At 71.3% G+C, this 55,371-nt stretch carries 54 protein-coding genes (1 of these 54 only partly in view); 26 read left to right on the top strand and 28 right to left on the bottom strand.

Translation table 11 applies throughout. The features are described from left to right. The 6 genes in view from ACZ45T_RS01630 to ACZ45T_RS01605 are tightly spaced (at most 48 nt apart) and all read right to left on the bottom strand, a layout consistent with a single transcriptional unit that may run on beyond the window. Positions 1–994, bottom strand: the 5' portion of a protein-coding gene (locus tag ACZ45T_RS01630) for a CpaF family protein (protein ID WP_468436288.1). The gene continues 368 nt to the left of window position 1, outside the view; only the first 994 of its 1,362 coding nucleotides appear in the window; the start codon lies at positions 992–994; the stop codon falls past the left edge of the window. Next, positions 991–1,359 (bottom strand): TadE/TadG family type IV pilus assembly protein, encoded by a 369-nt coding sequence (locus ACZ45T_RS01625; RefSeq protein ID WP_468436286.1) that lies wholly within the window; start codon positions 1,357–1,359, stop codon positions 991–993. Before ACZ45T_RS01625 ends, ACZ45T_RS01630 begins: the two co-directional genes overlap by 4 nt. 1 nt (position 1,360) lies before the next feature. Next, positions 1,361–1,690, bottom strand: a complete 330-nt coding sequence (locus tag ACZ45T_RS01620; protein ID WP_468436284.1) for a TadE/TadG family type IV pilus assembly protein — start codon at positions 1,688–1,690, stop codon at positions 1,361–1,363. A gap of 42 nt (positions 1,691–1,732) precedes the next feature. Then, positions 1,733–2,998, bottom strand: a complete 1,266-nt coding sequence (locus tag ACZ45T_RS01615; RefSeq protein WP_468436282.1) for an AAA family ATPase — start codon at positions 2,996–2,998, stop codon at positions 1,733–1,735. Between the two features lie 7 nt (positions 2,999–3,005). Beyond that, the gene (cpaB, locus tag ACZ45T_RS01610) at positions 3,006–3,707 is read right to left on the bottom strand and encodes a Flp pilus assembly protein CpaB (protein ID WP_468436280.1); all 702 of its coding nucleotides are present in this window, start codon (positions 3,705–3,707) and stop codon (positions 3,006–3,008) included. Positions 3,708–3,755: 48 nt separating this feature from the next. Further along, complete coding sequence (locus ACZ45T_RS01605; protein ID WP_468436278.1) at positions 3,756–4,628, bottom strand: hypothetical protein; 873 nt, start codon at positions 4,626–4,628, stop codon at positions 3,756–3,758. Between the two features lie 423 nt (positions 4,629–5,051). Between ACZ45T_RS01605 and ACZ45T_RS01600 the strand changes: the two genes are divergently transcribed. From ACZ45T_RS01600 to ACZ45T_RS01590, 3 genes are all read left to right on the top strand, one after another. After that, positions 5,052–6,335: an RNA-guided endonuclease InsQ/TnpB family protein gene (locus ACZ45T_RS01600; RefSeq protein ID WP_468436276.1), complete on the top strand. Its 1,284-nt coding sequence runs from the start codon at positions 5,052–5,054 to the stop codon at positions 6,333–6,335. A gap of 57 nt (positions 6,336–6,392) precedes the next feature. Continuing rightward, positions 6,393–6,560, top strand: a complete 168-nt coding sequence (locus tag ACZ45T_RS01595) for a hypothetical protein (RefSeq protein ID WP_468437036.1) — start codon at positions 6,393–6,395, stop codon at positions 6,558–6,560. Positions 6,561–6,725: 165 nt separating this feature from the next. Next, on the top strand, positions 6,726–8,060 hold the full coding sequence (locus ACZ45T_RS01590; protein ID WP_468436273.1) for a M14 family metallopeptidase: 1,335 nt from the start codon (positions 6,726–6,728) through the stop codon (positions 8,058–8,060). Positions 8,061–8,110: 50 nt separating this feature from the next. Here ACZ45T_RS01590 and ACZ45T_RS01585 read toward each other — a convergent pair whose 3' ends face one another. Both ACZ45T_RS01585 and ACZ45T_RS01580 read right to left on the bottom strand, forming a co-directional pair. After that, positions 8,111–8,530, bottom strand: coding sequence for a RidA family protein (locus ACZ45T_RS01585; RefSeq protein ID WP_468436271.1), 420 nt, complete (start codon positions 8,528–8,530; stop codon positions 8,111–8,113). Next, positions 8,527–9,279 carry an IclR family transcriptional regulator gene (locus ACZ45T_RS01580; RefSeq protein WP_468436269.1) on the bottom strand — a complete coding sequence of 251 codons (753 nt, stop codon included), beginning with the start codon at positions 9,277–9,279 and terminating at the stop codon, positions 8,527–8,529. Before ACZ45T_RS01580 ends, ACZ45T_RS01585 begins: the two co-directional genes overlap by 4 nt. A 203-nt stretch (positions 9,280–9,482) precedes the next feature. On the opposite strand from ACZ45T_RS01580, the gene ACZ45T_RS01575 reads away from it, so the two are divergent. From ACZ45T_RS01575 to ACZ45T_RS01555, 5 genes are all read left to right on the top strand, one after another. Continuing rightward, the gene (locus tag ACZ45T_RS01575; protein WP_468436267.1) at positions 9,483–10,763 is read left to right on the top strand and encodes an alanine racemase; all 1,281 of its coding nucleotides are present in this window, start codon (positions 9,483–9,485) and stop codon (positions 10,761–10,763) included. Between the two features lie 15 nt (positions 10,764–10,778). Beyond that, positions 10,779–12,365 carry an N-acyl-D-amino-acid deacylase family protein gene (locus tag ACZ45T_RS01570; RefSeq protein WP_468436265.1) on the top strand — a complete coding sequence of 529 codons (1,587 nt, stop codon included), beginning with the start codon at positions 10,779–10,781 and terminating at the stop codon, positions 12,363–12,365. A 17-nt stretch (positions 12,366–12,382) separates the two neighbouring features. After that, a complete protein-coding gene (locus ACZ45T_RS01565) occupies positions 12,383–13,390 on the top strand; it encodes a YdcF family protein (RefSeq protein ID WP_468436263.1) in 1,008 nt (335 codons plus the stop codon). A gap of 90 nt (positions 13,391–13,480) precedes the next feature. Continuing rightward, entirely contained in the window at positions 13,481–13,666 is a 186-nt protein-coding gene (locus tag ACZ45T_RS01560) for a hypothetical protein (protein ID WP_468436261.1), read from the top strand. A gap of 162 nt (positions 13,667–13,828) precedes the next feature. Next, the gene (locus ACZ45T_RS01555; RefSeq protein ID WP_468436259.1) at positions 13,829–14,275 is read left to right on the top strand and encodes a nitroreductase/quinone reductase family protein; all 447 of its coding nucleotides are present in this window, start codon (positions 13,829–13,831) and stop codon (positions 14,273–14,275) included. 167 nt (positions 14,276–14,442) lie between these two features. On the opposite strand, the gene ACZ45T_RS01550 is transcribed toward ACZ45T_RS01555, so the two are convergent. The 4 genes from ACZ45T_RS01550 to ACZ45T_RS01535 all read right to left on the bottom strand — a co-directional run bounded on the left by ACZ45T_RS01550 (position 14,443) and on the right by ACZ45T_RS01535 (position 16,943). After that, on the bottom strand, positions 14,443–14,994 hold the full coding sequence (locus ACZ45T_RS01550) for a GNAT family N-acetyltransferase (RefSeq protein ID WP_468436257.1): 552 nt from the start codon (positions 14,992–14,994) through the stop codon (positions 14,443–14,445). A gap of 109 nt (positions 14,995–15,103) precedes the next feature. Then, positions 15,104–16,027 (bottom strand): RNA polymerase sigma-70 factor, encoded by a 924-nt coding sequence (locus tag ACZ45T_RS01545; RefSeq protein ID WP_468436255.1) that lies wholly within the window; start codon positions 16,025–16,027, stop codon positions 15,104–15,106. Positions 16,028–16,094: 67 nt separating this feature from the next. Beyond that, positions 16,095–16,571, bottom strand: coding sequence for a carboxymuconolactone decarboxylase family protein (locus ACZ45T_RS01540; protein WP_468436253.1), 477 nt, complete (start codon positions 16,569–16,571; stop codon positions 16,095–16,097). 138 nt (positions 16,572–16,709) lie between these two features. Then, positions 16,710–16,943: a hypothetical protein gene (locus ACZ45T_RS01535; protein WP_468436251.1), complete on the bottom strand. Its 234-nt coding sequence runs from the start codon at positions 16,941–16,943 to the stop codon at positions 16,710–16,712. A 371-nt stretch (positions 16,944–17,314) separates the two neighbouring features. Here ACZ45T_RS01535 and ACZ45T_RS01530 point away from each other — a divergent pair, with 371 nt between their 5' ends. From ACZ45T_RS01530 to ACZ45T_RS01520, 3 genes are all read left to right on the top strand, one after another. Beyond that, positions 17,315–18,526, top strand: a complete 1,212-nt coding sequence (locus ACZ45T_RS01530; protein ID WP_468436249.1) for a pyridoxal phosphate-dependent aminotransferase — start codon at positions 17,315–17,317, stop codon at positions 18,524–18,526. A 113-nt stretch (positions 18,527–18,639) separates the two neighbouring features. Beyond that, positions 18,640–19,047 (top strand): SCO4983 family protein, encoded by a 408-nt coding sequence (locus ACZ45T_RS01525; protein WP_468436247.1) that lies wholly within the window; start codon positions 18,640–18,642, stop codon positions 19,045–19,047. A 207-nt stretch (positions 19,048–19,254) separates the two neighbouring features. Then, positions 19,255–19,890: an RDD family protein gene (locus ACZ45T_RS01520; RefSeq protein ID WP_468436245.1), complete on the top strand. Its 636-nt coding sequence runs from the start codon at positions 19,255–19,257 to the stop codon at positions 19,888–19,890. Positions 19,891–20,088: 198 nt separating this feature from the next. Here ACZ45T_RS01520 and ACZ45T_RS01515 read toward each other — a convergent pair whose 3' ends face one another. Next, positions 20,089–20,547, bottom strand: a complete 459-nt coding sequence (locus tag ACZ45T_RS01515; RefSeq protein WP_468436243.1) for a hypothetical protein — start codon at positions 20,545–20,547, stop codon at positions 20,089–20,091. Positions 20,548–20,684: 137 nt separating this feature from the next. On the opposite strand from ACZ45T_RS01515, the gene ACZ45T_RS01510 reads away from it, so the two are divergent. The 4 genes from ACZ45T_RS01510 to ACZ45T_RS01495 are packed head-to-tail and all read left to right on the top strand — an operon-like array spanning position 20,685 to position 25,232. After that, positions 20,685–21,764 carry a hypothetical protein gene (locus ACZ45T_RS01510; protein WP_468436241.1) on the top strand — a complete coding sequence of 360 codons (1,080 nt, stop codon included), beginning with the start codon at positions 20,685–20,687 and terminating at the stop codon, positions 21,762–21,764. Between the two features lie 12 nt (positions 21,765–21,776). Further along, positions 21,777–22,964 carry a toxic anion resistance protein gene (locus tag ACZ45T_RS01505; RefSeq protein ID WP_468436239.1) on the top strand — a complete coding sequence of 396 codons (1,188 nt, stop codon included), beginning with the start codon at positions 21,777–21,779 and terminating at the stop codon, positions 22,962–22,964. After that, a complete protein-coding gene (locus tag ACZ45T_RS01500; RefSeq protein WP_468436237.1) occupies positions 22,961–24,631 on the top strand; it encodes a substrate-binding and vWA domain-containing protein in 1,671 nt (556 codons plus the stop codon). Before ACZ45T_RS01505 ends, ACZ45T_RS01500 begins: the two co-directional genes overlap by 4 nt. Continuing rightward, on the top strand, positions 24,618–25,232 hold the full coding sequence (locus ACZ45T_RS01495; RefSeq protein WP_468436235.1) for a hypothetical protein: 615 nt from the start codon (positions 24,618–24,620) through the stop codon (positions 25,230–25,232). The genes ACZ45T_RS01500 and ACZ45T_RS01495 overlap by 14 nt, the downstream gene beginning before the upstream one ends. A gap of 111 nt (positions 25,233–25,343) precedes the next feature. Here ACZ45T_RS01495 and ACZ45T_RS01490 read toward each other — a convergent pair whose 3' ends face one another. After that, positions 25,344–27,164, bottom strand: a complete 1,821-nt coding sequence (locus ACZ45T_RS01490; protein ID WP_468436233.1) for a phosphoenolpyruvate carboxykinase (GTP) — start codon at positions 27,162–27,164, stop codon at positions 25,344–25,346. 218 nt (positions 27,165–27,382) lie between these two features. Between ACZ45T_RS01490 and trhA the strand changes: the two genes are divergently transcribed. After that, the gene (gene trhA, locus ACZ45T_RS01485; RefSeq protein WP_468436230.1) at positions 27,383–28,066 is read left to right on the top strand and encodes a PAQR family membrane homeostasis protein TrhA; all 684 of its coding nucleotides are present in this window, start codon (positions 27,383–27,385) and stop codon (positions 28,064–28,066) included. Positions 28,067–28,082: 16 nt separating this feature from the next. On the opposite strand, the gene ACZ45T_RS01480 is transcribed toward trhA, so the two are convergent. From ACZ45T_RS01480 to ACZ45T_RS01450, 7 genes are all read right to left on the bottom strand, one after another. Continuing rightward, positions 28,083–28,637: a hypothetical protein gene (locus ACZ45T_RS01480; RefSeq protein WP_468436228.1), complete on the bottom strand. Its 555-nt coding sequence runs from the start codon at positions 28,635–28,637 to the stop codon at positions 28,083–28,085. Positions 28,638–28,762: 125 nt separating this feature from the next. After that, entirely contained in the window at positions 28,763–31,177 is a 2,415-nt protein-coding gene (locus tag ACZ45T_RS01475) for a galactose oxidase-like domain-containing protein (protein ID WP_468436226.1), read from the bottom strand. Positions 31,178–31,200: 23 nt separating this feature from the next. Next, positions 31,201–32,391, bottom strand: coding sequence for a glycosyltransferase (locus ACZ45T_RS01470; RefSeq protein ID WP_468436224.1), 1,191 nt, complete (start codon positions 32,389–32,391; stop codon positions 31,201–31,203). 6 nt (positions 32,392–32,397) lie between these two features. After that, positions 32,398–34,098, bottom strand: coding sequence for an ArnT family glycosyltransferase (locus ACZ45T_RS01465; protein WP_468436222.1), 1,701 nt, complete (start codon positions 34,096–34,098; stop codon positions 32,398–32,400). Beyond that, positions 34,095–35,417: a glycosyltransferase gene (locus ACZ45T_RS01460; RefSeq protein WP_468436220.1), complete on the bottom strand. Its 1,323-nt coding sequence runs from the start codon at positions 35,415–35,417 to the stop codon at positions 34,095–34,097. Before ACZ45T_RS01460 ends, ACZ45T_RS01465 begins: the two co-directional genes overlap by 4 nt. 256 nt (positions 35,418–35,673) lie before the next feature. Then, positions 35,674–37,737 carry a thioredoxin domain-containing protein gene (locus ACZ45T_RS01455; protein ID WP_468436218.1) on the bottom strand — a complete coding sequence of 688 codons (2,064 nt, stop codon included), beginning with the start codon at positions 37,735–37,737 and terminating at the stop codon, positions 35,674–35,676. Between the two features lie 27 nt (positions 37,738–37,764). Then, positions 37,765–38,532 carry a DUF4344 domain-containing metallopeptidase gene (locus ACZ45T_RS01450; RefSeq protein WP_468436216.1) on the bottom strand — a complete coding sequence of 256 codons (768 nt, stop codon included), beginning with the start codon at positions 38,530–38,532 and terminating at the stop codon, positions 37,765–37,767. A 152-nt stretch (positions 38,533–38,684) separates the two neighbouring features. Between ACZ45T_RS01450 and ACZ45T_RS01445 the strand changes: the two genes are divergently transcribed. Continuing rightward, on the top strand, positions 38,685–41,993 hold the full coding sequence (locus tag ACZ45T_RS01445) for a tetratricopeptide repeat protein (protein ID WP_468436214.1): 3,309 nt from the start codon (positions 38,685–38,687) through the stop codon (positions 41,991–41,993). Positions 41,994–42,112: 119 nt separating this feature from the next. On the opposite strand, the gene ACZ45T_RS01440 is transcribed toward ACZ45T_RS01445, so the two are convergent. The 3 genes from ACZ45T_RS01440 to ACZ45T_RS01430 all read right to left on the bottom strand — a co-directional run bounded on the left by ACZ45T_RS01440 (position 42,113) and on the right by ACZ45T_RS01430 (position 43,854). Then, the gene (locus tag ACZ45T_RS01440) at positions 42,113–42,349 is read right to left on the bottom strand and encodes a hypothetical protein (RefSeq protein ID WP_468436212.1); all 237 of its coding nucleotides are present in this window, start codon (positions 42,347–42,349) and stop codon (positions 42,113–42,115) included. A gap of 2 nt (positions 42,350–42,351) precedes the next feature. Next, positions 42,352–43,233, bottom strand: coding sequence for a mycothiol conjugate amidase Mca (gene mca / locus ACZ45T_RS01435; RefSeq protein WP_468436210.1), 882 nt, complete (start codon positions 43,231–43,233; stop codon positions 42,352–42,354). Between the two features lie 129 nt (positions 43,234–43,362). Beyond that, positions 43,363–43,854 (bottom strand): RNA-guided endonuclease InsQ/TnpB family protein, encoded by a 492-nt coding sequence (locus ACZ45T_RS01430; protein ID WP_468436208.1) that lies wholly within the window; start codon positions 43,852–43,854, stop codon positions 43,363–43,365. Positions 43,855–44,048: 194 nt separating this feature from the next. On the opposite strand from ACZ45T_RS01430, the gene ACZ45T_RS01425 reads away from it, so the two are divergent. Both ACZ45T_RS01425 and greA read left to right on the top strand, forming a co-directional pair. Further along, positions 44,049–44,462: a DUF4307 domain-containing protein gene (locus tag ACZ45T_RS01425; protein ID WP_468436206.1), complete on the top strand. Its 414-nt coding sequence runs from the start codon at positions 44,049–44,051 to the stop codon at positions 44,460–44,462. Positions 44,463–44,589: 127 nt separating this feature from the next. Beyond that, positions 44,590–45,087 (top strand): transcription elongation factor GreA, encoded by a 498-nt coding sequence (greA, locus tag ACZ45T_RS01420; protein WP_314254598.1) that lies wholly within the window; start codon positions 44,590–44,592, stop codon positions 45,085–45,087. 94 nt (positions 45,088–45,181) lie between these two features. On the opposite strand, the gene ACZ45T_RS01415 is transcribed toward greA, so the two are convergent. From ACZ45T_RS01415 to ilvA, 3 genes are all read right to left on the bottom strand, one after another. Continuing rightward, positions 45,182–46,057, bottom strand: a complete 876-nt coding sequence (locus ACZ45T_RS01415; RefSeq protein ID WP_468436203.1) for an ABC transporter permease — start codon at positions 46,055–46,057, stop codon at positions 45,182–45,184. Further along, the gene (locus ACZ45T_RS01410; protein WP_468436201.1) at positions 46,054–47,076 is read right to left on the bottom strand and encodes an ATP-binding cassette domain-containing protein; all 1,023 of its coding nucleotides are present in this window, start codon (positions 47,074–47,076) and stop codon (positions 46,054–46,056) included. Before ACZ45T_RS01410 ends, ACZ45T_RS01415 begins: the two co-directional genes overlap by 4 nt. Before the next feature lie 184 nt (positions 47,077–47,260). Next, on the bottom strand, positions 47,261–48,493 hold the full coding sequence (ilvA, locus tag ACZ45T_RS01405; protein WP_468436199.1) for a threonine ammonia-lyase: 1,233 nt from the start codon (positions 48,491–48,493) through the stop codon (positions 47,261–47,263). A gap of 331 nt (positions 48,494–48,824) precedes the next feature. Here ilvA and ACZ45T_RS01400 point away from each other — a divergent pair, with 331 nt between their 5' ends. The 3 genes from ACZ45T_RS01400 to ACZ45T_RS01390 all read left to right on the top strand — a co-directional run bounded on the left by ACZ45T_RS01400 (position 48,825) and on the right by ACZ45T_RS01390 (position 50,077). Then, positions 48,825–49,346, top strand: coding sequence for a MarR family winged helix-turn-helix transcriptional regulator (locus tag ACZ45T_RS01400; protein WP_468436197.1), 522 nt, complete (start codon positions 48,825–48,827; stop codon positions 49,344–49,346). Between the two features lie 63 nt (positions 49,347–49,409). Next, positions 49,410–49,826: a sigma factor-like helix-turn-helix DNA-binding protein gene (locus ACZ45T_RS01395; RefSeq protein WP_468436195.1), complete on the top strand. Its 417-nt coding sequence runs from the start codon at positions 49,410–49,412 to the stop codon at positions 49,824–49,826. Next, positions 49,823–50,077 (top strand): hypothetical protein, encoded by a 255-nt coding sequence (locus ACZ45T_RS01390; RefSeq protein WP_468436193.1) that lies wholly within the window; start codon positions 49,823–49,825, stop codon positions 50,075–50,077. Before ACZ45T_RS01395 ends, ACZ45T_RS01390 begins: the two co-directional genes overlap by 4 nt. Positions 50,078–50,276: 199 nt before the next feature. On the opposite strand, the gene ACZ45T_RS01385 is transcribed toward ACZ45T_RS01390, so the two are convergent. Continuing rightward, the gene (locus ACZ45T_RS01385) at positions 50,277–51,434 is read right to left on the bottom strand and encodes a cystathionine gamma-synthase (protein WP_468436191.1); all 1,158 of its coding nucleotides are present in this window, start codon (positions 51,432–51,434) and stop codon (positions 50,277–50,279) included. Between the two features lie 75 nt (positions 51,435–51,509). Between ACZ45T_RS01385 and ACZ45T_RS01380 the strand changes: the two genes are divergently transcribed. From ACZ45T_RS01380 to msrA, 4 genes are all read left to right on the top strand, one after another. Next, positions 51,510–52,616, top strand: coding sequence for a hypothetical protein (locus ACZ45T_RS01380; protein ID WP_468436189.1), 1,107 nt, complete (start codon positions 51,510–51,512; stop codon positions 52,614–52,616). Positions 52,617–52,814: 198 nt separating this feature from the next. Then, the gene (locus ACZ45T_RS01375; protein ID WP_468436187.1) at positions 52,815–54,095 is read left to right on the top strand and encodes an RNA-guided endonuclease InsQ/TnpB family protein; all 1,281 of its coding nucleotides are present in this window, start codon (positions 52,815–52,817) and stop codon (positions 54,093–54,095) included. Between the two features lie 36 nt (positions 54,096–54,131). Further along, entirely contained in the window at positions 54,132–54,602 is a 471-nt protein-coding gene (locus ACZ45T_RS01370; RefSeq protein ID WP_468436185.1) for a hypothetical protein, read from the top strand. Positions 54,603–54,679: 77 nt separating this feature from the next. Further along, positions 54,680–55,342, top strand: a complete 663-nt coding sequence (gene msrA / locus ACZ45T_RS01365) for a peptide-methionine (S)-S-oxide reductase MsrA (protein WP_468436183.1) — start codon at positions 54,680–54,682, stop codon at positions 55,340–55,342. The last annotated feature ends 29 nt before the right edge of the window (positions 55,343–55,371 follow it).

The following is a 55,371-nucleotide window of genomic DNA, read 5'->3' as shown; positions in this document are numbered from 1 at the left end:
GGGTCTGGAGGCGTGTGAGGGCGTCGGAACTGCTGTTGGCGTGAACGGTCGCCAGTGAGCCGTCGTGGCCGGTGGACATGGCCTGGAGCATGTCGAGGGTCTCGCCGCCGCGGACCTCGCCGACGATGATGCGGTCGGGGCGCATGCGCAGTGAGTTCCGGACCAGGTCGCGGATGGTGATCCGGCCCTTGCCCTCCACGTTCGGCGGGCGGGATTCGAGGCGGATGACGTGCGCCTGCTGGAGCTGGAGTTCGGCCGAGTCCTCGATGGTGATGATGCGCTCGCCCTCCGGGATGAGGCCGGAGAGGGCGTTGAGGAGGGTGGTCTTGCCGGTGCCGGTGGCGCCGGAGACGATCAGGTTCATCTTCGCGGCGACGAGACCGGAGAGCAGGAGCAGCATCTGCTCGTCGAGCGATCCGAGGCCGATCATCTCGTGGAGCGTGAAGGCGCGCGGGAAGCGGCGGATCGTGAGGGTGGCGCCGGTCAGGGAGAGCGGCGGGATGATGACGTTGACGCGCTCGCCGCTGGGCAGGCGGGCGTCGACCATCGGATTGGCCTCGTCCACACGGCGGTTGACGGTGGAGACGATGCGCTCGATGGTCTGCATCAGCTGGTCGTGCGAGGCGAAGCGGATGGGGAGCTGCTCGACGCGGCCGGCACGCTCGACGAAGATCTGGTCGGGGCCGTTGACCATGATCTCGGAGATCGAGGCGTCTTCGAGGAGGGGTTCGAGCACGCCGAGCCCGAGTGCCTCGTCGACGACCCGGCGGATCAGCTGCGCGCGCTCGACGGTGGACAGGACGGGGCCTTCGCGGCTGATGATGTGGCCGAGTACGCGCTCCAGGCGCGCCCGGCGCTCGGCGGGCGCGAGCGCGGACATCTCGGCGAGGTCGATCTCCTCCAGCAGCTTGGCGCGGTAGGAGGAGACCAGCCGGCCGTCCTCGCGGGGGCTGTGGCGGTCGTCGGGGGTGTTGACCCGGGAACGCAGGCTCATGGTCCGGTCACCTTCGGGTCGTCGTTGGGCATGACCGCCGTGGCCTTGGCCTCGCCGTCGGGGAGCCCGGGGATGATCGAGTTGATGTGGATGGTCACGGTCGCGGTCACCGCATCACCTCCCGGAGGTACTGACACCTCCGCCTTCAGCCCTTCGCGGATGGCGGCGCGACCGGCCGCCGCCCCCCGGCCCGGGTGCTGGGCCTCCACGCGCGCGGCGGTACGGGCGGCCGTGTCCGCCTGTTCGTGGACGTACGCGACCCAGCCGAGCTGGATCCCGCACAGCGCGACGAACAGCAGGATCGGTATGAAGCCGATGTACTCCAGCGCCACTTGGCCCCGGTCGGAGCGGCTGCGTCGCCTCATGTCACTTCGCCTCCTTCTCCAGCGCCGCGCCGCCGGTGCCGTCGATGTCGCCGAAGTCGAGGCCGGGGAAGAGGACCGGGATGCCCAAGCGGACCTTCGCCCGGTAGATGTCCCCGGACTCTTCGCACTCCACCCGGAGGTTCCACGCGTCCCCGATGTGCTCCTTCGCCGCCGCCCGACACTCCGCGGCCCCCTTCACCGCCCCCGCCCGCGCCGCCTCGTCCGCCGCGTTCCCCGCCAGGGAGAACGCGTACCCGATCAGCACGCACTCCCACACCGCCGCCACGAGCAGCAGGATCAGCGGCACCATGCCGACGAACTCGATCGCCACCTGGCCCCGGTCCCCCCGGCGGGATCTCCGCGACGGCATCCGTCAGCCCTCCCGGCCGCGGCGCAGGCGGGAGACCGGGCCCGCGGCGCGTATCGCCAGCGCCGCGCCCGCGGCGGCGGCGGGGGCGGCGTCCGGGGCCGACAGGAGGCCGAGCTCCCCCGCCAGCGTCCACAGGGCCTGCTTCACCGTCGAGCGGTTGTCGAGGTCCTGGACCCGGCCCGCATCGACCACCGCCTGGAGTTCCTTGAAGGCGGCCGGGACCGGGGTGCGGGTGGCGCGGGTCTTGGTGATCTTCTCGATGAGTGCGGGCTGGATCTCCGTGTGCTTGCTGTAGCGGTTGACGACCATGGCGGTGTCCTCCGCCTTGCGCACCTGGAGGCGTTCCCACATCCGGACCATCCGCTTCGCGGCCCGCACCGCGACCACGTCCGGGGTGGTGACCAGTACCGCCACGTCCGCCATCTCCACCGCGGCCGCGTTCGCGCCGGTCACCTGGGTTCCGCAGTCGATGACGACGAGCTCGTAGCGGCTGCGCAGGGCGCCGACGATGTGGCGGGCGGCCCGGTCGTCGACCTCCTCTCCGCGTTCCCCGTCCGCGGGGGCCAGCAGCAGCGCCAGGCCGGTCCGGTCGTCGTAGACCGCGTCCTGCAGGACGCGCGGCGAGATGTCCTGGATCCCGGCGAGGTCGGCGATGGAGCGCCGGAACTGCACGTCGAGGTACGAGCCCACGTCCCCGGCCTGGAGGTCCAGGTCGACCAGTGCGGTGCGCCGCCCCGAGGCGGCCGCGGCCAGCGCGAACTGCACGGCGGTGAAGGTGGTGCCCACGCCGCCCTTGGCCCCGGTGACCGTGACCACCCGGCCGCCCGGGCCCGTGAAGACGTCGGCGGCGCCCTTGCCCAGGTGGCGGCGTACGCCCACGGACCACTGGGCGGCGGCCTGGACGCGGGCCGCTAGTTCCTCGTAGGAGAGCGGGAGGCCGATCAGGCCGCGCGCGCCCGAGTCCATCGCGGCGGAGAAGAGTCCGGGTCCGGCGTCCGAGGAGATCAGCACGACGCCCACCGCCGGGAAGCGGAGGGCGACCTCGCGGATGAGCTCCAGTGCGGGCACCGGGCCGATCCGCTCGTGGACCAGGACGACCTCGGGGAGTTCGTCGATGGAGTCGACGGCGAGGCGGGCGAGGGTGTCCAGCAGCGACGTCGAGTCGGGGACCGGAGCGGCCGGCTCCGCCGACGGGAGCTGGCTGAGCAGGGTGGAGACGGCGCGCGCGGCGTCCGGGTCGCCGACCGCGGGGAGGATTCGGGTGGTCATGCGCGCCTCACTTGTCCCCGTCGAGGGTGTACGTACGGTCGCTCGGGCCGGGCGCCGAGTCGGTGCCGGGTGCCACCAGGGCCAGGCGTACGTGCTCCGCGAAGGACTCGGCGTACGCGACGCGCTGGGTGTCCTTGGTGTTCAGGGCGAAGGTGATCGGGACGGCCTCGGCCGGGCCCTTGCGGTCGCTGTCCTTGTCCAGGGCGGTGAGCTTGCCGACGCCCAGGACCCGGGCGTTGGCGACGATGATCACCGAGCGCGAAGGGTCGCCGTCCTTGGCGCCCTTGAAGGTGGCGATGATGTTGACCTTGGCGCCGGAGGTGATCTTTCCGGCGACGCCCGTCGCCGCGTCGATCATGATGGCGATCTCCTGCTCGCCGGGCTGGAGCTGCGGCCGGTCGACGAACATGTCCGCCTGGAGCAGCGAGCCCTTCTTCAGGGTGGTGAGCGCGATCTTGTTGTTGAGGGCCCCGAGGTCGGTGACGGCGGTCTCGGACAGCCAGCGCTTGGGGATCCTGACCTCCTCGAACTGCCCGGCGGCGAGGGGGCTGTACGGGGCTATGTCGCCCTTGGCGCGGTACGCGACGACCTCGGCCCCGACCTTGGAATTGACGTCGCCGATCACCACGAGGACTCCGGCGAAGGCCCCCAGGGCGCACAGGACCGACAGGAGCAGCAGAATGACGCCGCGGCGCTGGCGTGAGTTCATGGGCCTTACTACCTCGCCGTTCTTCGTTCGTTCGGGGGAATCGGTCGGTCAGGGTCTGGATCGCGCGGTGCCGGCCGGCGCCGCGGACGGCGGCGGCGCCAGCGGCGCCGCGCAGAAGCCGCAGCGGTCGCCGATCAGTTCGAGGCCGCACCAGCGGCATTCCTCGCGGCGGACCGAGGCGACCAGCTGGTAGAGCACGGACAGGTCCGGGATCCCGGCGGCGAACTCGACGAGTTTCGGGGTGCCCCACCAGCCGGGTGACAGGGCGGGCAGCGGGTTCTCCATGACGCCCTGCACCTGCCAGGCGGGGGCGAGTTCGGCCGTTACCCAGTCGGAGGTGAGCTGGCCGCGGGCGAAGGTGAGGTGCGTGGCGAATTCCGGTCCGGGCGGCAGGACCCGGTCCTGGGACCCCAGCTTCGCCAGGTGCGGCGTCGGGTGGGCCATGACGGCGAACTGCGCGCTCGGCGACCAGGACCTGGCGTGTGCCCCCAGTCCGACCGGGACGCGGACCCGGTCGAGTTTGGCGACCGAGCCCAGCAGGGCGCCCGCGTAGATGTAGTGGGAGAGGAGCCGGGCCGCGGAGGCGATGATGCCGGGGCTGAAGTCGCAGACGCTGAGCTGGCGCAGCTGACGTACCAGCAGGGCCGTTCCCAGGGGCGGCAGATCGATGCCGAGGAGTGCGATCCGGTCGGTCTCCAGGATGGACCGTACGGTGTGCAGCCGCCGGACGGTCGCGCTCGGCAGCCAGGGCGGTACGACGGCCACGAGGTGCCCGTGCCGTTCCAGCAGGGCGCTGGTCTCGGCGAGCGCGGAGTCCAGGTCGAGCTGCTCGGGCGGGTGCAGTACGGCGGCCCCGGGCGTGTGCCGGTCGGGGGCCGGAAGTACCAGGTCGGCGCTGGTGACAGCGATGGCGGTCGGCATGCGAATCCCCCCGTTCACCCCGTACTCACCCGGTGCTTGCCCGGCACTCACCCCTGCGCGACCGCAAACGTGCGAGACGCGCGCCCCCTTGCTCCAGCACCATATCCGCGCCGTCCCTGGCAGGGCAGGGCCTTGGGAATTCCCGTGCCGCGAGCACCGGTCACAGGTGGCCGGAAACCCGGACAACCGGGATCGGACGACCGATCAGTTCCGGCCACATTGCAAAGACCCTTGACACGAGGATTGGTCTGGACCAACCGGGTGGGGCTACCCCACTTACTCCTCCCAGCCCACAACCTCCCCCCACCGGAGCCCATGTGAAACGCATACGCTCCTTCGCCTCGCCGCACGCCGCCACGCTCACCATGTCCGTCTTTCCGAAACTGGGTCATGTCGGCGGCAAGCCATCGGCACAATGGGAGCGTGCAGGCAGACACGGGGCGCAAGTATCGCGCGTACCCCACCGAGGTCCAGGACCAGGTCCTGACCGGTTGGGGGCATACGGCACGCGCTCTGTGGAACGTGGCGCTGGAACAACGGGTGTACCTGTGGGAGCAGCGCCGGTACACCCTGCGGTCGGTAGAGCAGTGCAAGTATCTGACGGCCGCCCGTGCGGATCTCGACTGGATCAGTGACCTGCCCGCGCAGGCAGGGCAGCAGATTTTGCGTCAGCTGGACCAGGCGTATGACAATTTCTGGAACCCCGAGCATCCGGCCCGGTTTCCGGCGCGGAAGAAGCGCGGGCGCCGTCTGGCGATTCCGCTTCCCGGGCAGGCGGTGGAGGTCCGCAAGCTGAACCGCAAGTGGGCCGAGGTACGTCTGCCGAAGCTCGGCTGGCTGCGCTTCCGGCTCTCCCGTGCGATCGGCGGGACGATCCGCAACGCCACCGTCTCCCGGGACGGCAGCGGCTGGCATGTCTCGTTCGGCGTCCACACCGGACGCAAGCCGGACGCACCGAACGGGAAACCCGCGTGCGGGGTGGACTTCGGCGTCGCCGCATCCGCATTCGTTTCCACCGGGACCGCGCCCCGCCTCATGCCGCCGACGCTCACTGCCAACGAGAAGAAGCGGCTCAAGGCGCTGGAGCAGCGCAAGGCACGACAGATCACCTACGCGAAGAAACACAACGGCGGGAAGTACAGCCGCCGCCTGCGCACCACGATCGCCCAGATCGCAAAGCTCACCACCCGCCGGGCCAACCGACGACACGACTTCACGCACAAGCTCACCACCGACCTCGCCAAAAACCACGGCCTGATCGGTATCGAGGACCTGCGCGTGAAGAACATGACCGCCTCAGCCAAGGGCACGACGGAGGCGCCGGGGAGGAACGTCCGGGCGAAGGCCGGGCTGAACCGTTCGGTTCTGGACAACACCCCCGGTGAGCGGCGGCGGCAGCTGGAGTACAAGGCCCGCATGTACGGATCCGTACTGGTCGCCGTCCCGCCGTTCCACACCTCCCAGACCTGCGCCGCCTGCGGCCAGGTTGACCCCGAATCCCGCAAGGGATGCGGCCGGCTGTTCGCCTGCACCCAGTGCGGGCACGAGGACGACGCCGACCACAACGCCTCGGTCGAGATCGAGGCCCGAGCCCGCCGGACGGGCGGCTCGGACATCAACAGCACGCGCAGCATCCCCAGGGTGCGAGTCCCGGCCACCGGCCGGAGGCGGATGCGTGAAGCCCCGAAGCCCGCACACACGAGCTGAAGGGAATCGCCCCATTCACGGGACGAGGATCGTCAATGGCAGAACTTCAACAGCGTCGTGACCGTCCAGAAGATCTCCAACGTCTCCACGCAGTGCTGCATCATCGCCGACCCCACGACACGCCCGTGGCTGCGCGGCGCGATGACCTGGTCGACCAACTGGGACGCCAAGGCGGGTAGCGCTTGGTCCAACGCGGTGGGTCCGAAGGTCCACGGCCTTCCGTAGGCGGTAGGTGTGGGGGTGGCCGAATCCAGACACTTGACCGGGCCATGTCACGAGAGCACGCTGTGCGGCATCCGCACGGCGGGGGGTGTCCGGCGGATCAGGGTCGGCCCGGCCGTGATCCGCCGGACACCCCCTACCCCCCACACTCCCCACCCAGGAGAACGCATGCGGCTCCATACCCGCCGAAGGGCCGCCGTCACGGCCGCCCTGTTGGCGCTCGCGCTGGGCGCACCCGCCTACGGCATGAGCGCGACGGCCTCACCACCGCCCACCCCGTCCACCGCCACCCAGGACGAGGCCATCGTCCAGTACGAGATCCAGGGTCCGTCCACGGCGGCCGAGCGCACGGCCCTGCTCCGTACGGGCGTCTCGATCGACGAGGTCGACGCCCGCTCGGTCGTCGTCAGCGCCGACACCCTGCAGGCCAAGAAGCTGCGGGCGCTCGGCTACGAGTTGAGCGCCCTGCCCGGACCGCCCGACCGCTCGCTGCCCGGTATCGCGGCGAGCCCGATGGACTTCCCCTCGGCGGACTCGAAGTACCACAACTACGCCGAGGCGACCGCCGAGATCAACCAGCGCGTCGCGCAGTACCCCTCCATCATGACCAAGCAGGTGATCGGGAAGTCGTACCAGGGCCGGGACCTCATCGCCATCAAGATCAGCGACAACGTCGCGACGGACGAGGCCGAGCCCGAGGTGCTCTTCACCCACCACCAGCACGCGCGCGAGCACCTGACCGTCGAGATGGCCCTGTACCTGCTCAACGAGTTCGGCTCCAAGTACGGGACCGACGCCCGGGTCACCAACGCGGTCAACGGCCGCGAGATCTGGATCATCCCGGACCTCAACCCGGACGGCGGCGAGTACGACATCGCCACCGGCTCCTACCGCTCCTGGCGCAAGAACCGCCAGCCGAACTCCGGGTCCTCGTACGTCGGTACGGACGAGAACCGGAACTGGAACTACAAGTGGGGCTGCTGCGGCGGCTCCAGCAGCAGCAAGAGCTCGGAGACCTACCGCGGCTCGGCCGCCGAGTCGGCGCCCGAGGTGAAGGCGGTCTCGGACTTCGTGCGCGGCCGGGTGGTCGGCGGCAAGCAGCAGATCAAGGCCGCCATCGACTTCCACACGTACAGCGAGCTCGTGCTCTGGCCCTTCGGCTACACCTACAACGACACCGCCCCGGGCCTGACCGCCGACGATCTCGCCGTCTACAAGAAGATCGGCACGAGCATGGCGGCGAGCAACGGCTACACGCCGGAGCAGTCGAGCGACCTCTACATCACGGACGGGACGATCGACGACTGGCTGTGGGGCAGCCAGAAGATCTTCTCCTACACCTTCGAGATGTACCCGGAGAACGGCGGGGGCGGCTTCTACCCGCCGGACGAGGTGATCGACCGCGAGACCGCGCGCAACAAGGACGCGGTGCTCCAGCTGCTGGAGAACGCGGACTGCATGTACCGCTCGATCGGCAAGGAAGCCCAGTACTGCACCGCCTAGTGCACGGGTGAACCGGGGGCGCCCCACCATCAGGGGGGCGCCCCTCCCGCCTATCCGAGGACGGCCAGGGCGTCGATCTCGATGAGCAGCCCGTCCGGCAGGCCGACGTACACGGTGGTGCGGGCGGCGGGGGCCTCCTTCAGTCCCTGCTCCTCGAAGTAGGTGTTGTAGATGCCGTTCATCTCGGCGAAGTGCGCGGTGTCCGTCAGGTAGACGCGGATCATCATCACGTCGTCCCAGCTCGCGCCGCCCGCCTCCAGCACGGAGCGGACGTTCTCCAGCGTCTGGAGGGTCTGCTCGCGCAGCGTCGGACCGGCGGGGGTGGGCGGCCGGCCGTCGACGTGCGGGAGGAAGCCGACCTGGCCGGCGACCTGGAGGATGTTCCCCTTGCGCACGCCGTGCGAGAACCGCGCGGGCGGGGTGGTGTGGGTGTCGGGGGTGATGGCGGTCTTCGCGGTGCTCGCGGTCACGTCTTCTCCTGTGCTCCTGAATAGTCCCGGCTGATGGCGTCGGCGGTACGCAGTACCAGCGGCAGCAGTTCGAGGAGCCCTTCGGCCGCGAGGACCACACCGGGCGCGGAGACGGACAGCGCGGCGACGACCCGCCCGTCCGGCCCGTGCACGGGCGCGCCCAGGCAGTTGATGGACTCCTCGTGCCCGCCGAGGTCGGTGGCCCAGCCCTGCTCCCGTACGAGGTCCAGTTCGCGGAGGAAGGCGGCGGCGTCCGGGGTGGAGCGGGCGGTGTAGCGGGGGTACTCGATCCGCCGGGCGAGAGCGAGGCGCTCGGCCTCGGGGAGGTCCGCGAGGAGCAGCTTGGCGACGGCGGCGACCGTGAGGGGCACGGGCCTGCCGATGCGGGAGTACATCCGGACCGGGTAGCGGCTGTCGACCTTGTCGACGTAGACGACCTCGTCGTCCTGGTGGAGGGCGAGGTGCACGGTGTGCCCGGTGGCCCTGTTCAGCTCGACGAGGTGGGGGTGCGCGATCTCGCGGACGTCCAGGTTCTCGATGGCCTCGGCGGCGAGCGCGAAGAGCTGCGCGCCCAGGCGGTAGCGGCCGTCGGCCTGCCGGTAGACGAAGCCGTGCGCGTGCAGCGTGCGCAGGAGGCGCAGGGCGGTGCTCTTGTGCACGCCGAGCCCGTCGGCGACCGCCGCGAGGCCGGCGGGGCCCTTCGCGAGCTGCGGCAGCACCGCGAGCGCCCGTTCCACGGACTGGCTCATCCCTCGTCCTCCCGTACGGTCACTGCAACACCGGCTCCGCCGGGCAAGTCCAGCCCCGCCGGCGTTTGAGGCGCGGGGTCTGGGGCGGAGCCCCAGCGCACGGCCGAGCATTGACCCACCGTCACGCGGGATGTTAGACACAGGCAGCGGCATACGCAACGACCGTTGCGCTCGACGCAACGCAACCCCCGGGAGGCATCCGCATGGCCAGCGACCCCGTCAAGGAACTCGCCGACGAGCCGGTCGACCACCGGTTCAAGGGCCTGCCCCCGGACGCCCACACGGCCGGCCTCACCGTCGGGCAGCTCGCGGCGCAGCGGCGGGACCTGCACACCGGTGGCTTCACCACCCCCGTGCTGACCCTCGACGCCGACGCGCTGGAGCACAACCTCACCGCGCTCGGCACGTACGCCGCGCGCCACGACCTCGCCTTCGCGCCGCACGGCAAGACCTGCATGTCCCCCCAGCTCTTCCGCCGCCAGCTGGAACACGGCGCGGTGGGCATCACCGCCGCCGTCCCCCACCAGGTCCGCGTCTACCGCGCCTTCGGCATCGAGCGGATCTTCCTCGCCAACGAGCTCGTCGATCCCGTCTCCCTGCGCTGGATCGCCGACGAGCTCGCCTCCGACCCCGACTTCCGCTTCATCTGCTACGTCGACTCCGTGCGCGGGGTCCAGCTGATGGACCGCGCCCTCCAGGGCCACGCGGCCCGCATCGACGTCGTCGTCGAGCTCGGCGCCGGTGAGGGAGCCCGCACCGGGGCCCGTACCGACGACGACTGCCGCGCCGTCGCCGACGCCGTCGCCGCCACCGACACCCTGCACCTCATCGGTGTCGCCGGCTACGAGGCCGAGGTCCCCGACGCCGACCCGGCCCGCGTCGAGGCGTACCTGCGCCGCCTCACCGGCCTGGTCGTCGAATTCGACAAGGCCGGCCGCTTCGCGGCGGACCTGAACGAGATCGTCGTCAGCGCCGGCGGCTCCGCCTGGTTCGACACCGTCGCCGACGTCTTCGCCGAGATCCCGGAGCTCTCCCGGCCGGTCCTCAAGCTGCTGCGTTCCGGCGCGTACGTCTCCCACGACCACGGCTGGTACACCCGCCTCACCCCCTTCAACCGGCACCCCGAAGAGGGCGGCCTGCGCCCGGCGTTCCGCCTGTGGACCCAGGTCGTCTCCCGGCCCTCCCCCACCCAGGCCTTCGTCAACGCGGGCAAGCGCGACATCGCCTACGACCTGGGCCTGCCGGAGGCCGAGGTGGTCCGGGACTCCCTCACCGGTGAGGAGCGCCCCGCCACCGGCGTCCGCGTGGTCAAACTGTCCGACCAGCACGCCTGGCTGGAGACCGACGCGGCCGACGACGTGCAGGTGGGCGACTGGGTGGCCCTCGGCATGTCCCACCCCTGCACGATCTTCGAGAAGTGGCAGCTGATCCCGGTCGTGGAGGCCGACGGCACGGTCACCGATTTCGTCCGCACCTTCTTCTGAGGGGACCTGGTCTCGATGGACCTGGTCATCCGGGGAGCCCGCGTCGTCGACGGCACGGGCGGGCCCTCGTACACGGCCGACGTCGGCGTGCACGAGGGCCGGATCGCCGAGATCGGATCGCTTCCCGGCGGCCGCCGGAACCTCGACGCGCACGGCCTCGTCCTCGCCCCCGGCTTCGTCGACATGCACGCCCACAGCGACCTCGCCCTGCTCCGCGACCCGGACCACAGCGCGAAGGCCGCCCAGGGCGTCACCCTCGAAGTCCTCGGCCAGGACGGCCTGTCGTACGCGCCCGCCGACGACCGGACCCTCGCCGGGGTGCGGGCCGCCATCGCCGGCTGGAACGGGCCGGGCGACGACATCGACTTCGACTGGCGCACGGTCGGCGGCTACCTCGACCGGCTGGACCGGGCCCACGGCGGTCAGGGCATCGCGGTCAACGCCGCGTACCTCGTCCCCCAGGGCACGGTCCGCGCGTACGCCCTCGGCTGGGACGACCGGCCCGCGACCGGGGCCGAGCTCGACCGGATGCGGCAGCTCGTCGCCGAAGGCCTGGCCCAGGGCGCCGTCGGCATGTCCTCCGGGCTCACCTACACCCCCGGCATGTACGCGTCCGGCGCCGAACTGACCGAGCTGTGCCGGGTGGTGGCGCGGTACGGCGGCTACTACTGCCCGCACCACCGCTCGTACGGCCGCGGCGCGCTCGCCGCCTACGCCGAGATGGTCGCACTGACCCGGGAGGCCGGCTGCGCCCTGCACCTCGCGCACGCCACCATGAACTTCGGCGAGAACGAGGGCCGGGCCGCCGAGTTGCTGGCCCTGCTCGACGCGGCGCTGGCCGGGGGCGCCGACATCACCCTCGACAGCTACCCGTACACCCCCGGCTGCACCACCCTCGTCGCCCTGCTCCCCAGCTGGGCGAACGAGGGCGGGCCGGAGGCGGTCCTGGCCCGCCTGCGCGACGACGCCGAAGCCGAACGGATCCGCCGCGCGCTGGAGGTCGAGGGCGCGGACGGCTGCCACGGGGTGCCCGTGGACTGGTCGACGATCGAGATCTCCGGCGTCACCGACCCGGCCTTCGGGGCGTACGTCGGCACGCGCGTGGACGGCTGGGACACCGCCCGCCGGCTCCTGCTGGGCGACCGGCTCGCGCCGACGGTCCTCCAGCACGTCGGCCACGAGGAGAACGTCCGGGCGATCATGCGCCACCGCGTCCACACCGGCGGCTCCGACGGCATCCTCCAGGGCGCGAAACCGCATCCGCGCGCCTACGGCACCTTCCCGCACTACCTCGGCCGCTACGTCCGCGAGCTCGGCCTGCTCTCCCTGGAGGAGTGCGTGGCGCACCTGGCCGGCCGCCCGGCGGCGCGGCTGCGGCTGCCCGACCGGGGTCTGGTCCGCGCGGGGCACCGCGCCGACCTCGTCCTCTTCGATCCGGACACGGTCGCGGCCGGGTCCACGTACGAGCGGCCGCGCGCGCTGCCCACCGGTATTCCGCACGTCCTGATCGACGGGCGTTTCGTGATGCGCGACGGGCGCCGCACGGACGTCCTGGCCGGGCGCTCGGTGCGCCGTACGGCTCTCACCCGTCGTCAAATCTGACAATTACGATGGCCGGCATGGTCGCCTTCGCCCTCGCTGCCCTGCTTTTCCTCGCCTTCGCCCTCAGCGCCCGAAAAGACCGCCGCCTCTTCCGCAACGCCGTGCTGTTCGGCCTCACCTTCATCACGCTCTCGTTCGCCCTGCTCCTCCAGGTGGACGCGCTGCCGGGCTGGGCGGGCGCGGTCGTCGTCCTGGCCGTCTTCGCCGTCCCCGTCTTCGGCACCGTGGCGCTCGGCGTCTTCCTGATCGCCAACGGGGTGACCATGATCCGCAAGGAGGGGGGCCGCCCGGCCAACCTGCTGTCGATGTTCGCGGGGCTCGGGATCTTCGGCATGATCGCGCTGCTGCTCGCGGTCGGCCACTTCGACCGCCACGTGCTGAACGGCTTCGCCGCCACGCTCTCCCTGGTCGTCGGCTACTTCTCCTTCCTCTTCCTCTGTTTCCTCGGCTACGCCTTCCTCTACGGGCGGATCAAGGTGCGCGGCGACGTCGACCACGTGGTCATGCTGGGCGCCGGCCTGATCGGCGGGGACCGGGTGCCGCCGCTGCTGGCCTCCCGGCTGCGCAAGGGGCAGGAGATCTACGAGGCCCAGCTGGCCCGGACCGGCCGGCCGCCGGTGCTGCTCCCCTCGGGCGGCAAGGGGTCGGACGAGAACGTCGCGGAGGCGCGGGCGATGGCGGACTGGCTGATCGCGCAGGGCGTGCCGGAGGAGCACATCGCGCTGGAGGACCGGTCCACGACGACCGAGGAGAACATGCGGTTCAGCCGCGAGATCATGACGGCGCACGACCCGGACTACCGGTGCGTGGTGGTCACCAACAACTTCCACGCCTTCCGGGCCGCGATGATGGCCCGCAAGGCCGGGGTGAACGGGCAGGTGCTGGGCTCGCCCACGGCGAGGTACTACTGGCCGAGCGCCACCATCCGCGAGTTCGTCGCGGTGTTCTGGGAGCACAGGGCCGTGAACCTGGGGATCTGCGGGCTGCTGATCGCGCTCGGCACGGTGGCCACGATGGCCTCCTGAACGATGACGTCCCGCCTTTCCGGCGGCCGAGGTGCGTTCATGGGGCGACGGCCGGAGGATGGGGCCAGGGGAACCCGTAGGAGGTACGCGATGGTCAGTGAACCCGACGAGCAGCCCACGCGGTCGGACCGGCTCCACACAGGCGGGGACCGACCGTACGACCCCGAGGACCTTGTGATGGCGACAGGCCACGACCCGACTCCGGAGCGGGTCGAGAAGGCACGCCGGCTCATCGAGAAGGAGGGCCCGCAGGTCATCGAGCGGTACCTGCCCTAGCGCCGCGTCAGCGCGCGAAGGCCGCTGCTCCCAGCCCCGGCGCGGGGCGGCTCCCGAGCCGGGGCCGCCCGCGCCGTCGTGCGCACGCGCTACGGGCCGACCGCATCCAGAATCGTTAATGCTCGTTAGCCGCAAGGGGGCCAACACCGTAAGGACAGGTGAATGCACGCTCTCGACGTCGACTGGGACCACCCCACCGACCCGCTGCCCGGCCCGCGGCTCGACCACGTCCGCGCGTACGTGACCACCGCGGGCGCCGACGGGCACCTCTGGCACGGAGTCCCCACCCTCCTGCTCACCACGCTCGACCGCGCCACCGGCCGCACGGTCCGCACGCCGCTGATCTACGGCGAGGACGCGGGCCGCTTCATCGTCCTGGCCGCCGCCTACGGCGCCCCGGACCACCCCCACTGGTACCGGAACCTCACCGCCCACCCGGAGGTCCGCCTCCAGGTCGGCGCCGCCGTCCACAAGGCGGTGGGACGCACGGCCACGCCGGAGGAGCGGGAGACGTACTGGGACATGATGACGGCCCTCTGGCCCCCCTTCGAGGACGACCAGTCGGCCGCCCGCCCCCGCGAGATCCCGCTGGTGATCCTGGACTGCTGACTCGCTAAGCGGCCTTGGGGAAGTGGGGTGCGTTTCCGCGTCGCCCGGTGCGGTGCCTCGGCGTGCTGCCGCATCGCCCGCGTACTGGACGTACGCGGGCGATGCGGCAGTGCGGCGAGGGGCCGTGCCGGGCGACGCGGAGGCGTGCCCCACTTCCCCGAGGCCGCTTAGGTCGTCGGCGCGGCCACCGCGGTGTAGGTGCGGCCGCCCGCGGCGTAGTCGCCCAGCGGGGTCATGCCGAAGCCGTCGACGTGCGCCTTCCACGAGGGCACGTTGCCGGACTCGATGAAGGCCACCACCGCGTCGGCGCGTTCCGAGGCCGCCGCCACGGCCATGGTGAACAGGGCCCGGGCCACACCGCGCCCGCGGTACGCCGCGTCCACCACGACCGGCCCGTAGAGCAGCCACCGCACCTCGCGCAGGGAGCGGCCCTCCCACTCCAGCCCGTCCTGGGCCAGGAGCAGGCCCGCGACCGCCGGTGACGGATCGGCGATGTCCGCGGGCTCCGACAGGGCGAGGAGTCCGGCGACCCGGCCGCCGTCGTCCGCGACGAGCAGCTCCCGCGCCCGGGCCATGGCGCACAGGGTGTCGACGTCGAAGCGGCCCTGCACGAACCCCTGGTCCGCCCGTTGCCGCTCCGTCAGGGCGTCGTGGTGGTTGGCGGCGAAGATCTCGGCCATGGCGGGCGCGTCGGCCTCGGTGGCGTACCGGTACTCCATGGCCCGATCGTGCCACGGCCACTCGGCACGCCCCGGACGCCGCCACCGAAGCCGGAGCCGGACCACCCGGGCCAACCGGACCGCCCGCACCGCCCAGGCCTCACGACGGTCACCTCTTCTGGCGGCGGACCTGCCTCAGCTCGTGGTCGACGGCCCAGGCGTCGGCGACCGGGCCGAGGTGGGCGAGCTTGTCGGGGTTGAGCACCGAGCGGATCGTCTGGACCTGCCCGTCGAGCACATCCAGGGCCATGGCGTACAGGATCCGGCCGTCCCGGTCGCGGAAGATCGCGCCGGGCTGGCCGTTGATCTCGTGCAGCTCGAACGTCACGTCGACCTGGAGCAGCCAGGGGAAGGCCGCACCCAGCAGCCGGGCCACGTTCTCCGCGCCGATGACGGCCCTGGCCAGCTGCGGGGCCTTGCCGCCGCCGTCCCCGACCATCTGCACGTCGGTGGCCAGCAGGTTCTGCAGTCCGCCCACGTCGCCGTCCTTCAGCGCCTCGAAGAACCGCGTCGCCAGCTCCTGCCGCTCCTGGCGGTCCGCTTCGAAGCGCGGCCGCCCGGCCTCCATGTGCCGCCGCGCCCGCACCAGCAGTTGCCGGCACGCCGCCTCCGAACGCCCCACCGCCGTGGCGACCTCGTCGAACCCGAAGGCGAACACGTCCCGCAGCAGGAAGACCGCCCGCTCCAGCGGGCTGAGCCGCTCCAGCAGGAGCAGCGCCGCCATCGACACCGAGTCGGCCAGCTCCACCGACCTCGCCGGATCCTGGTACGGATCGCTCAGCAGCGGCTCGGGGAACCACGGCCCGACGTACTCCTCCCGCCGCACCCGCGCGGAACGCAGTACGTCGATCGAGATCCGTGTCACCGTGGTCGACAGGAAGGCCTTGGTCGACGTGGGCCGGGTCGCCGAGCCGTCGAAGCGCAGCCACGTCTCCTGCACCGCGTCCTCGGCCTCGCTCACGCTGCCCAGGATCCGGTAAGCGATCGAAAACAGCAGCGGCCGCAGCTCCTCGAACTCCTCGACCTTGCTCACGCCGGCTCCCCTCCCCTTGATCCCCTCCCGCCTCGCCGTACTCGTCGGCGCAGGCGGCTTCTCTTGATCATCCCGGGAGTTGGCCGGGCTCGTAGTCGCCGGCCGGCTGCTGGGTGATGAGGTTGACCCGGTTCGCCATGTTCATGAGCGAGATCAGCAGCACCAGGGCGGTGAGCTGCTCCTCGTCGTAGTGCGTGGCGGCGCGCGCCCAGACCTCGTCGCCGACCCCGCCGGCCGCGTCCGCGACCCGGGTCCCCTGCTCCGCCAGCTCCAGCGCGGCGCGCTCGGCCTCGGTGAAGACCGTGGCCTCCCGCCAGGCCGCCACCAGGTGCAGCCGTACGGAGGTCTCGCCGGCGGCGGTGGCCTCCTTGGTGTGCATGTCTATGCAGACGGCGCAGCCGTTGATCTGGCTCACGCGCAGCGCCACCAGCTCCTGCGTCGCGGCCGGCAGCGGCGACTCCTTGATCACCTTGCCCGCCGCCATGAAGTGCTTGAGGGCCTTGCCGACGGTCGGGCCGGTGAAGAGGTTCAGTCGCGCGTCCATGGTGTGCTCCTCCGTGGTCGTCAGTGGCTACACCCCTTGAGACGGGGCAGCCCGACCCCCTGTGACACGGACGGATGTGACCCGCGTCTCCCCGCCGCCGGGAGGGGCGTCAGACGTGCCGAAGGCGCCGGAGAGCCGTCAGAGGTACTCGCGGGCGAACTCCACCGCCCATTCCACCGCGGCCACCGGGACGCTGCCCGAGTCCGGGTCGATCGAGAGGCGGGCCGTCTCCCAGCCCTGGTCGTGTTCGCGGTGGATCACGAAGTGGCCCTCCTCGACGGCCCCCTTCGGCGTCACCAGGAACTCGATCGCCCGGTCGTCACCATCCGTGCCGACCGTGGTGATCGCCATGTCACCGACTACGAACTCCACTGCCCCGCGCCCCTCGGTCGATGCTGCTCATGATCAGCAGCAGGAGCATCATGAAGATCGCCCCCGCCCTCGTGCATGCCCCCAGCCTCCACCGGGGACCGGCCCGCCGCATGAGTGCGCGTACTCAGCCCGGATACTCAGCCCGGGTACTCAGCCCGCGTCCCGGACCCCCAGGGTGACGAGCGCAACATCTCGCGCCGCACCGCTCTCCGGTCGCACCCATTCCGCAGGCCGGATCGCAGGTCAGGCCCCGGATTCCAAGGGTGGACCACACCCCCACCCACCTATTGCGCGAAATGGGACATATCCCTCTTCTGATCCCCCGGTGAAATCGCGCGTCAAGCCCGCGCCCGGGCCCGTAAGCTCCCGTCATGCAGGTGATCCAGTCAACCAAACTCGCCAATGTCTGCTACGAGATCCGCGGCCCCGTGCTCGAAGAGGCGATGCGGCTCGAAGCAGCAGGTCATCGCATCCTCAAGCTCAACACCGGCAACCCCGCGGCCTTCGGCTTCGAATGCCCGCCCGAGATCCTTGAGGACATGCTCCGCAACCTGGGCAACGCCCACGGTTACGGTGACGCGAAGGGTCTGCTCAGCGCGCGCCGCGCGGTCATGCAGCACTACCAGACCAAGGGCATCGACCTCGACGTCGAGGACGTCTACCTCGGCAACGGCGTCTCCGAACTGATCCAGATGTCGATGCAGGCGCTGCTCGACGACGGTGACGAGGTACTGGTCCCCGCGCCGGACTACCCGCTGTGGACCGCGTCCGTCGCCCTCGCCGGCGGCACGGCCGTGCACTACCGCTGCGACGAGCAGTCCGACTGGATGCCGGACCTCGCCGACATCGAGCGCAAGGTGACCGACCGCACCAAGGCGATCGTGATCATCAACCCGAACAACCCGACCGGCGCCGTCTACGACGACGAAATGCTGCGCGGGCTCACGGACATCGCCCGCCGCCACAACCTGGTCGTCTGCTCGGACGAGATCTACGACCGGATCCTCTACGACGGCGTCACGCACACCAACACCGCCGCCATCGCGCCCGACCTGCTGACGCTGACCTTCAACGGGCTCTCGAAGAACTACCGCGTCGCTGGCTACCGGGCCGGCTGGATGGCGGTCTGCGGCCCGAAGAAGCACGCCTCCAGCTACATCGAGGGCCTCACGATCCTCGCGAACATGCGCCTGTGCGCGAACATGCCCTCGCAGCACGCCATCGCCACCGCTCTCGGCGGCCGTCAGTCGATCAACGACCTGGTCCTGCCCGGCGGGCGGATCCTGGAGCAGCGCGACACGGCTTACGACCTGCTCACCCAGATCCCGGGCGTCACCTGCGTGAAGCCGAAGGGCGCGCTCTACGCCTTCCCCAAGCTCGACCCGTCGGTCTACAAGATCAAGGACGACCGGCAGATGGTCCTCGACCTGCTGCGCGCCGAGAAGATCATGGTCGTGCACGGCACGGGCTTCAACTGGCCCGAGCCCGACCACTTCCGGATCGTGACCCTGCCGAACGCCAAGGATCTGGCCGACGCGGTGACGCGGATCGGGAACTTCCTCGACGGCTACAGCCAGCTGTAAGGCCGCACCGGACGGACGACCGACAGGCCATACTCGGCCAACAACAGGATCTAGCTCAACTTTAGAACCAATCCAATGTAGGATGGTCTCCTGACCCCGCAGGAGGCCTCCTCATGTACGAGCCGATCCGTACCAAGTCGGTCGTCCGCCGCATGGGCGCCCACCACACCGACCACCCTCACAGCACCCGCGGCGAAGCCCTCGACATCCAGCTCGCCGGCCACCTCGCGGCCCTGCTGGCCGTCACCGACGAGCTCGGGCTCGACGAGGCCGCCGCCGAGATCGCCGCCCAGATCACGCGCCTGCGCGGAGCGCAGCCCGTTCGCGCGCCGCAGGGGCCCGCCGGGGACGGGGACACCTCCGCCCTGCACCGGCGCGCGTACGACCTCGCCGCCCGCGCGCTCCTCGTCGCCGCGTCCCGCGCCGACACCACCGTCGCGATCCTCGCCGCCGAGCGCATGGACGCGCACGCCGCCGCCCTGAAGTCCACGGAGCCCCTGGACCTGGCCGGCGCCCTCTAGACGGCCCCGGTCCGGGGCCGCGGAGGCTCCGGACCGGGCGCCATGCCCTCCACGGTCCACGGTGCGGGGCATCGAAACTGGACAACTTCCGGCGCTCCGAACACGATGAGGGCTGATAGATCGCGGCAGCACGGGGGAGGCCGCTCACATGCTCCATCTCCTCCACTGCGCTTCGTCCCCGTTTCGGCACCTTGGAGAGATTTCGCCATGAGCTTCGGCGACCCGAACAACCCTTACGGCCAGCCCCAGCAGCCTCCGCAGGGCCAGCCCGGCTACGGGCAGCAGGCCCCGCAGGGCGTGCCCCCGCAGTACGGCTACCCCCAGCAGCCCCCGCAGGGTGCGGCTCCGCAGTACGGCTACCCGCAGCAGACGCCCCCGCCGTACGGCGCGTACCCGCCGCCGGGGATGCCGGGCATGCCGGGCGCGGGCATGCCGCCGCTGGCCCACTGGGGCCTGCGCGTGGGTGCGTACCTGCTCGACCTGCTGATCATCGCTGGCCCGATGTACGCGGTGATGGGCATCTCCGCAGGCATCGGCGACGACTCCGGGGTCGGCCCCGTGCTGGGCCTCGTCGCCATGCTGTACGCCATCGGCATGGCCTTCTTCCAGCTCTACAAGGAGGGGACCACCGGCCAGACGACCGGCAAGAAGGTCGTCGGCATCAGCCTGCACCGGGAGGCCGACGGCGCCACGCTCGGCTTCGGCATGGCGTTCGTCCGCAAGCTGGCCCACATCCTCGACGGCATCCCCTGCTACCTCGGCTGGCTGTGGCCGCTGTGGGACGCCAAGAAGCAGACCTTCGCCGACAAGGTGTGCGCCACCGTCGTCATCAAGGTCAAGTAAGGCCGAGGCCGCGTGCCCGTGAGGGCCGGTGGCGACGCTAGTGCTGTGGCCGGAAAGGTTTGCCGGGTCGCGGCGTCCGGTGCGGTGCACCGCAAGGCGGAGGGCCGCGGCTCGTACTGGACGTACCGGCGCGGTCCGACAACGCGGCGAGGTGCCGTGCCGGGGGCCGCGACCCGGTGAACCTTTCCGGTCACAGCACTAGCCCGGCTGCGGCTGCGTCGGCGGCGTCGTCTGCGTGAACTCCGCGCCGGCGACCCCGCACCACGGAACCGTCGCCACCGGCCACACCGGGCCGACCGCCTCCCCGTACTCGGTCGCGCCCGGTGCCACGCCCGGGATCTTCACCAGGGCCTGGGAGGCCCGCCGCCCGGGGTCCGGTTCGGCGCGGTCGCGGAACTCCACCGTGACCACGTACGCGCCGGGACCCTCGGCCCGGCCCGCCGCCTGCACGGCGGCCACCACCCGCCGGCTCGCCGGATCGACGCGGCACCCGGTGACCCGTACGTCCTCCACCGCAGCCCGCGGCGGCGCCTCGGGCGGTCCGCCGCCGCTCGCCCACACGTACAGCCCCAGCGGGGCGAACACCAGCAGCCCGGCCAGCGTCACCAGGCCGACCAGCCAGCCCTGCCACTTCAACGCGCTCACGCTCACGCCCATGCCCCGATCCTCCCGGGATGCCGCCCCACCCACCAGCACCCGAGGGCTCACACAGCATTTCGAAGTGGGACCGCCTGGACACCTGACGTTCATTCAACTCATCGGGGAATGTGGGTTTCCGCGAGCACGCTGCACCCGTGAGACGCATCCTAGGAATCGTCCTGGGCCTCCTCCTGATCGGCGGCGTGATCTACGTCGTCGCATTCCAGGGGCAGGATCACCCAGAAACCACGGCAACGAAGACCGTGCGTGGCGTCATCGGCTCGGAGAAGTCCGAATTCTTCCGCGACCCTGACGTCGTCAAGGCCCTTGCCGCCAAGGGCTACACCGTGAAGACGGAGACATCCGGCTCCTGGGCGATGGACCAACTCGCCCTCAAGGAGTTCGACTTCGCCTTCCCCAGCAGCAGTGAACCCGCCAAGGAGGTCGCAGCCGCGGCCGGGGTCAAGGGGGCCCAGGAGACCAAGCCCTTCTACTCCCCGCTCGTCGTCGTGGCCCGCCCCAACGCGGCCCAGGTGCTGGCCGGCAACGGCCTCGCCAAGATGACCGGCAAGAACACCGGGACCCTGCTCATGGGGCCCTTCCTCAAGGCCGCCGGCGAGGACCGCACCTGGCAGCAGCTGCCCGGCTCCTCCGCCTACGCCGAGCTGACCGGCACGGTGTTCATCAAGACCACCGACCCGGCCACCTCCAACTCGGGCGCCCTCTTCCTCGCCGCCGCCTCCAACGTCGCGAACGGCAACACCGTGGTCGCCGACGACGCGGGGATCGAGCGCACCGCGCCCCTGATGCGGAAGCTGATCTCCGTCCAGGGCTCCCTGGAGCCCAGCACCGACGGTCCCTTCCGCGCCTTCGTCAGCGGCAGCGGCGAACCCCTGATCCTGGCCTACGAGTCCCAGGTGGCCTCGATGCTGCTCCAGAGCCAGGACCCGGGCGAGATGGTCGTGCTCTATCCGGACACCACCGTCAACACGGCGCACACCTTCGTCCCGCTGAACGACAAGGCGCGCGAGCTCGGCACCCTCCTCACCACCGACCCCAGGCTGCGCGAGCTGGCCATGCAGCGCGGGTTCCGCCCGCAGGACGGCGTGGCCCAGTTCACCGCCGCGACCGCCCCGCACGCCGCGTACCTCAACCCGGGGCTCACCGGCATCCGCCAGGTCGGCACGCCCACCGTCAAGATCCTCATGGCGCTGGCCCAGCGCGCCAAGGGTTAGAGGGACATCACGATGACACTGACACCTCCCGAGGACGGCACGTTCGTCCTCAGCGCTCCCGAGCCCGTCGCCCCCGTCCGCCGGGAACAGGCCTCCGGCCTGGTCCCGCTCCAGGACGGCGTCCACGAGGAGATGGCCCGCCGAGCCGGGGAGTACGTGGGCCAGCTCGCCGGGATCGACCCGCGCTCCCCCGAGTTCGCGCAGCGCATCGGCGAGATCGCCGGGCTGGGTGCGGCCGACGTCCGCACCGCCGCCCAGCAGTCCAACCGGATGCTGGAGCGGGCCGTGCGCTCCCTCGGCTCCGACGGCGGCGGCGACGCCCAGGCGCGCGTCGCCGGCTCCCTCGTCGAACTGCGCCGCACCGTCGAGGACCTCGACCCGCGCGACACCCCGGCCAAGGGGGCCCGCAAGCTGCTCGCGAAGCTGCCGGGCGGCAACAAGTTCCGCGACCACGTGGCGAAGTACGCCTCCTCGCAGGCCACCCTCAACAGGATCGTGGGCTCGCTGCGCAGCGGCCAGGACGAGCTGCGCCGGGACAACGCGGCCCTGCACACCGAACGCGCGCGCCTCTGGGAGACCATGGGCAAGCTCCAGGAGTACGCCGTCCTCACCGAGGCCCTGGACACCGCCGTCGAGCAGCGGATCGCCGAGGCGGAACACGCGGATCCGCAGGCGGCCGACGCGATGCGCTCGGACGTGCTCTTCCCGGTCCGGCAGAAGCACCAGGACCTGCTGACGCAGCTGGCCGTCTGCGCGCAGGGCTACCTGGCGATGGACGTGGTCCGGCGCAACAACGACGAGCTGATCAAGGGCGTCGACCGGGCCGCCACCACCACCGTGTCGGCGCTGCGGATCGCCGTGATGCTGGCCTCGGCCCTCGACAACCAGCGCAAGGTGATCGAGCAGGTCAACGCCCTGAAGGGCACCACGGAGGACCTGATCCGGGGCAACGCGGAGATGCTGTCCACGCAGAGCGGCGAGATCCAGCGGATCGCGGCCGACCCGGCGGTGGGGGCACAGACGCTGCGGACGGCCTTCGCGCAGATCTACAAGACGCTCGACGCGATCGACACCTTCAAGGTGCAGGCCACGCAGAACATGGCCGCGACGGTGGAATCCCTGGCGGGTGAGCTGCGCACCGCTTCGGAGTACCTGGCTCGGACGCGGACCGCCGGTGTGCTTGAGGGGGGTGCGCAGTGAGCGCGCCGCTGCTGGGGCTCCGCCCCAGACCCCGCGCCTCAAACGCCGGCGGGGCTGGGTCGGTCCGCCTCAGTCGCCGGCTGGGCTGGATCGCGGGCCTGGTTCTCGCTTCGCTCGTCGGCACGAGCGGCTGCACCGCCGACGCGCCCGCCAAGCCCAAGGAGTCGGCCTACAAGGAGGGCACCCTGCGGGTGCTGGCTTCCAGTGAGCTGGCCGATGTGGAGCCCGTGCTGGAGCAGGCCAGGAAGGCCACCGGGGTCACGGTGAACCTCACCTGGTCCGGGACGCTCGACGCCGTCGAGCAGGTCGCCTCCGGAAAGGCCGACGGCAAGTACGACGCGATCTGGCTGTCCTCCAACGACTACCTGCGGCTGCGTCCCGAGGCCGCCGGGAAGCTCGCCAACGAGACCCCGGTGATGGCCTCGCCCGTCGCCCTCGGTGTGAAGCCGGAGGCGCTCGCCCGGCTCGGCTGGAAGCCGGAGGCGGTGACCTGGTCGACGGTCCACGAGGCCGTCGCCGCCGGGAAGCTGACGTACGGCATGACGGATCCGGTGCGTTCCAACTCGGGCTTCTCCGCGATGATTTCGGTGGCCTCGGGGCTGTCGGGCGCGCAGGCGGCGCTGAGTGACGCGGACGTGAAGGCGGCCGCGCCCAAGCTGAAGGAGTTCTTCGCGGGGCAGAAGCTGACCTCGGGCTCCTCGGGCTGGCTGGCCTCCGCCTACGCCAAGCGCGGGGACGTGGACGCGCTCGTCAACTACGAGTCCGTACTGCTTTCCATGAACCGGGACGCGCACGCGAACCTGACGGTGATCCGGCCGCGGGACGGCGTGGTCACCGCCCACTACCCGCTGACCCTGCTGACCTCGGCCCCGGCCGGGGCCCGCGATTCGGGGCGGGCGCTGACGGATTACCTGCGCGGCCCCGAGGCGCAGAAGGCCATCACCGAGCAGACCTTCCGCCGCCCGGTCGCGACCGGGGTGGCGCCGGCCGCCGGGCTGGACGCGGAAAAGCGGCGCGAGCTGCCCTTCCCCGGCTCGCGTTCGGTCGCCGACGGGCTGCTGGCCTCGTACGAGAACGAGCTGCGCCGGCCCTCGCGGACGGTGTACGTCCTGGACACCTCGGGTTCGATGAACGACGAGGGCCGCCTCGGGCGGCTGAAGGCGGCGCTCACCGACCTGACGGGCAGCGGGAGTTCGGGCACCGGGGAGCGGTTCCGGGACCGCGAGGAGGTGACGCTGCTGCCGTTCGGGTCCAAGGTGAAGGAGGTGCTGACGCACGTCGTCGAGCCCGGCGATCCGGGGCCGGCCCTGGATGCGATCCGCGGCGACGTGAAGTCGCTGTACCCGGAGGGGGGTACGGCGATCTACAGCAGCCTGGAGGCGGCGTACCAGCAGCTCGGCAAGGGCGGCGGGGACGCGTTCACCTCGATCGTGCTGATGACGGACGGCGAGAACACGGACGGCGTCGGGGCCAAGCACTTCGACTCGTTCTACGCCGCACTGCCCGAGGCGCAGAAGCAGACGCCGGTCTTCGCGGTGCTGTTCGGCGACTCGGACCGCAAGGAGCTCACCCACATCACCGACCTGACCGGCGGGCGGCTCTTCGACGCCACCGACGGAAACGGTTCGCTGGCCGGAGCCTTCGAGGAGATCCGTGGCTACCAGTAGGGGCGCCGGGAGCCTGCTCGGCTTCCTGGAGTCGAAGAAGAACCTGGCCGGCTGCGCCTGCGGCGTGGCCGGCGTGGGCCTCACCCTCGCCGGGGTGGCCGGCGCGTACTGGCCGGTGGTGGTCGCCGGGCTGTACGGGGCGGGCGCGCTGATCGCCCCGCCGGAGCGGACGGCGGCGCCGACCTTCGACCCGGGCGCGGAACTCGGCGTACTGCGCGAGGACTTCGGGCGGCTGCGCGAGTACGTGGCCGGGGTGGATCTGCCGTCGGCCGCCGATGGCCGGCTCACCGAGCTGATGGGCTTCTACGAGGCCCTGCTCGATCCGGGGTGGGTGGCGGAGGTACTGGCCGCCGATCCGGAGTCGGTGCACGCGGTGTCGCGCGCGGTCCGCCAGGACGTGCCGGAGTGCGTGGACACCTACGACCGGACCCGCTGGTGGGCACGGCTCACGCCGGGCGGCGAGTCCCCCGAGCGGCAGCTGGAGCGGCAACTGGACCTGCTGTTCGGGGAGGCGGAACGACTGACGGCCGACCTCCGCGAAGCGGAAGCCGGCCGTCAGCAGACGCACACGACCTATCTGGAGGAGCGCGGACGCTCCTGACAGGCCGGTGCTGCGGTGGGAACCGCTTGGTCGGGGGCTCCCACAGCGGTGGGACGCCGCTTGGTCGGGGGCTCCCACGTTCATTGGCCCTTCTTCAGGGCGCGTCCTGGCTCAGCCCAGGCGCTCCACGAGCGCGTGGTACTGGTCCCACAGCTCCTTGGGAGTGTGGTCGCCGTAGGTGTTCAGGTGCTCGGGGACCAGGGCGGCCTCCTCGCGCCAGACCTCCTTGTCGACGGTGAGGAGGAAGTCCAGGTCCGCGGCCGGGAGGTCCAGGCCTTCGAGGTCGAGGGAGTCCTTGGTCGGCAGGATGCCGATGGGGGTCTCGACGCCCTCGGCGGTGCCCTCGAGGCGGCCGACGATCCACTTCAGGACGCGGCTGTTCTCGCCGAAGCCCGGCCACACGAACTTGCCCGCGTCGTTCTTGCGGAACCAGTTCACGTAGTAGATCTTCGGGAGCTTGGCCTGGTCCTTGTCCGCGGCCACCTTGACCCAGTGGGCCATGTAGTCGCCCATGTTGTAGCCGCAGAACGGCAGCATGGCGAAGGGGTCGCGGCGCAGCTCGCCGACCTTGCCCTCGGCGGCGGCGGTCTTCTCGGACGCGATGTTCGAGCCGATGAAGACGCCGTGGTTCCAGTCGAAGGACTCGGTGACCAGCGGCACGGCGGAGGCGCGGCGGCCGCCGAAGAGGATCGCGGAGATCGGGACGCCCTTGGGGTCCTCCCACTCGGGGGCGATCGTCGGGCACTGGGCGGCCGGGACGGCGAAGCGGGCGTTGGGGTGGGCGGCGGGGGTCTCCGAGTCCGGAGTCCAGTCGTTGCCCTTCCAGTCGATGAGGTGCTTGGGCGCCTCTTCGGTCATGCCCTCCCACCACACATCGCCGTCGTCGGTGAGCGCGACGTTGGTGAAGACGGTGTTCGCGTACATCGTCTTCATGGCGTTGGCGTTGGTGTGCTCGCCGGTGCCGGGCGCGACGCCGAAGAAGCCGGCCTCGGGGTTGATCGCGTACAGGCGACCGTCCTCGCCGAAGCGCATCCAGGCGATGTCGTCGCCGATGGTCTCGACCGTCCAGCCGGGGATCGTGGGCTCCAGCATGGCCAGGTTGGTCTTGCCGCAGGCGCTCGGGAAGGCGGCCGCGACGTACTTCGCCTCGCCCTGCGGCGGGGTGAGCTTGAGGATCAGCATGTGCTCGGCGAGCCAGCCCTCGTCACGCGCCATGACGGAGGCGATGCGCAGCGCGTAGCACTTCTTGCCGAGCAGGGCGTTGCCGCCGTAGCCGGATCCGTAGGACCAGATCTCGCGGCTCTCGGGGAAGTGCGAGATGTACTTGGTGGTGTTGCACGGCCACGGGACGTCGGCCTCGCCCTCGGCGAGCGGAGCGCCGAGGGTGTGGACGGCCTTGACGAAGAAGCCGTCGGTGCCGAGCTCGTCCAGGACGGCCTTGCCCATGCGGGTCATGGTGCGCATGGCGACCGCGACGTAGGCGGAGTCGGTGATCTCGACGCCGATCGCGGAGAGCTCGGAGCCGAGGGGGCCCATGCAGAAGGGGACGACGTACATCGTCCGGCCCTTCATCGAGCCGCGGAAGATACCTTCCTGCCCTGCAAAGATCTCCTTCATCTCAGAAGGAGCCTTCCAGTGGTTCGTGGGGCCCGCGTCCTCTTCCTTCTCGGAGCAGATGAAGGTCCGGTCCTCGACGCGCGCGACGTCGGACGGGTCGGAGGCGGCGTAGTACGAGTTCGGGCGCTTCGTCTCGTCGAGCTTCTTGAACGTTCCCTTGGCGACGAGCTCCTCGCACAGGCGCTCGTACTCGCCCTCGGAGCCGTCGCACCAGACGACGCGGTCCGGCTGGGTGAGGGCTGCGATCTCGTCCACCCAGGAGATCAGCTCCTGGTGAGTCGTCGGGATGGTGGGAGCCGCGTTGTCGCGCGCCACGATTGCTCCTTGTTGAGGGGGTGTTTGGTGTATGCCCCGTGGGGGCTGCGACCCGGACGCTTCGCGCTCCGCTCATCCGGTGCCGACCGCACTCATCTGATCATCCGGTGCATGTGCGCATATGTCCAGAGGGCCTCTCACGTGAGCATCGCCACGTCCGTCAATCTTCCGTAAAGAGGACTGACAGAAACCTACGGACCCGTAGGTAGCATGCGTGCATGACTTCTGACGCCGCCGCCGCACCGGCCGCCGCCGCATCGGTCGAACCGGAGGCCAAGCCGCTGATGCGCGGCTGGCTGCACCTCGGGATGTTCCCCGCCGTGGTCGTGGCGGGTCTGGTGCTGATGGCCTTCACCGACTCGACCAAGGCGCGCGTGGCCTGCGGCGTCTACATCCTCACCGCCTGCCTGCTCTTCGGCGTGAGCGCGGTCTACCACCGCGGCACCTGGGGACCGCGCGGCGAGGCCATCTTGCGACGGCTCGACCACGCCAACATTTTTCTGATCATCGCGGGTACCTATACCCCGCTGACCGTCCTGCTATTGCCGCCCTCCACCGGACGGACCCTGCTGTGGGCGGTCTGGCTCGCGGCCGCCGCCGGCATCGCCTTCCGCGTCTTCTGGGTCGGCGCCCCGCGCTGGCTCTACACCCCCTGCTACATCGCCATGGGCTGGGCGGCGGTCTTCTTCCTGCCCGACTTCATGCGCACCGGCGGCATCGCCGTCCTGGTCCTGGTGATCGTCGGCGGCCTCCTCTACAGCGTGGGCGGGGTCATCTACGGCATGAAGCGGCCGAACCCCTCGCCCCGCTTCTTCGGCTTCCACGAGGTCTTCCACTCGCTGACGCTCGCGGCCTTCGTGACCCACTACGTCGGCATCTCGCTCGCCGCGTACTCGCACTGATCCACGGGCGCGGCGCTCAGCCGGAGTCGGAGTCGGAGTCGGAGTCAGAGTTGCGCAGGGCGGCGTCGAAGAGCCGGTCGGCCAGCTCACCGAAGACGGCGCTCAGCTTCTCGGCTGCGATGCCGTCGGCGTAGGCCTGGAACGCCAGTCCGGCCGCCGCCTGGACGGCGGGCGTCGCGTACTCGGGATCGATGGGGTAGGGCTCCCCGGGAGGCCAGGGCCCCGGCCAGTTCTTGGGCCAGGGGATCTTCGGATGCGGCCGGGTCGGGCACCAGTCGTCGCCGACCTCCTGAAGGATCTCCCGGGCGTCGCCACCCCTCTGGTGCGCCCCGATCGCCGACTCGGCCACCCCTTTGACCGTCTGCAGGACGGCGAGCCGCAGAAGCTCGCGCGGCGGGAGCGGCTGGGGATTGAGGGCGACCTCGGAGCTGCGGTCTTGGGAGCGGACCTGCACCGCGCCGACCATGAACAGCGGCCCGTGCGGCTCGATCCCGTCGTAGATCTCGGGCTTGATCCGTGCCACCAGCCGCACGATGCGCGCGGTCTGCGATGCGCTGACCTGATGTCCCATGGTTCGACCTCCTGTGCGCGGCCACATCCCTCCCCAGTGTCCGCTGATCAATGGGGCCCGCAACCGCGCACAGGACCCTGCTGCCCCGGAGGGCGGCAGGGTCCTGGTCCTTCCGGGTGCAGGGTTCAGCAGGCGTAGCCGTCGCGGTCGGGGTCGAGCCGCAGCGGGTCGCTGCCGTTGACCTTCAGGCGCTTCGGGTACTGGTGGGTGGCCAGCCAGTCACAGCGGGCCTTCGTCGTCTCCTTCACCTCGGCCGGGAAACGGGTCGGCACGCACACGTTGACCGTCCCGTAGTGGCGGTCGCAGCCGGCCACGCTCGGCGCGACCGGGGCGGAGTCCCGCCGGGCCGGGTTGCCCTTCGCGGGCGCCAGCTTGTTCGCGAAGTCGTGCTCGTGCGCGGACGGCTGCTCCTGGGTGGCGGCCAGCGCCGACGGACCGCCCAGGTGCACCCAGGTCGCGAGGGAGGGGATGCCGTTCGCGTCGACCGCGAAGAGCATGTACCAGCCGGGCGGAGCAAGGTTGGGGTTGCTGGTGACGTTGAGGTCGATGTTGTTGCCGTCCACGGTCATCGGCAGGTCCACGAACCGCTGGTTGGGGTCCGAGGAGTGGGTGACCGCCGCCGGACGGATCAGCTCCGCCTTGGCGATCGGCCGGTTGACGGTGATCCGCTGCGTGTCCCCATACACCCACTGCGTGTCGATCACCGAGGTGATCTGCGGGCGGGCTCCCTTGAAGAGGTAGGGCGGGGTGTAGATCGACACGTTGTGGTTGTAGGTGCCGTTGCCCGGGTTGTCGCCGACCGACATGACCCGGCCGTCCGGCATCAGGAAGGACGCCGAGTGGTAGGTCCGCGGGATCGGGTCGGTGGCCAGGCCCGGCTGGTAGGTGTTGGTCGTCGGGTCGAAGAACGAGGCCTCGTAGACCGGGTCGGCCCGGTCGTGCAGCCCGCCGCCGGTCTCCAGCACCTTGCCGTCCGGCAGCAGCACGGCGGACACGTACATCTTGCCCTCGGCGCCGGTCTGCGGGCGCTTGCCCGTGCCGGTGTCCACCAGGCCCTGCGGCAGGTCCGGGCCGGCCGTGTAGGCGGGGCTCGGCTTCTTCAGGTCGATGATGTCGGTGATCCGGTTCGCGGCCGGGTTCGTCTCGTTGTTGCCGCCGCCGATCGTCAGCACCCGCTGGTCCTGCGCCGGAGGCAGCAGCACGCTCGCCGACTCGTCGCGCTGGTCCTTGTTGCGCAGCCCGGGCACGTCGGTGATGGTGTTGGCGCCGTAGTCGTAGACCGAGGCGCCGCTGCCCGGGGTGCCGTTGCCGAAGGTGTGGCTGCCCGAGTAGAAGAGCCGGCCGTCCTGCATGAGGATCATCGACGGGTACAGGCCCCAGTACGACCAGGTCTGGTTGACCTCGTTCATCGGCAGCCACTTGTTCTGCGCCGCCGAGAACTTCTCCGCGGTCACATTGCCCGTGGAGTCCTCCTTCAGCCCGCCGAAGGAGATCACGTCACCGTTGCCGAGGACGGTCGCCGACGGGTACCAGTGACCGCCGTTCATGTCGTTCGTCTTCGTGTAGGCCTCGGTCGCCGGGTCGAAGGTGTACGAGTCCTTCAGCCCCTGGTAGCCGATCTTGCCGTCAGCCGACGGGTACCCCTTGTTGCCGCTCATGACCAGCACCCGGCCGTCCGACAGCTGCACGTGGCCCGCGCAGAACATGTCGACGGGGGTCGGGATCGTCTTGAAGGATCCGTTGGCCGGGTCGTAGACGGCCGAGGTGAAGGTGCCCGCGTTGAACTGGGCGATGTCGTTGCCGGAGCCCGCGATCAGCAGCACCTTGCCGTTCTTCAGCACGACCGCGTGCATCGAACGCACCGGGTTCTTGGCCGCGATCACCTCCCACTTGCCCTTGGCGCACTGCTCCGCCGTGCCCGAGCAGGTCGGCTGCGGCGGGACGGCGCCCACCTCCTCCACCGCGTAGTCGTCGGAGGTGAGCGTGCCCACCCCGTAGACCGACAGGCCCCACGCGATCTTGTCGGTGTTGGGCGGGACGACCGGGGTACGGACCTCCGTGCGCGCCCAGGCGGCGCTGACGGGCGGATTCTGCAGGTCGGTCCAGTACTGCCAGCCCGCCGTCGTGTCGCGGCGGAACACGGTCACCGACACGTCCGGGGTGGTCGACTTGTACCAGGCGGACAGGTCGTACTGCTTGCCCGGTGTGACGGTCGGGGCGCAGGTGCTGTTCTCGGTGACCAGGGCCTTGCGGTCGCCGTCCACGCGGCGGGTGAGCGAGACCTTCATCGCCTTGGTGCCGCTGTGCGCGTCGGCGACGGTGGCGAAGGTGAAGTCGTTGTCGCCCCAGCCGGATTTGGACCAGCAGGACGGCATGTCGGAGCCGGGCGCGCCGGCGGTCTCGAAACCGGGGTTGGAGAGCAGATTGGGCGGACCGGCCGTGGCCTGCTGCGGTGCGGTGAGCAGCAGGCCCGCGGTCATCGCCCCGACGGCGAGCAGGGCGGCACGCCGCCCGGCCCTCCGCCGGATCTTCAGACGCATCGAAAGGATCCCTTCTGTGCGGCTCAACTCCTGGTGTGACGTTCAGGCTTGGGTGCCTTGCGCGGCAGGTAGACGAGGGCCTCGGTCGCCGCGAACCGCAGGACGAAGGTGGTGACCAGCGCGAGGGCGGTCGCCGGCAGCACCGCCATGCCGAACTTGGCGACGAACACCGCGATCAGCGGGATCCGCAGCAGCAGATCGGCGTTGGCGAGCAGGGCGAAGCGCCCGACCCGGTCCGCCCAGTGGCGGTGACCGCGCCGGTCGCGGAAGAGCAGGGTCTCGATGAGGAGGAAGTTCCACAGGACCCCCGCCTGGTTGGCGACGATCTCGGCGGGCAGGTAGTGCATCCCGGCGTGGGTGAGCAGCCAGAGCCCGGCCAGGTTCGGGACGAAACCGGAGAGCCCGATCAGCCCGAAGCCGATCATGCGGGCCAGCGGGGTCGCGGAGCGCAACGAAGCCAGGTGGGCGAGGAAGCGCAGGCCCTCGCGGGCGGTGGACTTCGACTCGCCCGAGTAGCGGTCCTGGAAGACGAAGGGCACCTCGGCGACCGTGCGGGGGCGGCAGCGCACCGCCAGTTCCAGAAGGATCTTGTAGCCGAGGGGCTTGAGTGCGGCCGCGGTGACCGCCGAGCGGCGCATGGCGAAGAACCCGCTCATCGGGTCGCTGATCCCCCGCAGCGCGCGCGGGAAGAGCCCCTTGGTGAGCCATGTGGCGCCGCGGGAGACGGCGATGCGGTAGCTGCCGGCGAGTCCGGCGCGGCTGCCGCCGCTGATGTAGCGGGAGGCGACGACGAGGTCGGCGCCGGTGCGCATCCCCTCGCCGACGAGTTCGGGCACCAGGTGGGGCGGGTGCTGGAGGTCGGCGTCCATGACGACGATCCAGTCGGTGTCCGCGCGCCTGACCCCTTCGACGACGGCGCCGCCGAGGCCGCCCTCGGCCGTCTCCCGGTGCAGGACGGACACCGGGAAGGGGTGGTCGGCGGCGGCCTTCTCGATGACGGCCGGGGTGTCGTCCGTGGAGTCGTCCACGAACAGCACCTCGCAGGGCAGGTGTTCCGGGTCGGGCAGGGCGTCACCGAGCCGGCGCAGCAACTCGGCGATGTTCCCCGCCTCGTTGAAGGTCGGGATGATGAGGGTGACGCTGCCCGGCAGGACGTGCGGAGCGGTGAGCTCCGCATCGACCGGGGCATGGGGGGACCACAGATCCTCGCTCATACTCGCTCAGCTCCCACTCGTACGGTCGGTGCGATCGGTGCGATCGGTGCGGCGGATCTCGATGCGGTCCTCGCCCGACCCGAAGACCGCCACCACCGCCGAATGCTCCAGCGCCGCCCGCACGTTGGGCAGGTCCACCGCGTCACGGCGCACGGTGGGCGAGGAGACGACGTAGTCGATGTCCTGCCAGCCGCGCGGCAAGGCCTTGGTGACGGCGGGGTCGAGGTCGGCCTTGTAGAACCAGATGGCGCCGAGGCCCGGCTCGAAGCCGTGGTGCACCGCGTCCAGCCAGAGCGCGTCGTCCAGCAGCACCCGGGTGTTCGCCGGATCGGCGACCTCACTGCCGAGCCAGGCCGCGGCCTGCCGGTACGGGGCGTTCGCGTCCACCGTGAGCGCGGTGCGGTTGCCCTCGTACCAGCGCGGCAGCACGTACACCGCGGCGGACGCGGCGAGTACGCCGACCAGCGCCCAGCGCGCCCACACCACCTGCTTGCGCTCCCCCGGGCCACGGCGGCGGCGCAGCACGGCGTGCGTGATGCTGGCCGCGCCCCCGGCCAGGACGAGGGCGAGGAACGGCAGCGCCTGGATCACGTACATCGCCGGGAGGTAGCCGGAGGGCCGCATCGCGACGACGGCGAGGATCACGGCGGCGAGGGCGGGGCCGGCCAGGGCGCGGGCGGTCACCGACCAGCGGATGGTGGCCAGCAGCAGGACGGCGCCGGCCAGTCCGCCGAGCGGCAGGACGGTGTCGTAGTAGAGCCAGGACCGGAACACGCCGTTCGCGCCGGAGCCGGGCGTGAGGATGAAGCCGGAGCCCTCGCGGCCCATCTGGTAGCTGATGGCGTCGAAGAGCGAGACGTGGCCGGAGCCGGGCAGCAGCTCGCCGTTGAGGAGGGCGTAGAGCGGGTACGACAGCCCGATCAGCGCGCAGGCGGTGATGGCTCCGGTGACGGCGAACTTGCGGGTGTCGCGGTGGCTGTGGCGCCACATCGTCACCAGCAGCGCCGGCAGCACCACCAGCATCGTCTCCTTGGTCAGGACGGCGGTGGCGGCGGCCAGCCCGGAGCCGAAGTGGTGCCACAGGTGGCGGCTCGGGGACGCGGCGAGGCAGAAGGCCAGCAGGATCCACATCACGGCGATGTTGTCGAGGAAGATCTCGCGCTGGAGCACCACGGAGAGCGGGGACAGCCCGAAGAGGGCCATCGCGAGCCCGGCGGCCCAGCGGGGCAGCCACAGCCGGCGGGCGAGGACGTAGATCAGCACGGCGCTGGCGGCGGAGACCGCGAGCATCGAGAACCGCATCGGCGCGACGGTCATCCAGTCGGGCACGAAGAGGGACGGCAGGTACGTCAGGCCCGCGACCTGGATCCAGCCGAGCGGCGGATGGTCGTACCAGTACGTGTAGTGGGCCAGGCCGTCGCCCTGCTGGACGGCCCACGCCTGGGCGAGGTAGGTGCCCTCGTCGTCGCTCAGGGTCGGGAAGTTGGTGATGTTCCAGCCCTGGACGAGGACGATCACGAGCAGCAGGGCGCCGCACAGGAGCAGGTCGGGGCGGGAGGAGCGGAAGCGCACGAGCGGGCGGGCGGGCGGGGCCGGGCGTACGCCGAGCCCGCCGGAGCCGGCGCCGCGGCCGCCCCGCTGGGCGGGGACGGTGAGGGTCTCGGTCTCGGGCTGGGGATCAGTGGCCGTGGGCAGGGTTGCGGTCACTGGTGGCTGTCCTCTCGGATCGCGGTGGAGACGGAGCTGGCGGAGACTGCGGAGACTGCGGTGGCCGTGAGAGGTGTGCCCGTCGTCAGGTGGGCGCCGGTGTGGCTCGTCAGCTCCCACTCGTTGCGGCCGCGCTGCTCGCGCCAGACGGCGCGGATCGCGGCGCCCGCGAGCATCACCTGGTAGAACGGCCCGCCGACGACGAGCTTCACGTAGTGCACGAGGCGGACGCGCAGCCCGTACTGCCGCCCGAAGTCGTGCAGCCCGACGATCTCGAAGACGAAGGTCACCATCGCCGTGATCATGGGGAGGAAGGTGATGATCGCGATGCCGACCGGTACGTCGAGGAAGACCGCGACGGCGAAGTTGATCGGGATGATCACACCCGACGTGGCCTGCATGAAGGGGGTCATCAGCGTGTAGCGGGCGAGCCAGCGCTGGCCGCGCCCGGGCAGCTGCTGCCAGTCCTTCTTCCGGTACACCTGGAGGAAGCCCTGGTTCCAGCGGGTGCGCTGCTTGAGCAGGCTCATCAGCGAGCCGGGCGTCTCCTCGCGGGTGACCATGTCGGAGTCGTAGGCGACGACCACCTTCTTGCCGACCGACGACAGCCGCACCCCGAGGTCGCAGTCCTCGGCGAGGCAGTCCTGGTCCCAGCCGCCGGCCTCGCGCAGCACCTCGGTGCGTACGAAGACGGTGTTGCCGCCGAGCGGGATGAAGCCCTTCTCGGCGTGCAGGTGCAGCCGGGAGCGGAACCAGAAGAAGTACTCCAGGCAGTTGCGCAGGCTGTACCAGCTGGAGTGGAAGTTGATGAGCTGCACCCCGCCCTGGACCACGTCGGCGCCGGTGGAACGGAAGGCGTGGTCGACGTGGGCGAGCAGCTCGGGGTGGACCTGGTCCTCGGCGTCGAAGACCCCGACGATGTCGCCGCGGCAGGACGGGAGCGCGGTGTTGAGGGCCTTCGGCTTGTTCTTCGTCTCGTGGTGGTCGACGACGACCCGTACGCGGGCCGGATCGCGGGCGGCGGCCCGCTCGGCGACGGCGGCGGTCTCGGGGTCGTCGTGTCCGACGATCACGATGATCTCGTAGTCGGTGTGGCTCGACTCCAGGAGCCGGTCGATCGTGTGCTCCAGGACCGCCTGCTCGTGGCGGGCGGGCAGCAGCAGCGAGAAGGCCAGGCGACCGCCGCCGTCGGGACGGTCGAAGCGAGTGGAGGCGAGCGTCTCCGGGGTGCGCCACGCGTGCATCTGCCACCAGAGCGTGAACGCGGCCATCCAGAAGAGCGCAAGCGAAATGACAACAATGAACACAGAAGTGAACAAAATGTCCCCCCGGACATGCCGCCCCCCGGCGGCCATCGTCAAACCCCCCGGGGGCTCACGGCAGGCCCCCCGGCCCGCCGCCCCCGCTTCCCCCTTGCGCGCACCCCCCAGTGCGCCATCTCGGTGACTCCCGGAGGAGTCACTCCTCAACGACACGAGATTAGGCAGTGAACATGACACCCAGAAGCGGCACAGATAAAAAGCACGTTTCTGAACTCACGGACAGGCAACCGGAATTGACGGCACTCCGGTCGATTCAGGGACGAAACGTGCCCAACTGCTCCGCCAGCTCGACCGGATCCGTCGTAGGCCGCGCGCAGACGAAATGTCGACAGACGTACGCCGCCGGAAGGTCGTGTACGAGTGTGCGCTCGGCAAGAAGGGGGAACTCACCCCCGCCGTCGTCCGCCGACTGCGGCAGACCGACCGCCACCACCGCCCCGGGAGCCGTGCCCAGCAACGCGGTCCGGTGCAGCAACTCCCGCGCCGGGTCCTCCGGATGGCCGACGACCGCGACCTCGCGCGGCCCGTCGAGGAGCGCCTCGGCGACCGACAGCCCGTGCCCGATGAAACGCGGCGCCCGCGGACCGAGCGCGTGCACCACGCCCAGCGCCCGCTCGGCCGCCGTACGGTGGGCCTGCGACCCCGTGTGCGCGGCGTACGAGAGCAGCGCGCCGGCCGCGGCGGTCCACCCGGACGGGGCGGCCGTGTCCGTCGGATCCTGCGGCCTGCGGATGAGCTTCTCCGCGTCGTGCGCCGTGTCGTACAGCGACCCGTCCTCGGCGGTGAACCGGTCCAGGACCAGGTCGACGAGGAACCCGGCGAACTCCAGCCACACCCCCTCGCCGGTCACGGCCGCCAGCGCGAGGAAGCCGTCGGCGACATCGCCGTAGTCCTCCAACACCCCGGCGTTGGCCCCGACCTGACCGTCCTTGCTGGTCCGCGCCAGCCGGGCCTTCCCGGCCGCCACGTCGAAGTGGACCCGCACCAGCAGGTCGGCGGCCTCGGTGGCCCGCTCGACCAGGTCGGGCCGCTCGAAGTACGCCCCGCACTCGGCGAGGGCCGCGATGGCCAGCCCGTTCCAGGCGGCGACGATCTTGTCGTCCCGCCCGGGCGCGGGCCGCCGGTCCCGCTCCGCGAGCAGCCGCCGCTTGATGCCGGCGATCCGGTCGGCGTCCACCACGGGCCCGTCCTGCGGCAGCTGGAGGACGGATTTGCCGTGCTCGAAGGTGCCCTCCTCGGTCACCCCGAAGTACGCGACGGCCAGGTCCCCGTCCTCCTCCCCCAGCACCTCGCGCAGCTGCGCCGGGGTCCAGGCGTAGTACGCCCCCTCCACGTGCGCGCCGCTGACCGGGTCCTCGCTGTCGGCGTCGAGCGCCGACGCGAAGCCGCCCTGATCGGTCCGCAGCTCGCGGACCATGAAGTCGGCGGTCTCCAGGGCGACCCGGCGCGCGAGGTCCGAGCCCGTGGCCCGCCACAGGTGCGCGTAGACCCGGCTGAGCAGCGCGTTGTCGTAGAGCATCTTCTCGAAGTGCGGCACGACCCACTCGCGGTCCACGGAGTACCGCGCGAACCCGCCGCCGAGCTGGTCGTAGATACCGCCGCGCGCCATGGCCTCGCACGTGTCGGCGGCCATCTGGAGCGCGCCCTCGGACCCGGTGCGCGCATGGTGGCGCAGCAGGAACTCCAGCACCATGGACGGAGGGAACTTCGGCGCACCGCCGAACCCGCCGCGCGCGGCGTCGTACTCCCGCGTCAGTCCGAGCAGCGCCTGCGCGAGCTCCTCGGGCCCGGGGGTGGCGGCCTTCCCGTAGTCCAACTGCCGCCCGGCCAGGTCCCGCACGATCTTCTGCGCGACCTCGGCGACCTCCTCGGGCCGCCCCACCCAGGCGGACCGCACGCCTTCGAGCACCTGCATGAAGGAGGGCATCCCGTGCCGGGGCTCGGGCGGGAAGTAGGTGCCGAAGTAGAACGGCTCGGCCTCGGGCGTGAGGAAGACCGTCATCGGCCAGCCGCCCTGCCCGGTGGCGGCCTGCACGGCCTCCATGTAGACGGCGTCGACGTCGGGGCGCTCCTCGCGGTCCACCTTGATGTTGACGAAGTGCTCGTTGAGGTAGGCGGCGGCCAGCTCGTCCTCGAAGGACTCGTGCGCCATGACGTGGCACCAGTGGCAGCTGCTGTACCCCACGCTCAGCAGTACGGGCACCCCCCGCTCACGCGCCTCCGCGAAGGCCTCCGGGGACCAGGGCCACCAGTCGACGGGGTTGTCGGCGTGCTGGAGGAGGTAGGGGGAGGTCTCGTTCGCGAGGCGGTTCGGCATGGTGCCATCCTGCCGCACGGGATCGGATCAGCGCCGAAGGACGGGGGCCAGGTCGCGGGTCCAGGCGTCGCGGGCCTTGGTCCAGGTGGCGGCGCAGTCCGCGCGGGCCGGGGTGGCCAGGTCAGGGTGCCGGCCGGGTGCGTGGCCGTAGACCGCGCAGCGGTGGGACTCCGCACGGGCCGCGTCCGGGGCGTGTTCGTCCTCGGGATCGGGAGCCGCTTGCGGGTCGGCGGCCGCCGCGAGCTCGTAGGCCCGGGCCGCGGTCAGGAGGGTCTCCTCGCCGTCCGGGTGGCCCCGCAGGAGCATCAGCTGCGCGAAGCGGTCGGCGGCGTCCTCCTCGGCGCGGCCCCGCTCGCCGACGGGCAGGTCCAGCGCGTCGACGAGGGCGTGGCCGGCCTCGTGGTAGAGGGTCTCGGTCACGACGTCGGCGAGCGGCTCGTCCGCCGAGCGGCGGTCCGCCTCCTCGAACAGCTTCCGGTCCTCGGCCAGATCGTCGTAACAGAGCTCGATCCGGCGGGTCTCGGGGTCGTAGCCGCTGCCCTCGCCCGCGCAGGAGCGGGCGACGACCGTGATCCGGTAGGGGACGTCGACGTACGCGTTGAGGTCGGCGACGGCCGTCTCGTCGAGCTGCCGCTGCTTCAGGAAGTCGGCACCGGCCCGGTCGGCGGCTGTCGGCTTCTCGTAGCGCAGTACGAATCCCCGTGCGGGCAGGGCCTGTTCGCAGGAGGCCAGTGCGGGCAGCAGGACGAGCGCGCACAGGACCGCCACCGCCGCGCGGATCTTCCTTACCGTCACCAAGCCCTCCCCTCACACCACTTGGTGAATTTTGACCCGACTATACGAAAGCCTGACCGCTTCCCTCTGATCTAGCTCAGATTCCCTCGCGCTCAGCGGAGTCCCGCAGGACACTTGGGGCTCGTTGCCGGAGCTCTCTGAGGGGGATGCCGATGCGGGACAGCCATCGCGTCGATGCCGAGCGACTGTTGCTGCGGGCCGTGGACGAGGAAGTGCAGCGGGGAGCGGGCGCACCGGGCACGGCGGTGGACAAGGCGGCGCTGCTGGCTCGGGGCCGGGAGGCCCTGGACGCGCTCGCCGCGAGCGCGGCGCCCGAGTACGAGGCGTACGTACGGGCCCTGGACGAGGCCGCGGCCGGGGACCAGTCGCTCGGCGAGGCCTTCCGGCGCGGCAACACCTCGACGGCGGCACTGGTGACGGCGGTCGCGGCGGCCGCCGCCATCGGGACCGACCTCTCGCTCGGCGTCGCGGCCGGCACGGCACTGACCGCGGGAGCCGTCGTGGGCATCGCGGGGGCGGTGGCGACGGTGGCCAAGGCGACCGCCCTGCACCTGCCGGCCGCGAACCGGCGGGCCGGGGAGCTGGGCCGCCCCGGCGGCGCCGAGCAGCTGAAACTCCAGTGGCTGTCGGCGCTGGAGGTACGCGGGATACGGCCCTTCCTGGAGCAGCAGCGCGCGGTGACCGCCGCGGCGCGCGCACCCCGGCCCGCCGTCCGGACCGCCGTCCGGACCGCGCCCCGGCCGACTCCGCAGCTGCGCGGTACGGACCGCAGCGCGGAGGCCCGGCGGCGCAGCGCGCTGGAGCAGTCCTTCGGGCAGCTCCCCGACCCGACGGACCTGTTCGCGGGCCGGCGGGCCGAGCTGACCCGGATCGCGCAGTGGGTGCAGGCGGCCCGGGCCAGCACCGAGACCCGCCCGGTGGTCGTGGTGCTGCACGGCGAGCCCGGGGTGGGCCGTACGGCGCTGGCGCTGCGGGCGGCGCACGCCCTGCGCGACCAGTTCCGGGGCGCGTGCGTGGTGGACCTGCGCGGCGGGTCCCCGCGGGGGGAGGCGCCGCTGGCGACGCGGGAGGCGCTGCTGCACCTCCTGAACCGGCTGGGCGCGCCCCGCGAGCAGTTGCTCTTCCGCGAGGGCGCCTCGGCGGAGCAGCAGGTACGCCGCCTCGCCGAGCTGTACCACCAGCACCTCCAGGGGCTGCCGGTCACGGTGCTCCTCGACGACGCGGTGGACGCGGAGCAGATCCGGCTGCTGGTTCCGGAGCGCTCCGAGAGCCTGGTGCTGGTGACCGCGCGGGAGCCGCTGGAGCTGCCCGCGGACCTGGCGGCGTGGGTGCACCGGCTGCCGGTGGAGCGGCTGGCGGCGGACGAGGCGGCGGAGCTGGTGCGCGCGCCGCAGGCCGCCCCCGAGGCGGGCTCCGCACCCGCCTCCGAAGCCGCCTCCGAGAGCTCCGCCGAGGCCGCCTCCAGGGCCGCGGCCGCCGCGGTGGCCGCCGCGGTGAAGCTCAGTGGCGGGCTCCCCCTCGCCCTGCGGCTGCTGGCCCCCCTGGTCCGCGACGGCCTGGCCCCCGACGGCGGCGCCGGCGCCCACCCGGTGGAGGACGCCCTGCGCGCCGCCGACGCCCGCCTCGCCGAGCCCGCCCGCCGGCTGCTGCGCCGGCTGCCCCTGGCCGGGCGGGCCTCCCTCGGCGCCGCCGCCGCGGCCGCGCTGGCCGACGTACCGGAGCAGGCGGCGCTGCGCACGCTGGAGGAGCTCTGGGAAGCCGGGCTGATCGAGCGGGTGCGCGGCCAGCGGTTCCGGATGCACGACGCGGTACGCGCGTACGCGGCGGCGCGGCTCGCGGCGGACGAGGACCGGGCCGAGGCCACGGCGGCGCACGAGCGGCTGATCCGCAACTACGCGCACCTCGCCGACTCGGTGATCCGGATGGTCGACGGGAAGATGTCGACACGCGCGGATCAGTTCGGGGGCCACGGCTTCACCTCGCTGGACGCGGCGCTGCGCTGGCTGGACGACGAGTCGAGCTTCATCACGGCGGCCCTGCGGCATTCGGACGGCGTGGACCAGCAGGCGGTGCTCGACCTGCTCGGCGCGCTCTGCGACTTCTGCCTGCTGCGCGGGGACCTGTACCGGCTCGGCGAGATCGACGAGCTCACGCAGGCGGTGGCGGCCGGCCGCGCCGGGGACGCCGCGGGCCAGCAGGGCCGGCTGGTCAGGTCGGTGCAGTGGCGCACCGGCATCGCGGCGCGCCAGCTCGGCGAGCTGGACAAGGCCCGCACCACCCTGACCTCGGTGGTGGACCAGTACATGGAGGCCCACCAGGAGGCGGGGGCGGCGATGGCCCTGGTCTCCCTCGGCATCACCCTGCACCACCAGGGCAACCTCCCGGAGGCCGCGGCCCGCATCCGCGAGGCGCTGGTCCTCCAGGAGCCGCCGGAGCTGGCGGGAGACCGGGCCTGGGGCCTGCACGCGCTGGCCGCGGTGGAGCGGGACCTGGCGCACCTGGCGGAGGCGACGCGGCTGCTGGAGACCTCCCTGGCCCTGCACCGGGAGAGCGAGAGCGTGCACGGGGAGGCCTGGGCGCACTTCCAGCTGGGCCAGGTGCACCTGCGGCTCGGCGACGTGGCGCGGGCCGAGGAGGAGCTGCGGCTCGCCCTGGACCTGTACGGGCGTACCCGGGACGACCGCGGCGAGGCCTGGGCGCTGACCCAGCTGGGCCGGGCCCGGTTGGTCGACGGGGATCCCGGACCGGCGGTGGAGCGGCTGCGGGAGGCGCTGGCCCGCCACCGGGAGGCGGAGGACGCGCGCGGCGAGGCGTGGACGCTGTACTACCTCGGGCAGGCGCTGGAGGAGGACGGCGAGCGCGACCGGGCGGTACGGGAGCTGGAGCGGGCCCGGACCATGTTCTCGCGGATGCGGGACGTGTACGGGCTGGCGCACGCCCGCCACCACTCGGGCCGCGTGACGCGCGACCAGCGGGCGGCCCAGACGGGCAACCTGAAGAACTCCGGCTTCGCCCGCCAGCTGCTGGTGGACGCGCGGGCGGACTTCCGGCGGATCGGGCTGGCCCACGGCGAGGCGTGGACCTGCCTGGAACTGGCGGTCATCGACGCGGGCAACGGCCGCCTCTCGCAGGCGCTCGGCCTGTGCGAGGAGGCGGTCCGGCTGTTCATCTCGTACGGGGACCGGCGCGGGGAGGACTGGGCCCGCTTCCTGCGGTGCACGATGCTGCCGTACGCCGTCCCATCCGCCCCCGAGGAGGCGCGGGCGGAGCTGGCCCGGCTGGCGCAGGCGCCGCATCCGGCGCGCGACGGGCGGCTGGAGGACTGCCTGGAGACCTACGGGGTGATCCTGGGCCGCGGCGTCGACCCGGCGGAGGGCTGGCAGGCGTGGCGGCTCGGCCTGGTCCCGGGTCTGCACGCGCGGGAGATCATGGGCGTCCCGGCGGCGCCCCCGTCGGCGTGACCCGGGCGCTCGCCCGGTCACTCGCCTTCCGACTCCGTTCACGCACGCGGGAAGCCGCCGCCCCACCGGTTCCGCCGGCCGGGGCGGCGCTCACGCGAGGTGTCCCGCAGGCCCTGCGGTTACGGGGCCCGGGTGCCTTCGGCGGCCGGGGCCGGGGCCGCGGCGCCCGGCTCCGGAGCCTCCTGGAAGTTCACCTTGCCCATGTGGCGGCTCATCGACTTCATCAGTCCCCACACCGCGAGGGCGAGGGCCGCGAACACGATGAAGCCCAGGATGCCGGGCGTCACCTTGTTCTTGTCGAAGGTGTCACCCGCCAGCGGAAGGAGCTGGGTCAGTGCTGCCTGCGTAGCGCTCATAGCTACGCATTCTCCCGGATGCCCGCGAAGAGGTCGGACTCGGGGAGGGAAGTGTCGACGAGCGACTTCGCCAGCTCGTACTCCTCCGTCGGCCAGACATCCTTCTGGATGTCCATCGGCACGCGGAACCAGCCGCCGTCCGGGTCGATCTGCGTGGCGTGCGCGATGAGCGCCTTGTCACGGATCTCGAAGAAGTCCGCGCAGGGCACGTGGGTGGTCAGGTTCCGCTCCGTGCGCTCGAACTCCTTCCACCGCTCCAGCCACTCCCCGTACGGGGACTCCATGCCGCGCGCGAGCAGCGCCTCGTGCAGGGCGATGGTGCGCGGCTTGTTGAAGCCCTGGTTGTAGTAGAGCTTCTGCGGCTGGTACGCCGGGCCGAACTCGGCCTCCGGGTACTTCTCGGTGTCGGCCGCGCCCTCGAAGGCCACCATGGAGATCTTGTGGGTCATGATGTGGTCGGGGTGCGGGTAGCCGCCGTTCTCGTCGTACGTGGTGACGACCTGCGGCTTGAAGGCGCGGATCTTCTTCACCAGCTCACCGGCGGCCTCGTCGACGTCGGCGAGCGCGAAGCACCCCTCGGGCAGCGGCGGCAGCGGGTCACCCTCGGGCAGGCCGGAGTCGACGTAGCCGAGCCATTCCTGCTCGATGCCGAGGATCTGGCGCGCCTCGTCCATCTCCCTGGCGCGGACCTCGTGGATGTTCTCCTCGATGTACTTGTCGCCCTGGAGCTTGGGGTTCAGAACGGAGCCGCGCTCGCCACCGGTGCAGGTGACGACCAGCACGGGAACCCCCTCGGACACGTACTTGGCCATGGTGGCGGCGCCCTTGCTCGACTCATCGTCGGGGTGGGCGTGGACGGCCATCAGTCGAAGCTGCTCGGTCAAAACAGGATCCTCTGCGATTCGGCGCGACGGTCGGCTTCTATATTGACTCCTCCCTCAGCAATCGAGTGACGCGGGGGATTCCTGGCTCACGCTGCCCGTCGGACCGGCGGCCCGTCGGGTCTTCCACGATCAGCACCAGCCGGGGCAAGACCAGCCCGGACGTGGGGGCACCTCCCAGCGGTAGCTGGGGGACATGACGTGTGCGGAGTTCTTGTCTCTCGGGGAGACGGCTCCGCACGCGGTGCACGTGTACGTACGTTCCGACAGCGGAAGTGCGTGCTTGGCTCTCGCTCCGCACCGTCCGCAGTCCATGGTCGTGTGCGCCGGGTCCACGAGGTGCAGGACCCGGCCGTGCTTGCGCGCCATGTTGATCAGCTCGCGCTTGGTGGCCGAGACCGCCGCGTCCGCCGCCTTGCGAGCCATGGTCGACTTCGCCAGGAACTTCGGACGGAAGTCCTCCACCGCAAGATGATCGAAGTCCGTCACGACACGTTTGGCCCACTTGCGGGCAGTGTCCTGCCGCTGCCGGGCGATCTTCTTGTGCACTTTCGCGACCTGCCGCTTCGCCTTGCGGTAGCCCTTCGACGCGGTCTGCCCGCGCTTCGGCTTACGACGGGCCATCATCCGCTGATACCCGGCCAGCTTCCCGGCTGCCTTGGAGCGCCCGACGCCGACACGAACGAGTGAACGATCACCGCACCTATGCCCTCAATGCTGGTCCGATTCCTCCCGCGCCCGAGGGCCATGGCATGCTCCAGTTACGAGGCGGCCGGACCGGGAACGGAAGGGGCTGCCCCCGGCAGAGAGGAACGATCATGGGCGCGGTGCGCGAGGGACTGCCCGAGGGCCGGTACGGCCGGTCGGCGGACGAGCGTGCGGACCGGAAGCTCAAGATCGTCGGGTCGGCGCTGGGCGTCGTGCTGCTGGGTGTGGTCGGCTGGATCGGCTGGGACTACGTCGCGGGGCAGGCCGTCAGCGCCGAGGTGATCAAGTTCCAGGTGGTTTCGGACACAGAGGTGAAGGTGCACCTGGAGGTCCGCAAGGACTCCTCGGTCACCGGGGTCTGCACCCTGAGCTCCCAGGACAAGGAGCACGGCGAGGTGGGCCGTGCGGACTACACCTTCGCCCAGCCGGCGGCCCGGGTCGACGAGATGGTGTCGTTGAAGACCACCAGCCGGGCCACGATGATCGAGCTGGTCGGCTGCCAGCCGGCGGCCTCCGGCCACTGAGCTCGGGGGCGCGGCCCGGCGCCCCTGGAGTGCATTGGTCCTCCCCCTTTTCTTCCCGAATTGTTAGGCTCGTGGTTTCGTCCGCCGCTGGCGGCTTTGTAGTCCCCTGTACCGACGAGGAGCACCCGTGACCCAGACGAGCGAAAGCGTCACCTGGCTGACCCAGGCGGCGTACGACCAGCTGAAGGCGGAGCTGGACTACCTCTCTGGTCCTGCCCGTACGGAGATCGCCACGAAGATCGCAGCCGCCCGCGAGGAGGGCGACCTGCGCGAGAACGGCGGGTACCACGCGGCCAAGGAGGAGCAGGGCAAGCAGGAGCTCCGCGTCCGGCAGCTCACGCAGCTGCTGGAGAACGCCAAGGTCGGGACCGCGCCCGCGTCCGACGGCGTGGTGGCCCCCGGCACCCTCGTCAAGATCGCCTTCGACGGCGACGAGGACGACACCATGGAGTTCCTGCTGGCCTCCCGTGAGTACGCGTCCTCGGACTTCGAGACGTACTCCCCGCAGTCCCCGCTGGGCAGTGGCGTGCTGGGCAAGTCGATCGGCGAGGACGCCGAGTACGAGCTGCCGAACGGCAAGAAGGCCTCGGTCAAGATCCTGGACGTCAAGCCCTTCACCGGCTGATCACCCGCCCCGTTCAGTCTGCTTTTCACGCGCGATGCCCGGCCGGATCCTCCCGGCCGGGCATCGTGCGTACGGGGCCTGCGGCGTACGGGGCCTACGCGGTCGCCGAGCGGTACTTGCGGACCGCGAGGGTCCGGAAGACCACGATGATCAGCAGCGACCAGAGGAGGGACGCCAGCACCGGGTGCTGCATCGGCCAGGCTTCCGGGACCGGATAGCCCGGCGGCAGGTTGCCGAAGAGCTCCCGCGCCGCCTGGACGGTGGCGCTGAAGGGGTTCCACTCCGCGATGTGCCGCAGGAAGTCCGGCATGTTCTCGGAGGGGACGAAGGCGTTCGAGATGAACGTCAACGGGAAGAGCCAGATCAGCCCGCCCGAGGTGGCGGCTTCCGGAGTGCGCACCGACAGGCCGATCAGCGCGCCGATCCACGAGAAGGCGTAGCCGAGCAGGAGCAGCAGGCCGAAGCCGGCGAGCACCTTGCCGATGTTCTCGTGGGTGCGCCAGCCGACGATCAGCGCGACGACGGCCAGTACGACCACGGTGAGCGCGGTCTGGACGAGGTCGGCGAGCGTGCGGCCGGTGAGGACCGCGCCGCGCGCCATGGGCAGCGAGCGGAAGCGGTCGATCAGGCCCTTGTGCATGTCGTCCGCGATGCCCGCGCCGGCGCCGGCGGTGGCGAAGGTGACGGTCTGGGCGAAGATGCCGGCCATCAGGAATTCCCGGTAGGCGGCCGGCGAGGTGCTGCCGCCGACGCTGATCGAGCCGCCGAAGACGTAGCTGAAGAGCACGACGAACATGACCGGCTGGATGACGCCGAAGATGATCATCTCGGGTATCCGGGACATCCGGATCAGGTTCCGCTTGGCCATGACCAGGGAGTCGTTGACGCCCTGGACGAGGCCGCCGCGCGGGCGCGGTGCCGCCAGTTCCTGAATCGGGGAGCTGCCCGGGGTCGGGGAGGTGAGGGTCACTTCGCCGTCTCCTTTCGCGCCGCCTTGCGGCCCTTGGAACCGGGACCGGCCCCGTCGTCGCCGTTCTCGTCCGCGGTCAGTTCGGCCGCGTGGCCGGTGAGGGAGATGAACACGTCGTCGAGAGTGGGGCGGCGCAGGCCGATGTCGTCGATCTCGATGCCCCGGCCGTCCAGTTCGCGGATGACCTCGGCGAGCAGTTTGGCTCCTCCCGACACCGGCACGGTCAGCTTGCGGGTGTGCTCCTCGACCGTGGTCTCGCCCTTGCCGAAGCCGGCGAGCACCTCGCGTGCGGTGGCCATGTGGTCCCGCTCGTGGACGACGACCTCCACGCGCTCGCCGCCCGTGCGGGCCTTGAGCTGGTCGGAGGTGCCGCGGGCGATGACCTTGCCGTGGTCGACCACGCAGATGTCGTGCGCGAGGTGGTCGGCCTCCTCCAGGTACTGGGTGGTGAGCAGCAGGGTGGTGCCGCCGGCGACCAGTTCCTGGATGATCCCCCACAGCTGCTGGCGGTTGCGGGGGTCGAGTCCGGTGGTGGGCTCGTCCATGAACATCACGGGCGGGCTGACGACGAGGGCGGCCGCGAGGTCGAGGCGCCTGCGCATGCCGCCGGAGTACGTCTTGGCGGTGCGGTCGGCGGCGTCGCCGAGGTTGAAGCGTTCGAGCAGTTCGTCGGCCCGGGCTTTGGCGGCCTTGGCCTTCATCTGGTAGAGCTGGCCGACCATTTGGAGGTTCTCACGGCCGGTCAGGTACTCGTCGACGGCGGCGAACTGGCCGGACAGGCCGATGGCGCGCCGGACCTCGTTGGGGTGCTTGAGTACGTCGATGCCGGCGACGACGGCCTTGCCGCTGTCGGGGCGCAGGAGGGTGGTCAGGACGCGCACGGTCGTGGTCTTGCCCGCACCGTTGGGGCCGAGCAGACCCAGGACGGTGCCTTCGGGGACGTCGAGGTCCACGCCGTCCAGTGCCCGTACATCGCCGAAGGTCTTGACCAGACCTTCGGCGTAGATAGCGCCTGGCATATGGATTCTCCCAGGGAGTGAATCGGACCAGTTGAATCGGGGCATTTGTACGCAAAGCCTATGGGCGCCGGGCATGCCTCGCTCGGCCGATCGGGGGACGGCCCCGTCTCCCCCTCGCCCGGGGCGCAGGCTATCGCGTCATATCGCGAATCGCCACGGATTCGCCACGGATGCGGGCGGAGCCCTAGCCCATGACCTTGTAACCCGCGCTGTGCAGCGACCGCGCGACCTCCGCGCAGTGCTCCGGACCCTTCGTCTCCAAGTGCAGCTCCACCTCCACCTCCGTGAGCCCCAGCCGCGGGTCCGTCCGCACGTGGCTCACGTCCAACACGTTCGCATCGACCACTGACAACACCGCCAGGAGCCCGGCCAGGGCCCCCGGCCGGTCGGCCACGCGCAGCCGCAGCGACAGGTACCGGCCCGCCGCCGCCATGCCGTGGCGCAGGATCCGCTGGAGCAGCAGCGGGTCGACGTTCCCGCCGGACAGGACGGCCACCACCGGCCCGCCCCCGTACAGTTCGGGCTCGCTCAGCAGCGCGGCGACCGGGCTGCAGCCCGCCGGTTCGACCACCAGCTTGGCCCGCTCCAGACACAGCAGCAGGGCGCTGGAGAGCGCGTCCTCGGAGACCGTACGCACGTCGTCGAGCAGCTCGCCAATGATTTTGAAGGGGATGTCGCCGGGGCGCCCGACCTTGATGCCGTCGGCCATCGTGTTCGGGTTGTCGATGGACACCGGGTGCCCGACCTTCAGCGAGGGCGGGTACGCGGCCGCGCCGGCCGCCTGCACCCCGATGATCCGCACGTCCGGCCGCAGCGCCTTCACCGCGACCGCGACACCGGCCGCGAGACCCCCGCCGCCGATGCCGACGAGGATGGTGCGCACCTCGGGGCACTGCTCCAGGATCTCCAGGCCCACCGTGCCCTGGCCCGCGATGATGTCGCGGTGGTCGAAGGGGTGGATGAACACCGCCCCGGTGCGGTCGGCGTAGTCCTGGGCGGCTGCGAGGGTCTCGTCGACGACCTGGCCGTGCATGCGCACCTCGGCGCCGTACTCCTGGGTCGCCGCCACCTTCGGCAGGGGCGCCCCGACCGGCATGAACACGGTGGAGCGGACCCCGAGCAGGGAGGAGGCCAGGGCCACGCCTTGCGCGTGGTTGCCCGCGCTGGCCGCCACGACACCGGCGGCCCGCTGCTCGGGGCGCAGGCCCGCGATGCGTACGTAGGCGCCGCGCAGTTTGAAGGAGCCGGTGCGCTGGAGGTTCTCGCACTTGAGGTGGACCGGGGAACCGGTGAGCGAGGAGAGGTGCCGGCTGCCCTCCATCGCGGTGACCCGGGAGACGCCGGAGAGCATCTTCTGAGCCCCCCGGATGTCGTCGAGGATGACCTGCGGGACGGGCTCGGGCACGCGGTAGTTCATGCCGCCAGTCTCGCAGCCGGTCCGCCACCCAGCCTCGCCGGCCAAACCCAGCCTCGCCGGCGTTTGAGGCGCAGGTCCGGGCGGAGCCCGGTGCCCGGCGCAGCCGGGTTCCTGGGGCGCCGCCCCAGACCCCGCGCCTCAAGCGCCGGCGAGGCTTAGGGGGCTGGCCGGCGAGGCCAGGCGGCAGGGCGAAATCCGGCCATCCCGGACGGGTGCTCCGCTTCGCCCCTCACCGGCCGTATCAGTTGTCAAACCGGGCGTACGAGCCGCCGCACGGCCGCGTACTCTGTCCCCCATCCTTGTCGGACCCACGCGAAGAGAGCTCACGGCCATGCCTTCCACCCCGGCCAGTTCCGATCTGCCCGCGGCGCCCGACGCGCCCGCCGGAGCCGGTCTCCTCGACGCGCTCCAGCACCAGGTCGCCGTCTTCGCCCGCCGTGCCGAGCAGACCCGCCTGGGCGGTGTCGGCCAGGTCCGCAACTCGATGGACCGCGCCGCCTACCTGCTGCTGAACCGGCTCGACCTGGAGGGCCCGATGGGCGTGAAGGCGCTCGCCGGCGGCATGGGGATCGACTCCTCCACGGTGACCCGGCAGGTCGCGCCGCTGGTCGACAGCGGTCTGGTCAAGCGGACCTCGCACCCCGAGGACGGGCGGGCCGTGGTGCTCGCGCTGTCCCCGCGGGGGCTGGCGCGGCTGGAGGAGGTCCGCTCCTCGCGGCGCGAGCTGATGGCCCGCGTGACGGAGGGCTGGAGCGAGGACGAGCGCGAGTCCTTCACCGGGCTGCTGACGCGCTTCAATCTCTCGCTGTCGGAGCTGATGGCGGCCGTGTCCGAGGCCGGTCCCGCCTCCTGAGCGGAGTCCGTCCGTCCTCTTGACCTGGACGGTCCTGCTGCCCGCACTATGTGGACTATGCGGGTGGTCGATCAACGCGCGGGCTCCTACGCGGAGTTCGAGGCCTTCGTCGCGGGTGCGGCCGGGCGGCTCCTGCATGTCGCGGTCCTGCTGACCGGTGAGCCGGAGGCGGCCCGCCGGCTGCTGGCGGGCGCGCTGGCCCGTACGTACGCCGGCTGGCAGCGGCTGCGCGGGGACGATCCGTACGACTTCACCCGCCAGGAGCTGTGCGCCGCCTTCGCCCGGACCGGCTGGCGCCACCACGGAGGCACCGGCCTGCTGGCGCGGCTGAGCCCGCCGGAGCGGATCGTCCTGGTCCTGCGGCTCTACGAAGGGGTCGCGGAGGAGGTCACGGCGGCGCAGCTGGGGCTGCCGGTCGAGCGGGTACGGGTGCTGTGCAACCGGGCCGTGGCCGCGCTCAGGTCCCGGGAGGCGGCGTGAGCGGGCTCCCGGACCGGAAGGAAGCCCAGGTCAGAGAGCTCATGGACGGCCCGTACCCGGCGGTGCCGGCGGACCTCGCGGCGGCCGCGGCGGCCCGCGGCGCCCGCCTCCTGCGGCGCCGCCGGGCGCTGCGCAGGTTCGGCTGGGCGGTGCTCTTCGCCATCGCGGTGGCCTTCACGGTCTGGGCCTCCCTGACCCGCCCGTGGGCTGCGCCGCCGAGCGGCATCTCCCCGCCACTGGAGGGCTGGTAGCGGGCCCTCCGCCCCGCCGCCCCAAACCGGCCCGCCGGACCATCTCAGCCTCGCCGGCACAATCCGGCTTCGCCCGCACAGTCCAGCCTCGCCGGCGTTTGAGGCGCGGGGTCTGGGGCGGAGCCCCAGGAATCCCGGCTTCGCCGGGCACCGGGCTCTGCCCGGACCCGCGCCTCAATCGCCGGCGAGGCTTGAACCGCTAGCCCAGCGCCTGGGTCAGGTCCGCCAGGAGGTCATCGGCGTTCTCGATGCCCACCGACAGGCGGACCAGGTCCGCCGGGACCTCCAGCGCCGAGCCGGCCACCGACGCGTGCGTCATGCGGCCCGGGTGCTCGATCAGGGACTCGACGCCGCCCAGGGACTCCCCGAGCGTGAACAGCTTGGCGCGATTGCAGACCTCGACCGCCGCCTCCTCGCCGCCGACGACCTGGAAGGAGACCATGCCGCCGAAGTTGCGCATCTGCTTCGCGGCGACCTCGTGGCCCGGGTGCTCCGGCAGGCCCGGGTAGAGGACCTTGTGCACCTTGGGGTGGCGGGTCAGCAGGTCGACGACCTTGGCCGCGTTCTCCGCGTGCCGGTCCATGCGTACGGCCAGGGTCTTGATGCCCCGCAGCACGATCCACGAGTCGAAGGGACCCGCGACCGCGCCCATCGCGTTCTGGTGGTAGGCCAGTTCCTCGCCCAGCGCCGCGTCCGCGGTGACCAGCGCGCCGCCGACCACGTCGGAGTGCCCGCCCATGTACTTGGTCAGCGAGTGCACGACCACGTCCGCGCCCAGCGCCAGGGGCTGCTGGAGGTACGGCGAGGCGAAGGTGTTGTCCACGACCAGCTTGGCGCCGGCCGTGCGCGCGATGTCGGCGACGACGGCGATGTCGGTGATGCCGAGCAGCGGGTTGGAGGGGGTCTCGACCCAGATGACCTTCGTCTTCGGGGTGAGGGCGGCCCGCACGGACTCGGCGTCGGAGGTGTCGGCCACCGACCACTCCACGCCCCACCGGGAGACGACCTTCGCGAAGAGGCGGAAGGTGCCGCCGTAGGCGTCGTTCGGGATGACCACGTGGTCGCCCGGGGCGAGCAGCGTACGCAGCAGGCAGTCCTCGGCGGCGAGGCCGGAGGCGAAGGCGAGGCCGCGCCGGCCGCCCTCCAGCGCCGCGAGGTTCTCCTCCAGCGCGGTGCGCGTCGGATTGGCGCTGCGGCTGTACTCGTAGCCGCCGCGGAGTCCTCCGACACCGTCCTGCTTGTACGTGGAGACCTGGTAGATCGGGGGCACGACCGCGCCGGTCAGCGGGTCCGCCGTATTGCCCGCGTGGATCGCGCGGGTCTCGAAGCTCTGGTGCTCGTGGCTGTCGTCGCTCATGGTCAGATGCTATGCCCCGCCTGGGGTGTGCCCCCCTATTGGCCCGGGGCCCCCTCGGTCTGGTTCGCTGGAGGCATGGAGATTCTGTGGGTCCTGTTCGCGATGCTCATGATCGTGTTCGTCGCGCTTCCGTACATTCGGCGCAAGCGCGGCGGAATCCGCCTGGTCGCGCCCGGCAGCCCTGACGCGGCCGACCCGGCGAACTACGGATTCGATCTGCAGGAGGATCTCGACATCCGGATCCCCGGACCCGACCAGGACCTGATGGACGCCCTGGACAACGTGCAGCGCACCGGCCAGTGGCAGGCGGCTTCGCAGCTGCTCGCCGGGACCCCGCGGGAGGGCGAGCGGCGCTGGCAGCGCGTGCAGGCCTTCGGCGGGGCGGCGGCGCTGGAGCTCGTGGCGCGGCCCGGTGTGGGCGCGCAGTGGCTGAGGTCGTGGCGGATGGAGGCGGAGAAGGACGCGGGCGGCGCGCAGGTGCACGCGGAGCTGCTGGTGCAGCAGGCGTGGCGGCACTCGGGCGGGGTCGGCTCCGACGACCACCGGATCATCCTGGAGGAGGCCCGGGAGGCGTGCCGCAAGGCCGCGCTGCTGGCGCCGGGGGACCCGGTCCCGTACATCACGGAACTGGCGGTCGCCCGCGGGCTGGCCTACTCGGAGGCGGAGTTCTTCGACCTGTGGGCGAAGATCATCGACCGGGCTCCGGAACACATGGGCGCGCACCTGGCGGCGCTGCACTACTGGTGCGAGAAGTGGCACGGCTCGCGGGACAAGGCCGACGGCTTCTCGCACGCGGCCGCGGCGCGCGCCCCGCAGGGCTCGCTGCTGGCGGCGCTGCCGCTGTTCGCGCTGTACGAGAACCTGCCGGAGGTGGTCCTGGTGGGGAGCTTCTACGAGAGCGCGGCCGTGACGCGGGCGGTGGAGGGCGCGCTGTACGCGGTGCACACGGCGCGGCAGGACGACCCGATGCTGGCGCACGTACGGCACCTGCTGCTGCTGTTCCTGGTGAACATGGAGCGCTGGGCGGAGGCGATGGAGCAAGTGCGGCACGTGGACGGGTACGTGGGCGCGCTGCCGTGGTCCGCGTCGGAGGACCCGGCGGCGCAGTACGCGGTGTACCGGGCGCTGGCGGTGGCGGGGTACGAGGCGAACGGCGGGTCGCCGGCGACGCTCCCTCACTGACGGCCAGCTGGGGCGGGGGCAGGGGCCCCGGTTCCCGCCCCTCGCAGAGTGTGAGCATCTCGTCGATGAACACACCCCGCCTGTAATTGGTAACAAGAACCAAGTGAGCACGCAGGTTTTGGACACCATGGGGCCCGCTTCTGACATCGGGATTCGCGGCCCACCAAAGCGACATGAACCGCTGCTAGCGTCGGCGCCGTGAGCGAAAAGGCAGTGGTGAAGCGGCAGTTTGGGCAGCGCGCCCGGCTCGCGCTGCCTCCTGCCAGCTCGCGCAAGGTTGACGAGCAAGCGCACGCGGCCCGAACAATGTGGAATCTCCTCCACGCGTGGTGGCAGATGATGCCGAAGGACAAGCGGACCCTTGCGAACGCCGATGCCGCGATCCGGCAGGCCCGCAAGGACATCGACTTCCTCGCCGTCCTCCCCGCCCAAGCCGCACAGACTGTCCTGAAGACCTACTTCCAGGCGTGGAAGAACTGCTGGGATGGCCGCGCGGGCGCCCCGGACTTCAAGGGCCGCTTGCGATCGGTGATGTCCGTCGATGTCCCGCAGGGCCGGGACCTGAACATCGTCCGCGTCCACCGCCGCTGGGGCATGGCCAACATTCCCAAGATCGGCCGCGTCCGGTTCCGCTGGACCAAAGACCTGCCCGTCGGCAAGCGCGCCGACCAGGAGAACCGGATCACCGGGGCGAGGCTGGTCAAGGACGCGCTCGGCTGGCACATTGCCTTCCGCGTCCAGCGCCTTGCCCCCAAGCCTGAACCCCACCAGGGCCCGGAAGTCGGCATCGACGTCGGCGTCACCATCCCCCTCGCCCTCTCAGACGGGGAGACGTTCGAGCACGGCGCATGGCTGACCACCCACGAGCAGGACAGGCTCCTGCGCCTGGAGCAACGCTCCGCCGCACTACGGCAGCACCGCAAACGCGGAGAGGTAACCTCGCGCCGTTTGCGGCACGTATACGACCAGATCGCCAGGCTACGCGCGAAAGCCAAGCGCAGACGCCACGACTGGCAGCACAAAACCACCACCACCATCGCCCGCAACTACGGCACGGTCGTGGTGGAAGGACTACAGATCACGAACATGGTCAAGTCCGCCAGAGGCACGGTGGAGGCGCCGGGGAAGAACGTCGCCCAGAAGTCCGGTCTGAACCGGTCCATCCACGCCGAAGCGTGGGGCCACACGGTCGAACTCTTGACGTACAAGCTCGCCCAGCGCGGCGGCACCCTGGTCAATGTCCCCGCCCCCGGCACCTCCCAACGCTGCTCAGCCTGTGGTCTCACCACACCGGGCAGCCGGGAGAGCCAGGCCGTGTTCGTGTGCAAGAACCCGGACTGCGGCTGGTCGGGCAACGCCGACCACAACGCAGCCCGGAACGTCTTGCAGCTGTACCGGATGGGCCTCGCGCTCATCCCGGCTGCCGGGAGGGCAGTCGTCAGGCGCGCACGCCGCGTCCAGCCCGCCACCGCAAGGTAGGCAGGAATCTCCCGATTCATCGGGAGAGCACTCCAAATGAGCTCGTACGCCACCCTCGGCGTCGGCCTGCTGCCCCGCCCCTGCCAGCTCCTCGGCGGCCTTCGCCAACTCCTCGACGCCCGCTCGGCCGATCTGGACGAGCTGCGCCAGGAGGTGTCCACCGAGCCCGGTGACCTGCTGCCGCTGATCGCGTACTTCGAGCAGGAGAACTACGAGGACAACCTGGCGGCCGAGACGTACTTCAAGGAGCCGGAGATCGTCGCCGCGGTGGACGCGGCGCTCCTGGACCTGGCGGCGGCGGGGGACAAGCACCCTGGGACGGCCCGCGTCCGGCACATGCTGGCGTACCTGCTGTTCTGGCAGGACCGCGACGAGCAGGCGGTCGAGCAGTTCCGCCACATCGACGGGTACATCGGCGCCCTGCCGTGGTCCTACGCGGGCTCGCCGAAGCGCCGGTACCTAAACGCCCGCGACTGGGCCGTGTGCGTGGCCACGCCGGGCCTCTGACACGTGCGGCGGCGGGGGCGGGGCCGGGGAATCTTCGTCGGCCCCGCCCCGTTGTCACTGCCACAAGGAGGCGATCCATGTTCTCGTACCGACGTACACCCGAGCTCCCCACTCGCGAAGAGGCCCTGACGGGCCGCGCGGAGCCGCTCTTCGCCCTGCCCGAGAAGCACACCGTGCTCGGCAACCCGCTCGCGGGCCCGTACCCCGCCCACCTCGAAGTGGCCGACTTCGGCCTGGGCTGTTTCTGGGGCGCGGAGCGCAAGTTCTGGCAGACCCCGGGGGTGTGGACCACCCTGGCCGGCTACCAGGGCGGCTTCACCGAGAACCCGACCTACGAGGAGGTCTGCTCGGGCCTCACCGGCCACACCGAGGTCGTCCGCGTGGTCTTCGACCCCGCGCTGGTCTCGTACGCGACCCTCCTCAAGCTCTTCTGGGAGTCCCACGACCCCACCCAGGGCTTCCGCCAGGGCAACGACGTCGGCACCCAGTACCGCTCCGCGGTCTACACCCACTCCCCCGCCCACCAGGCGACGGCGGAGGCCTCCCGCACGGCCTACCAGCAGGTCCTGACCTCCTCGGGCCACGGCCAGATCACCACGGCCGTCCTCCCGGCGGCGGAGCGCCCCTTCTGGCCGGCGGAGGCCCACCACCAGCAGTACCTGGACAAGAACCCGGGCGGCTACTGCGGCATCGGCGGCACGGGCGTCTCCTGCCCGATCGGCGTGGCCCCGGCGGAGTGACGCAGCGGCCGGCCCCGGCTTCCGCGGGG

Source organism: Streptomyces sp. NPDC030995 (assembly GCF_055571215.1).
The sequence above is the reverse complement of the archived record's forward strand: the minus strand, read 5'-3'. Positions and strand labels throughout refer to the sequence as shown.

What these genes read in the sequence shown, in the direction of transcription:
- ACZ45T_RS01565 (WP_468436263.1), top strand. Translation starts at nt 12,383, where the DNA reads ATGGTCGCCTTCGCCCTCGCTGCCCTGCTTTTCCTCGCCTTCGCCCTC.
- ACZ45T_RS01475 (WP_468436226.1), bottom strand. Translation starts at nt 31,177, where the DNA reads ATGCGTCTGAAGATCCGGCGGAGGGCCGGGCGGCGTGCCGCCCTGCTC.
- ACZ45T_RS01560 (WP_468436261.1), top strand. Translation starts at nt 13,481, where the DNA reads ATGGTCAGTGAACCCGACGAGCAGCCCACGCGGTCGGACCGGCTCCAC.
- ACZ45T_RS01520 (WP_468436245.1), top strand. Translation starts at nt 19,255, where the DNA reads ATGAGCTTCGGCGACCCGAACAACCCTTACGGCCAGCCCCAGCAGCCT.
- ACZ45T_RS01410 (WP_468436201.1), bottom strand. Translation starts at nt 47,076, where the DNA reads ATGCCAGGCGCTATCTACGCCGAAGGTCTGGTCAAGACCTTCGGCGAT.
- trhA (WP_468436230.1), top strand. Translation starts at nt 27,383, where the DNA reads ATGACTTCTGACGCCGCCGCCGCACCGGCCGCCGCCGCATCGGTCGAA.
- ACZ45T_RS01515 (WP_468436243.1), bottom strand. Translation starts at nt 20,547, where the DNA reads ATGGGCGTGAGCGTGAGCGCGTTGAAGTGGCAGGGCTGGCTGGTCGGC.
- ACZ45T_RS01590 (WP_468436273.1), top strand. Translation starts at nt 6,726, where the DNA reads ATGCGGCTCCATACCCGCCGAAGGGCCGCCGTCACGGCCGCCCTGTTG.
- ACZ45T_RS01480 (WP_468436228.1), bottom strand. Translation starts at nt 28,637, where the DNA reads ATGGGACATCAGGTCAGCGCATCGCAGACCGCGCGCATCGTGCGGCTG.
- msrA (WP_468436183.1), top strand. Translation starts at nt 54,680, where the DNA reads ATGTTCTCGTACCGACGTACACCCGAGCTCCCCACTCGCGAAGAGGCC.
- ACZ45T_RS01615 (WP_468436282.1), bottom strand. Translation starts at nt 2,998, where the DNA reads ATGACCACCCGAATCCTCCCCGCGGTCGGCGACCCGGACGCCGCGCGC.
- ACZ45T_RS01580 (WP_468436269.1), bottom strand. Translation starts at nt 9,279, where the DNA reads ATGAGCCAGTCCGTGGAACGGGCGCTCGCGGTGCTGCCGCAGCTCGCG.
- ACZ45T_RS01540 (WP_468436253.1), bottom strand. Translation starts at nt 16,571, where the DNA reads ATGGACGCGCGACTGAACCTCTTCACCGGCCCGACCGTCGGCAAGGCC.
- ACZ45T_RS01575 (WP_468436267.1), top strand. Translation starts at nt 9,483, where the DNA reads ATGGCCAGCGACCCCGTCAAGGAACTCGCCGACGAGCCGGTCGACCAC.
- ACZ45T_RS01445 (WP_468436214.1), top strand. Translation starts at nt 38,685, where the DNA reads ATGCGGGACAGCCATCGCGTCGATGCCGAGCGACTGTTGCTGCGGGCC.
- ACZ45T_RS01625 (WP_468436286.1), bottom strand. Translation starts at nt 1,359, where the DNA reads ATGAGGCGACGCAGCCGCTCCGACCGGGGCCAAGTGGCGCTGGAGTAC.
- cpaB (WP_468436280.1), bottom strand. Translation starts at nt 3,707, where the DNA reads ATGAACTCACGCCAGCGCCGCGGCGTCATTCTGCTGCTCCTGTCGGTC.
- ACZ45T_RS01385 (WP_468436191.1), bottom strand. Translation starts at nt 51,434, where the DNA reads ATGAGCGACGACAGCCACGAGCACCAGAGCTTCGAGACCCGCGCGATC.
- ACZ45T_RS01505 (WP_468436239.1), top strand. Translation starts at nt 21,777, where the DNA reads ATGACACTGACACCTCCCGAGGACGGCACGTTCGTCCTCAGCGCTCCC.
- ACZ45T_RS01370 (WP_468436185.1), top strand. Translation starts at nt 54,132, where the DNA reads ATGAGCTCGTACGCCACCCTCGGCGTCGGCCTGCTGCCCCGCCCCTGC.
- ACZ45T_RS01555 (WP_468436259.1), top strand. Translation starts at nt 13,829, where the DNA reads ATGCACGCTCTCGACGTCGACTGGGACCACCCCACCGACCCGCTGCCC.
- ACZ45T_RS01605 (WP_468436278.1), bottom strand. Translation starts at nt 4,628, where the DNA reads ATGCCGACCGCCATCGCTGTCACCAGCGCCGACCTGGTACTTCCGGCC.
- ilvA (WP_468436199.1), bottom strand. Translation starts at nt 48,493, where the DNA reads ATGAACTACCGCGTGCCCGAGCCCGTCCCGCAGGTCATCCTCGACGAC.
- ACZ45T_RS01455 (WP_468436218.1), bottom strand. Translation starts at nt 37,737, where the DNA reads ATGCCGAACCGCCTCGCGAACGAGACCTCCCCCTACCTCCTCCAGCAC.
- ACZ45T_RS01525 (WP_468436247.1), top strand. Translation starts at nt 18,640, where the DNA reads ATGTACGAGCCGATCCGTACCAAGTCGGTCGTCCGCCGCATGGGCGCC.
- ACZ45T_RS01430 (WP_468436208.1), bottom strand. Translation starts at nt 43,854, where the DNA reads ATGGCCCGTCGTAAGCCGAAGCGCGGGCAGACCGCGTCGAAGGGCTAC.
- ACZ45T_RS01530 (WP_468436249.1), top strand. Translation starts at nt 17,315, where the DNA reads ATGCAGGTGATCCAGTCAACCAAACTCGCCAATGTCTGCTACGAGATC.
- ACZ45T_RS01380 (WP_468436189.1), top strand. Translation starts at nt 51,510, where the DNA reads ATGGAGATTCTGTGGGTCCTGTTCGCGATGCTCATGATCGTGTTCGTC.
- ACZ45T_RS01440 (WP_468436212.1), bottom strand. Translation starts at nt 42,349, where the DNA reads ATGAGCGCTACGCAGGCAGCACTGACCCAGCTCCTTCCGCTGGCGGGT.
- ACZ45T_RS01425 (WP_468436206.1), top strand. Translation starts at nt 44,049, where the DNA reads ATGGGCGCGGTGCGCGAGGGACTGCCCGAGGGCCGGTACGGCCGGTCG.
- ACZ45T_RS01400 (WP_468436197.1), top strand. Translation starts at nt 48,825, where the DNA reads ATGCCTTCCACCCCGGCCAGTTCCGATCTGCCCGCGGCGCCCGACGCG.
- ACZ45T_RS01570 (WP_468436265.1), top strand. Translation starts at nt 10,779, where the DNA reads ATGGACCTGGTCATCCGGGGAGCCCGCGTCGTCGACGGCACGGGCGGG.
- ACZ45T_RS01470 (WP_468436224.1), bottom strand. Translation starts at nt 32,391, where the DNA reads ATGAGCGAGGATCTGTGGTCCCCCCATGCCCCGGTCGATGCGGAGCTC.
- ACZ45T_RS01550 (WP_468436257.1), bottom strand. Translation starts at nt 14,994, where the DNA reads ATGGAGTACCGGTACGCCACCGAGGCCGACGCGCCCGCCATGGCCGAG.